Source organism: Halomonas sp. QHL1, from assembly GCF_001882345.1.
Classification (GTDB): domain Bacteria; phylum Pseudomonadota; class Gammaproteobacteria; order Pseudomonadales; family Halomonadaceae; genus Vreelandella.
On the sequence record NZ_MINL01000001.1, the window covers coordinates 3,133,449 to 3,190,460 of the forward strand.

General features: G+C 56.5%; 51 protein-coding genes and 2 tRNA genes (2 of these 53 running past the window's edge). 30 read left to right on the forward strand and 23 right to left on the reverse strand.

Annotated elements, in window-relative coordinates; genetic code table 11:
* A protein-coding gene (gene fur / locus QHL1GM_RS14460) for a ferric iron uptake transcriptional regulator (RefSeq protein ID WP_007111850.1) crosses the window boundary here: on the forward strand, nt 1-69 show its final stretch. The gene continues 384 nt to the left of window position 1, outside the view; the window shows 69 of its 453 coding nt (coding positions 385-453); its start codon lies off the left edge, out of view; the stop codon is at nt 67-69.
* Nucleotides 70-235: 166 nt separating this feature from the next.
* Here the strand turns inward: fur and recN are convergent, their stop codons facing one another.
* Nucleotides 236-1,909 (reverse strand): DNA repair protein RecN, encoded by a 1,674-nt coding sequence (gene recN, locus QHL1GM_RS14465; RefSeq protein WP_071695087.1) that lies wholly within the window; start codon nt 1,907-1,909, stop codon nt 236-238.
* Between the two features lie 210 nt (nt 1,910-2,119).
* Here recN and grpE point away from each other — a divergent pair, with 210 nt between their 5' ends.
* The 4 genes from grpE (at nt 2,120) to QHL1GM_RS14485 (ending at nt 7,149) form a co-directional block, all read left to right on the forward strand.
* Complete coding sequence (gene grpE, locus QHL1GM_RS14470; RefSeq protein ID WP_071695088.1) at nt 2,120-2,761, forward strand: nucleotide exchange factor GrpE; 642 nt, start codon at nt 2,120-2,122, stop codon at nt 2,759-2,761.
* A gap of 157 nt (nt 2,762-2,918) precedes the next feature.
* Nucleotides 2,919-4,853 (forward strand): molecular chaperone DnaK, encoded by a 1,935-nt coding sequence (gene dnaK / locus QHL1GM_RS14475; protein ID WP_071695089.1) that lies wholly within the window; start codon nt 2,919-2,921, stop codon nt 4,851-4,853.
* Between the two features lie 149 nt (nt 4,854-5,002).
* Entirely contained in the window at nt 5,003-6,148 is a 1,146-nt protein-coding gene (gene dnaJ / locus QHL1GM_RS14480) for a molecular chaperone DnaJ (protein WP_071695090.1), read from the forward strand.
* 89 nt (nt 6,149-6,237) lie between these two features.
* Nucleotides 6,238-7,149: a DMT family transporter gene (locus tag QHL1GM_RS14485; protein WP_071695091.1), complete on the forward strand. Its 912-nt coding sequence runs from the start codon at nt 6,238-6,240 to the stop codon at nt 7,147-7,149.
* On the opposite strand, the gene QHL1GM_RS14490 is transcribed toward QHL1GM_RS14485, so the two are convergent.
* Genes QHL1GM_RS14490 through QHL1GM_RS14500 form a run of 3 tightly spaced genes read right to left on the reverse strand, consistent with a single transcriptional unit; the run spans nt 7,127 to nt 10,063 of the window.
* Complete coding sequence (locus QHL1GM_RS14490; RefSeq protein ID WP_071695092.1) at nt 7,127-7,876, reverse strand: ABC transporter ATP-binding protein; 750 nt, start codon at nt 7,874-7,876, stop codon at nt 7,127-7,129. The genes QHL1GM_RS14485 and QHL1GM_RS14490 overlap by 23 nt on opposite strands.
* Complete coding sequence (locus tag QHL1GM_RS14495) at nt 7,870-8,940, reverse strand: iron ABC transporter permease (RefSeq protein ID WP_071695093.1); 1,071 nt, start codon at nt 8,938-8,940, stop codon at nt 7,870-7,872. The genes QHL1GM_RS14490 and QHL1GM_RS14495 overlap by 7 nt, the downstream gene beginning before the upstream one ends.
* On the reverse strand, nt 8,930-10,063 hold the full coding sequence (locus QHL1GM_RS14500; RefSeq protein ID WP_071695094.1) for an ABC transporter substrate-binding protein: 1,134 nt from the start codon (nt 10,061-10,063) through the stop codon (nt 8,930-8,932). Before QHL1GM_RS14500 ends, QHL1GM_RS14495 begins: the two co-directional genes overlap by 11 nt.
* 264 nt (nt 10,064-10,327) lie before the next feature.
* On the opposite strand from QHL1GM_RS14500, the gene QHL1GM_RS14505 reads away from it, so the two are divergent.
* The 5 genes from QHL1GM_RS14505 to greA all read left to right on the forward strand — a co-directional run bounded on the left by QHL1GM_RS14505 (nt 10,328) and on the right by greA (nt 16,812).
* A complete protein-coding gene (locus tag QHL1GM_RS14505; protein ID WP_071695095.1) occupies nt 10,328-10,609 on the forward strand; it encodes a DUF2218 domain-containing protein in 282 nt (93 codons plus the stop codon).
* Nucleotides 10,610-10,689: 80 nt separating this feature from the next.
* Nucleotides 10,690-11,496, forward strand: coding sequence for a 4-hydroxy-tetrahydrodipicolinate reductase (gene dapB / locus QHL1GM_RS14510; protein WP_071695096.1), 807 nt, complete (start codon nt 10,690-10,692; stop codon nt 11,494-11,496).
* Nucleotides 11,497-11,894: 398 nt separating this feature from the next.
* A complete protein-coding gene (gene carA / locus QHL1GM_RS14515) occupies nt 11,895-13,040 on the forward strand; it encodes a glutamine-hydrolyzing carbamoyl-phosphate synthase small subunit (RefSeq protein ID WP_175540427.1) in 1,146 nt (381 codons plus the stop codon).
* A gap of 68 nt (nt 13,041-13,108) precedes the next feature.
* A complete protein-coding gene (carB, locus tag QHL1GM_RS14520; protein WP_071695098.1) occupies nt 13,109-16,339 on the forward strand; it encodes a carbamoyl-phosphate synthase large subunit in 3,231 nt (1,076 codons plus the stop codon).
* Nucleotides 16,336-16,812, forward strand: coding sequence for a transcription elongation factor GreA (gene greA / locus QHL1GM_RS14525; protein ID WP_071695099.1), 477 nt, complete (start codon nt 16,336-16,338; stop codon nt 16,810-16,812). Before carB ends, greA begins: the two co-directional genes overlap by 4 nt.
* 73 nt (nt 16,813-16,885) lie before the next feature.
* Here greA and yhbY read toward each other — a convergent pair whose 3' ends face one another.
* Nucleotides 16,886-17,212 (reverse strand): ribosome assembly RNA-binding protein YhbY, encoded by a 327-nt coding sequence (gene yhbY, locus QHL1GM_RS14530; protein WP_008958789.1) that lies wholly within the window; start codon nt 17,210-17,212, stop codon nt 16,886-16,888.
* Between the two features lie 114 nt (nt 17,213-17,326).
* On the opposite strand from yhbY, the gene rlmE reads away from it, so the two are divergent.
* The 16 genes from rlmE (at nt 17,327) to QHL1GM_RS14610 (ending at nt 34,784) form a co-directional block, all read left to right on the forward strand.
* Nucleotides 17,327-17,974: a 23S rRNA (uridine(2552)-2'-O)-methyltransferase RlmE gene (rlmE, locus tag QHL1GM_RS14535; protein WP_071695100.1), complete on the forward strand. Its 648-nt coding sequence runs from the start codon at nt 17,327-17,329 to the stop codon at nt 17,972-17,974.
* Between the two features lie 245 nt (nt 17,975-18,219).
* Nucleotides 18,220-20,235 carry an ATP-dependent zinc metalloprotease FtsH gene (gene ftsH, locus QHL1GM_RS14540; protein WP_071695101.1) on the forward strand — a complete coding sequence of 672 codons (2,016 nt, stop codon included), beginning with the start codon at nt 18,220-18,222 and terminating at the stop codon, nt 20,233-20,235.
* Between the two features lie 130 nt (nt 20,236-20,365).
* A complete protein-coding gene (gene folP / locus QHL1GM_RS14545; protein ID WP_071695102.1) occupies nt 20,366-21,280 on the forward strand; it encodes a dihydropteroate synthase in 915 nt (304 codons plus the stop codon).
* Nucleotides 21,277-22,626, forward strand: a complete 1,350-nt coding sequence (gene glmM, locus QHL1GM_RS14550; protein ID WP_071695103.1) for a phosphoglucosamine mutase — start codon at nt 21,277-21,279, stop codon at nt 22,624-22,626. Before folP ends, glmM begins: the two co-directional genes overlap by 4 nt.
* A 147-nt stretch (nt 22,627-22,773) precedes the next feature.
* On the forward strand, nt 22,774-23,523 hold the full coding sequence (gene tpiA, locus QHL1GM_RS14555) for a triose-phosphate isomerase (RefSeq protein ID WP_071695104.1): 750 nt from the start codon (nt 22,774-22,776) through the stop codon (nt 23,521-23,523).
* A 4-nt stretch (nt 23,524-23,527) separates the two neighbouring features.
* The gene (secG, locus tag QHL1GM_RS14560) at nt 23,528-23,887 is read left to right on the forward strand and encodes a preprotein translocase subunit SecG (RefSeq protein WP_071695105.1); all 360 of its coding nucleotides are present in this window, start codon (nt 23,528-23,530) and stop codon (nt 23,885-23,887) included.
* A gap of 74 nt (nt 23,888-23,961) precedes the next feature.
* A tRNA-Leu gene (locus tag QHL1GM_RS14565) sits at nt 23,962-24,048 on the forward strand.
* Between the two features lie 177 nt (nt 24,049-24,225).
* A tRNA-Met gene (locus QHL1GM_RS14570) sits at nt 24,226-24,302 on the forward strand.
* 340 nt (nt 24,303-24,642) lie between these two features.
* Nucleotides 24,643-25,104 (forward strand): ribosome maturation factor RimP, encoded by a 462-nt coding sequence (gene rimP, locus QHL1GM_RS14575; protein ID WP_007111828.1) that lies wholly within the window; start codon nt 24,643-24,645, stop codon nt 25,102-25,104.
* Between the two features lie 72 nt (nt 25,105-25,176).
* On the forward strand, nt 25,177-26,691 hold the full coding sequence (nusA, locus tag QHL1GM_RS14580) for a transcription termination factor NusA (protein ID WP_071695106.1): 1,515 nt from the start codon (nt 25,177-25,179) through the stop codon (nt 26,689-26,691).
* 27 nt (nt 26,692-26,718) lie between these two features.
* Nucleotides 26,719-29,328 (forward strand): translation initiation factor IF-2, encoded by a 2,610-nt coding sequence (gene infB / locus QHL1GM_RS14585; protein WP_071695107.1) that lies wholly within the window; start codon nt 26,719-26,721, stop codon nt 29,326-29,328.
* 18 nt (nt 29,329-29,346) lie between these two features.
* Nucleotides 29,347-29,781: a 30S ribosome-binding factor RbfA gene (gene rbfA / locus QHL1GM_RS14590; RefSeq protein ID WP_071695108.1), complete on the forward strand. Its 435-nt coding sequence runs from the start codon at nt 29,347-29,349 to the stop codon at nt 29,779-29,781.
* Nucleotides 29,781-30,701, forward strand: a complete 921-nt coding sequence (gene truB, locus QHL1GM_RS14595) for a tRNA pseudouridine(55) synthase TruB (RefSeq protein WP_071695109.1) — start codon at nt 29,781-29,783, stop codon at nt 30,699-30,701. Before rbfA ends, truB begins: the two co-directional genes overlap by 1 nt.
* Before the next feature lie 108 nt (nt 30,702-30,809).
* Nucleotides 30,810-31,079 carry a 30S ribosomal protein S15 gene (rpsO, locus tag QHL1GM_RS14600; protein WP_007111823.1) on the forward strand — a complete coding sequence of 90 codons (270 nt, stop codon included), beginning with the start codon at nt 30,810-30,812 and terminating at the stop codon, nt 31,077-31,079.
* A gap of 178 nt (nt 31,080-31,257) precedes the next feature.
* Nucleotides 31,258-33,426, forward strand: a complete 2,169-nt coding sequence (gene pnp, locus QHL1GM_RS14605) for a polyribonucleotide nucleotidyltransferase (protein ID WP_071695110.1) — start codon at nt 31,258-31,260, stop codon at nt 33,424-33,426.
* 188 nt (nt 33,427-33,614) lie between these two features.
* A complete protein-coding gene (locus QHL1GM_RS14610) occupies nt 33,615-34,784 on the forward strand; it encodes an MFS transporter (protein WP_071695111.1) in 1,170 nt (389 codons plus the stop codon).
* A 69-nt stretch (nt 34,785-34,853) separates the two neighbouring features.
* On the opposite strand, the gene QHL1GM_RS14615 is transcribed toward QHL1GM_RS14610, so the two are convergent.
* The 11 genes from QHL1GM_RS14615 to dksA form a co-directional block, all read right to left on the reverse strand.
* Nucleotides 34,854-36,032, reverse strand: coding sequence for an acetyl-CoA C-acetyltransferase (locus QHL1GM_RS14615; RefSeq protein ID WP_071695112.1), 1,179 nt, complete (start codon nt 36,030-36,032; stop codon nt 34,854-34,856).
* A 190-nt stretch (nt 36,033-36,222) separates the two neighbouring features.
* Nucleotides 36,223-36,603: an aspartate 1-decarboxylase gene (gene panD / locus QHL1GM_RS14620; protein ID WP_007111819.1), complete on the reverse strand. Its 381-nt coding sequence runs from the start codon at nt 36,601-36,603 to the stop codon at nt 36,223-36,225.
* A gap of 28 nt (nt 36,604-36,631) precedes the next feature.
* Nucleotides 36,632-37,504 (reverse strand): pantoate--beta-alanine ligase, encoded by an 873-nt coding sequence (gene panC / locus QHL1GM_RS14625; RefSeq protein WP_071695113.1) that lies wholly within the window; start codon nt 37,502-37,504, stop codon nt 36,632-36,634.
* A 31-nt stretch (nt 37,505-37,535) separates the two neighbouring features.
* Nucleotides 37,536-38,327, reverse strand: a complete 792-nt coding sequence (gene panB, locus QHL1GM_RS14630; protein ID WP_071695114.1) for a 3-methyl-2-oxobutanoate hydroxymethyltransferase — start codon at nt 38,325-38,327, stop codon at nt 37,536-37,538.
* A 158-nt stretch (nt 38,328-38,485) separates the two neighbouring features.
* On the reverse strand, nt 38,486-38,980 hold the full coding sequence (gene folK, locus QHL1GM_RS14635; protein ID WP_071695115.1) for a 2-amino-4-hydroxy-6-hydroxymethyldihydropteridine diphosphokinase: 495 nt from the start codon (nt 38,978-38,980) through the stop codon (nt 38,486-38,488).
* Entirely contained in the window at nt 38,980-40,362 is a 1,383-nt protein-coding gene (gene pcnB / locus QHL1GM_RS14640; protein ID WP_071695116.1) for a polynucleotide adenylyltransferase PcnB, read from the reverse strand. The genes folK and pcnB overlap by 1 nt, the downstream gene beginning before the upstream one ends.
* A 911-nt stretch (nt 40,363-41,273) precedes the next feature.
* Nucleotides 41,274-42,668 (reverse strand): sigma-54 dependent transcriptional regulator, encoded by a 1,395-nt coding sequence (locus QHL1GM_RS14645; protein ID WP_071695117.1) that lies wholly within the window; start codon nt 42,666-42,668, stop codon nt 41,274-41,276.
* A complete protein-coding gene (locus QHL1GM_RS14650; protein ID WP_071695118.1) occupies nt 42,646-45,594 on the reverse strand; it encodes an ATP-binding protein in 2,949 nt (982 codons plus the stop codon). The genes QHL1GM_RS14645 and QHL1GM_RS14650 overlap by 23 nt, the downstream gene beginning before the upstream one ends.
* Nucleotides 45,584-45,760, reverse strand: coding sequence for a hypothetical protein (locus tag QHL1GM_RS19395; RefSeq protein ID WP_175540387.1), 177 nt, complete (start codon nt 45,758-45,760; stop codon nt 45,584-45,586). Before QHL1GM_RS19395 ends, QHL1GM_RS14650 begins: the two co-directional genes overlap by 11 nt.
* Before the next feature lies 1 nt (nt 45,761).
* Nucleotides 45,762-46,673 carry a tRNA glutamyl-Q(34) synthetase GluQRS gene (gene gluQRS / locus QHL1GM_RS14655; protein ID WP_071695119.1) on the reverse strand — a complete coding sequence of 304 codons (912 nt, stop codon included), beginning with the start codon at nt 46,671-46,673 and terminating at the stop codon, nt 45,762-45,764.
* Nucleotides 46,674-46,786: 113 nt separating this feature from the next.
* Nucleotides 46,787-47,224 (reverse strand): RNA polymerase-binding protein DksA, encoded by a 438-nt coding sequence (dksA, locus tag QHL1GM_RS14660; RefSeq protein WP_008958813.1) that lies wholly within the window; start codon nt 47,222-47,224, stop codon nt 46,787-46,789.
* 215 nt (nt 47,225-47,439) lie between these two features.
* On the opposite strand from dksA, the gene QHL1GM_RS14665 reads away from it, so the two are divergent.
* Nucleotides 47,440-48,600, forward strand: a complete 1,161-nt coding sequence (locus QHL1GM_RS14665) for an aminotransferase class I/II-fold pyridoxal phosphate-dependent enzyme (protein WP_071695120.1) — start codon at nt 47,440-47,442, stop codon at nt 48,598-48,600.
* A complete protein-coding gene (gene sfsA / locus QHL1GM_RS14670) occupies nt 48,600-49,328 on the forward strand; it encodes a DNA/RNA nuclease SfsA (protein WP_175540388.1) in 729 nt (242 codons plus the stop codon). Before QHL1GM_RS14665 ends, sfsA begins: the two co-directional genes overlap by 1 nt.
* 20 nt (nt 49,329-49,348) lie before the next feature.
* Here sfsA and QHL1GM_RS14675 read toward each other — a convergent pair whose 3' ends face one another.
* The 6 genes from QHL1GM_RS14675 to QHL1GM_RS14700 all read right to left on the reverse strand — a co-directional run bounded on the left by QHL1GM_RS14675 (nt 49,349) and on the right by QHL1GM_RS14700 (nt 53,975).
* Complete coding sequence (locus QHL1GM_RS14675) at nt 49,349-49,798, reverse strand: DUF4426 domain-containing protein (RefSeq protein WP_071695122.1); 450 nt, start codon at nt 49,796-49,798, stop codon at nt 49,349-49,351.
* Between the two features lie 41 nt (nt 49,799-49,839).
* Nucleotides 49,840-50,433, reverse strand: coding sequence for a methionine biosynthesis protein MetW (metW, locus tag QHL1GM_RS14680; protein WP_027958266.1), 594 nt, complete (start codon nt 50,431-50,433; stop codon nt 49,840-49,842).
* A complete protein-coding gene (locus tag QHL1GM_RS14685; protein ID WP_071695123.1) occupies nt 50,433-51,659 on the reverse strand; it encodes a homoserine O-acetyltransferase in 1,227 nt (408 codons plus the stop codon). The genes metW and QHL1GM_RS14685 overlap by 1 nt, the downstream gene beginning before the upstream one ends.
* 69 nt (nt 51,660-51,728) lie before the next feature.
* Entirely contained in the window at nt 51,729-52,322 is a 594-nt protein-coding gene (locus QHL1GM_RS14690; RefSeq protein ID WP_007111803.1) for a YggT family protein, read from the reverse strand.
* A 56-nt stretch (nt 52,323-52,378) separates the two neighbouring features.
* Complete coding sequence (proC, locus tag QHL1GM_RS14695; RefSeq protein ID WP_071695124.1) at nt 52,379-53,203, reverse strand: pyrroline-5-carboxylate reductase; 825 nt, start codon at nt 53,201-53,203, stop codon at nt 52,379-52,381.
* Between the two features lie 55 nt (nt 53,204-53,258).
* The gene (locus tag QHL1GM_RS14700) at nt 53,259-53,975 is read right to left on the reverse strand and encodes a YggS family pyridoxal phosphate-dependent enzyme (RefSeq protein ID WP_071695125.1); all 717 of its coding nucleotides are present in this window, start codon (nt 53,973-53,975) and stop codon (nt 53,259-53,261) included.
* A 32-nt stretch (nt 53,976-54,007) separates the two neighbouring features.
* Between QHL1GM_RS14700 and QHL1GM_RS14705 the strand changes: the two genes are divergently transcribed.
* Both QHL1GM_RS14705 and QHL1GM_RS14710 read left to right on the forward strand, forming a co-directional pair.
* The gene (locus QHL1GM_RS14705; RefSeq protein WP_071695126.1) at nt 54,008-55,051 is read left to right on the forward strand and encodes a type IV pilus twitching motility protein PilT; all 1,044 of its coding nucleotides are present in this window, start codon (nt 54,008-54,010) and stop codon (nt 55,049-55,051) included.
* The gene (locus QHL1GM_RS14710; protein WP_071695127.1) at nt 55,044-56,225 is read left to right on the forward strand and encodes a PilT/PilU family type 4a pilus ATPase; all 1,182 of its coding nucleotides are present in this window, start codon (nt 55,044-55,046) and stop codon (nt 56,223-56,225) included. Before QHL1GM_RS14705 ends, QHL1GM_RS14710 begins: the two co-directional genes overlap by 8 nt.
* A gap of 18 nt (nt 56,226-56,243) precedes the next feature.
* On the opposite strand, the gene QHL1GM_RS14715 is transcribed toward QHL1GM_RS14710, so the two are convergent.
* Nucleotides 56,244-57,012 carry the 3' portion of an anhydro-N-acetylmuramic acid kinase gene (locus QHL1GM_RS14715; protein WP_071695128.1) on the reverse strand. It continues 371 nt past the right edge of the window, so only the last 769 of its 1,140 coding nucleotides appear in the window; its start codon lies beyond the right edge, outside the window; its stop codon occupies nt 56,244-56,246.

Below are 57,012 nucleotides of genomic sequence, written 5' to 3' on the forward strand. Positions count from 1 at the left end.
GTGCTATATGTGCGTCCGCGCGGTTCAGACGTGACGCGCCAAGACAGCGGGCCGACGAACAAGAAATAGCGTTCGTAGGTCGCCGTTAATCGCGGTCAGAAATGTGAGCGCCCCTGATCTACTGGATCGAATTCGAAATTTATTGAATTCACCAAGTAGATCAGGGGCGTTTGTTTTGCTACGTACAGATGTGCTGAATAGAGATGCAGCAAAATGGCGTAAGGCGCCCGTTCAATCAGTGTGGCGGGCGTTGGCTGGCGTGCAGCATCTCCCGTGCGTGGGCGAGCGTTTGGTCAGAAAGCGTCACACCGCCTAGCATGCGTGCTAGTTCGCTGATGCGCCCCTGCTCGTCGAGTAGTGCCATCTGGGTTAGCGTTGTATCGCGCTTCGCCTGTTTCTCGATATGTAGGTGCTGGTGCGCCTGTGCTGCCACCTGGGGTAGATGAGTCACAGTCATTACTTGGCCGTTTTCGCCCAGTTTGCGCAGTAGTTGGCCGACGATCTCAGCGGTGGCCCCCGAAATGCCCACATCCACTTCGTCAAACACTAGGCTAGGCACCGTTGAGTGCTTCGCCGCGACCACTTGAATCGCCAGACTAATCCGCGATAATTCGCCGCCGGAAGCGACTTTGGTCAATGGGCGAGCGGGCTGGCCGGGGTTGGCACTAATCAGAAACTGCACACGATCAAGGCCGTCAGGGGAGGGTGCGTCTTTGGCGGTGACCTCCACTTCAAAACGAGCTTTGCCCATGGCCAAAAAGCCTAACTGCTGCTGCACCTCTTTGCCCAAGCGAAGCGCGGCTTTTTGACGGCTCTCGCTGAGTTTTTTCGCCTCTTGGCGGTAGTCTTCGCGTAGCTCAACTACCCGTGCACTGAGTGCCTCCAAGTCATTGCCACCCTCTTCTAACTGTGCGACTTCCCGCTGTAGGTCCGCATGCAGGGCGCATAGCTCTTCAGGGGCAACGTGGTGCTTGCGGGCAATCCGATGCACGTCAGTCATTCGCTCTTCAACCCAGGCGAGCCGCTCAGGGTCTAATTCGGTGGTGCTGGCCAAGCGATTAAGTTCGCTGGAAGCCTCTTCCACTTGAATGCGCGCATCGCTCAACATGGCAAGCGTGTTTGCCAGGGTGCCTTTGTCACTACCCGGCAGCGCGCTTAAGTGAGCGAACGCTTGGTTGAGTAAAGAGAGCGCGCCGCCCTCGTCGCTGGCGCAGCAGTCGGCGGCAAACTGGGTTTCGCGCAGGGTCTCTTCCGCGTGAGCCAGGGTGTGCTGCTCCTCTTCTAGCGTGGCTAATTCACCTTCCGCTAAACCGAGCTGATCCAGCTCTTCAACCTGGTAATGCAGCAACTGCCGTTTGGCCTCTACCTCACTGCCTTCTTCGCTCAGCTTTTTTAACTGCCGACGCGCATTGCGCCACTCGCGGAAGGTTTCGGCTAATTGAGTGGTGGCATCGTTGAGGCCCGCGTAATCGTCCAGTAGAGCAAGGTGGGTCTCTTCACGCATCAGCGCATGGTGGGCGTGCTGACCATGAATCTGGATCAACTGTTCGCCCAGGGATTTTAGATCCGAGATCGTCGCGGGGTGGCCGTTAATCCACGCTTTGGAGCGACCGTTGGCAGTGACGACACGGCGCAGCAAGCACTCTTCGGCAGGCAGTTCACGAGCCGTTAGCCACTCGACGGCGGCGGGCAGGTGCTGAATATCGAAACGTGCGGAGAGATCCGTACGCTCGCGGCCATGACGCACGCTTCCGGCGTCGGCACGCTCGCCCAGGCAGAGCCCAAGGGCGCCTAACAGGATCGATTTGCCCGCCCCGGTTTCCCCGGTAATCGCGGTCATACCGCCGGTCAAGTCGAGTTCTAAGTGATCGACAATGGCGAAATCTTGAATAGCTAGCTGAGTAAGCATGGCGCCTCCTGGGGCGGTACAGCATAGAAGCTGGATACTTATCCAATAGTTGTTGATTTATACAGTAGTTAATAACTCACTTCAATGCACCTCTTGAGATGGAATTTATGGCCCCCATATAGCCTGCATGATCAGTTAAAGCTAGTGACTTAAAGCTTACTTCTTTGCGCGTTGCCCGCGTGGCCGCGCCCTATTTTTGAGGAGCACAACATGGCGAAAGAACCGCAAACACCAATGGATGATGAGCTGGCTCGCCACGAGCAAGAAGCCGATGGCGCCGAGCAAGCGGCTGAGAAAGTCGCTGAAGAGCGCTTGATGGAGGGCGAGCTGGAAGGGTTGATCAATGATGAAGAGGCGCTAGAAGACAGCGTCGACAACCCGGAAGCGGAAATGCTGGCAGCCCAAGTAGGCGAGTTAGAGCAGAATTTGGCCGAAGCCAAGGATCAAGCCCTGCGCGCCGCCGCTGAAGCGCAAAACGTGCGCCGTCGCGCTGAGCAGGAAGCGGAAAAAGCCCGCAAATTTGCGCTTGAGAAGTTTGTTAAAGAGCTGCTGCCGGTAGTGGATAGCCTGGAAAAAGCGCTTGAGACCATGGAAGAGGGTGCCTCGGAAGTTCACCGTGAAGGTGTCTCCATGACCTTGAAAATGCAGGTGGATGTGCTCAACAAGTTCGGCGTTGAAAGCATTGAGCCCCATGGTGAGCCCTTCGACCCGCAGGTGCACGAAGCCATGACCATGGTGCCTAACCCGGATCTCGATCCGAACACCGTGATGGACGTTATGCAGAAAGGCTATTTGCTCAATGGACGCCTAGTGCGCCCGGCGATGGTTGTGGTGAGTAAAAAAGCCGATTAAGCCACTGGCGGCACAGAGTGTGAAAAGAGAGTGTTAAAAAAGCCCTTGAAATGTCAGCGGCGGCCCCCAAATAAAGGGCAACCCCGCGGGGAAACCCGCAGACAAGCTTTTAAAACTAAATTTTCAGTTTTGTAACAACCGAATTCGAGGTATTGCTATGGGACGTATAATTGGTATCGACCTGGGCACCACTAACTCTTGTGTGGCCGTGCTCGATGGTGACAGCGCTAAAGTTATTGAAAATGCCGAAGGCGGCCGTACGACGCCTTCTATCATCGCTTATACCGATGATGGTGAAACGCTGGTAGGTCAGGCGGCTAAACGTCAGGCCGTTACTAACCCAGAAAACACATTGTACGCCATCAAACGTCTAATTGGCCGTCGCTTTAAAGACGACGTCGTCCAGAAAGACATCAAGATGGTGCCGTACAAAATCACCGAAGCTGACAACGGTGATGCTTGGGTTGAAGTAAAAGGCAAAAAAATGGCACCGCCGCAGGTGAGCGCGGAAGTGCTGAAGAAAATGAAGAAGACCGCCGAAGACTACCTGGGCGAAACGGTCACCGAAGCGGTGATTACCGTACCGGCCTACTTCAATGATAGCCAGCGTCAGGCGACCAAAGACGCTGGCCGCATCGCGGGTCTAGACGTTAAGCGCATCATCAACGAGCCGACCGCTGCCGCACTGGCCTACGGTATGGACAAATCGCGCGGCGACAAAACCATAGCGGTCTACGACCTGGGTGGCGGTACCTTCGATATCTCTATCATCGAAATTGCTGACGTTGACGGCGAAACTCAGTTTGAAGTGTTGGCCACCAACGGTGACACCTTCCTGGGCGGCGAAGACTTTGACCTTGCGCTGATCAACTACCTGGTAGACCAGTTCAAGTCTGACAGCGGCATTGACCTATCCGGCGACAACCTGGCCATGCAGCGTCTGAAAGAAGCTGCTGAAAAAGCCAAAATTGAGCTTTCCAGCGCCCAGCAGACCGACGTGAACCTGCCTTACATCACCGCCGACAACACTGGTCCGAAACACCTTAACGTTAAGGTGACACGCGCCAAGCTGGAGTCGCTGGTAGAAGAGCTGGTTCAGCGCTCGCTCGAGCCGTGCAAAATGGCCCTGAAAGATGCAGGCCTATCTGCCTCTGAAATCGACGAAGTGATCCTGGTCGGTGGCCAGACACGTATGCCGATGGTGCAGAAGAAAGCCGCTGACTTCTTTGGCAAAGAAGCACGTAAAGACGTTAACCCGGACGAAGCGGTTGCCGTTGGTGCAGCGATTCAGGGCGGCGTACTGGGTGGCGACGTTAAAGACGTTCTGCTGCTCGACGTTACTCCGCTAACCTTGGGTATCGAAACCCTGGGTGGCGTGATGACGCCGCTGATCGATAAGAACACCACCATCCCGACCAAGAAGACACAAACCTTCTCTACGGCGGATGACAACCAGACGGCGGTGACCATTCACGCCGTACAAGGTGAGCGTAAGCAAGTGTCGCAGAATAAGTCGCTGGGTCGTTTTGATCTTGCTGATATTCCGCCTGCACCGCGCGGCGTGCCGCAGATCGAAGTCGCCTTCGACCTGGATGCCAACGGTATTCTGAACGTATCGGCAAAAGACAAGGCTACTGGCAAAGAGCAGTCGATTGTCATCAAGGCGTCTAGCGGTCTGTCCGAGGAAGAAGTCGAGCAAATGGTACGCGATGCCGAAGCTCACGCCGAAGAGGACAAAAAGTTCGAAGAGCTGGTGCAGCTGCGTAACCAAGCTGACGGCATGATTCACGCTACGCGCAAAACGTTGGAAGAAGCTGGCGACAAAGCGACTGACGATGAGAAGCAGGCGATTGAAACGGCCATTAGCGAGCTGGAAGAAGCGGTTAAAGGTGACGACGTCGATAACATTCAGAAGAAACTGGATGCACTGACCGAAGCCTCTGGCCAGCTAGCCCAGAAGATGTACGCCGAGCAGGCCGAAGCGGCGCAGCAAGAGGGCGGTGAAGGTGCCGAGAACGCGGGCACCAAGCCGGACGAAGACGTGGTTGACGCCGAGTACGAAGAAGTCAACGACGATCAGAAAAAGCAGTAACATCCTCTTTCTGCCAAGGAAAGCGGTGACGCGGGAGCTTACTCCCGCGTTGCTGTTTCCGCGGCCAAGACGCACGTAGTTAAGTATAGAGTTGAATACATGGCTAAATGTGCAGTTGAGTGCGTAGCTAACCAGGAGGCGTAGGGCCTATGTCCAAACGCGATTATTACGAAGTCCTGGGTGTCGAAAAAGGGGCCGATCAGAAAGAGATCAAGAAGGCCTATCGCCGTCTGGCGCAAAAATTCCACCCTGATCGAAACCCGGACGATACCAACTCCGCGGAAAAATTCCGCGAAGTGTCCGAAGCGTATGAAGTGCTTAGCGACGGCGAAAAACGTGCTGCCTATGACCAGTTCGGCCATGCGGGCGTTGATGGTCAAGGTGGCGGCGGTGGTTTCGGCGGTGCTGGCGCTGGCGATTTCAGCGACATTTTCGGCGATGTGTTTGGCGATATTTTTGGTGGAGGTGGTGGACGCCGCCGTGGCCCCAATGCCCCGGCACGTGGTTCCGACCTGCGCTATAACCTAGAGCTGGATTTAGAGAACGCCGTTTCAGGCACCACGGTGGATATTCGCGTGCCGCGGCATATCGAGTGTGACCGTTGTGATGGCGGTGGCGCTGAGCCAGGCTCTTCTAAAGAGACGTGCCCTACTTGTCACGGCCACGGCCAAGTACGTATGCAGCAAGGCTTCTTTGCCGTGCAGCAAACGTGCCCCACCTGTCATGGCTCTGGCCAGCACATTAAAGTGCCGTGCCATAAGTGTAATGGCGAAGCTCGGGTACGTGAGACGCGCACGCTGTCCGTTAAGATTCCGCCCGGCGTGGATACCGGCGACCGTATTCGCTTGAATGGCGAAGGCGAAAGCGGCGTGAACGGTGGCCCGCCTGGGGATCTATACGTGCAGGTGGCCATCAAGCCGCACCACATCTTCCAGCGTGACGGTAAGCACCTGCAGTGCGATGTGCCGATCAACTTTGTCGATGCAGCGCTAGGTGGCGAGCTTGAAGTGCCGACGTTAGATGGCCGTGTGAAGCTGAAGATTCCGCCGGAAACCCAAACAGGCAAGCTGTTTCGCCTGCGCGGTAAAGGCGTGAAGCCCGTGCGCGGTGGTATGCCCGGCGACCTGCTGTGCAAGGTGGTAGTGGAAACACCGGTGAAGCTTAACGACGAGCAGCGCGACCTACTGCGCCAGCTGCAAAAGAGCTTCGACGACAGCAACAGCCACAACCACTCACCGAAGAAAACCGGCTTCTTCGACAGCGTGAAAAGCTTCTTTGAAGATATGAAGCCGTAAGTCTGAGATAATAGTAAGCAGGTAAGCGTTTAGTCCAAAAACCCTCGGTTCACCCGGGGGTTTTTGCTGTTTAGGGAATGCTGCGCGTAATGGATCATCTTGAAGAAAGGCCCACCATGGGCATTTTGCTGCGGGTACTTTCTGGCCTGCTTTTTACCGGGATGCTGGTGTGTATTAAGGCAGTCAGTGACGAAGTGCCTGTGGGCCAGTCGGTGTTTTTTCGCTCGCTGTTTGCGCTGTTGCCTATCGTCGTTTTCCTTCTGCTGCGGCGGGAATTCCCACGCGGGTTGGCGACGCGCCGCCCGTTGGGTCATGCGCTGCGCTCTGGCTTGGGGGCTGCGGCAATGTTTGCCTCTTTTGCGGCGGTGGCGCTGTTGCCAGTGGCGGAAGCAACCCTGCTCGCTCAGCTTACGCCGGTCTTTATGGCGGTAGGTGGGGTGTTGCTATTGGGAGAGCGCTTCTCGCTTAATCGCGCGGGTGGCGTTGTGCTGGCGCTTGCCGGGGTTGCCGTGCTGATTTTGCCTGGACTCAATGCCAGTTCCAGTAATGGCCAAGCGACCGGGTACGCGCTAGGGGCGTTGAGTGCGCTATTAACCGCTGGGGCGCTACTGACCGTCAGGCGAATTTCACGAACGGAGAGTGCCGCCTCAATCGCTTTTTACTTTATTTTGGTGGCCGCGCTAGCCGGGCTGGCGACGCTACCGCTGGGTTGGGCGGCGCTTACCAGGGTCGAATTCGCGCTTTTAGTACTATCAGGCCTGTTTGGCGGTGCTGCGCATATCGCGATGACATTAGCCCTGCGCTACGCCGAGGCATCGCGTTTGGCACCTTTCGAATATATTGCCCTGGTGTGGCCCGTGCTCGCCGATTGGGTGCTGTTTGGAATGCCGGTCTCCAGCGGCTTCCTGCTAGCGCTACCGCTCATGTTATCCGGGGTGGCGCTAGCGGCGATGGAAGGGCGGCGGCTTAGGTTAAAGGCTAAATGGCCGATTCGACGATAAGCTGCGGCTGACCTTTTGAGCAGGATTCGATACGCGCAGATACCCGATAAACCTGATGCAGCAGCGCAGGCGTAATCACATCGGCGGTGGGGCCGCAGGCAATCAAGCGGCCATTTTCGAGCATCATGGCCGCGTCAGCGAAGCGTAGCGCATGCCCCAGGTCGTGGAGTGCCACCAGAATCAACATCTGGCGCTCATCGGCCAGACGGCGCAGCACCGTCAAAAGGCTAATCTGGCGGTTAAGGTCGAGTGCCGAAGTGGGCTCGTCCAGCATCAAAATCTCGGGCTCTTGTACCAGAGCTTGAGCAGCGCTAACCAGCTGGCGCTGCCCGCCGCTAAGGTCGCCGGTATCACGCTCGCCAAGGGACGCAATAGAGAGCTCCTCCAGCGCGCGATCAACTTGGGCTAAATCCTCGGGCTGCACTTTTAATCCACGCCCCTGCATACGCGCCAAAAGCACCGATTCATATACCGTCAGCACGGCCTTGGCGCCGGTGTCCTGGGGCATATAGCCCACGGGGCGCTCGGCGCTGGTGCCGCTGATAACCACCTCACCTTCGCCTTTCAATAACCCTAATACTCGGCGAAAGAGCGTCGATTTACCCGCCGCATTGGGGCCCAGCAGGGCGACGACTTGCCCACCGTGAAAGCAGGGCGTGGTGATCTCTTCCAGAATAGGGCGACGACCGTAACGGGCGGATACACGGTTCAGTTGTAGGGTTACCATGAGGCCTTCTTGTGGTTAAGCACCAGAAATAGGAAGAAGGGAATGCCCACCAGCGAGGTAATAATACCAATGGGAATAATGGTGCCGGGGATAATGATCTTGGAGATGACCGAGCCAACAGAGAGGATCAGTGCCCCGCACAGGGCCGAGCCGGGTAAGAAGAAGCGCTGATCCTCGCCCAGTAAAATGCGCGCAATATGCGGGCCCACCAAGCCGATAAAACCAATAGTGCCCACGAACGCCACCGCGATGGCGGCGAGTAGTGACACCAGCACCAGCACTTCCAAGCGCAACGCGCGGGGGTTGACGCCCATGCTCTCGGCTTTGGCATCGCCCAGGCGCATGGCGGTCAGCGCCCAGCCATGCCGGGCAAGCAGCGGCATGGACAAGGCAAGAATGCTAAGGGCGATCCAGAACTTGGGCCAGGTGGCTTTGGTTAAACTGCCCATCGTCCAAAACACCACTGTGGAGACCGCCTCTTGGCTGGCAAAGAACTGAATCAGCGCCATTAGCGAGTTGAAGATAAACACCATGGCGATGCCCAGCAGCACAATGGTCTCTACCGTCACGCCGCGCTTAAGGCTTAAGGCATGAATCAAGAATGCGGTGAACATAGCCATCACGAAAGCGTTGATGGGCACCACAAACTCAATGGCGGCAGGTACCAGCGCCACACCGAAGGCGAGACCCAAAGCGGCACCAAAACTGGCCCCGGCGGAAATCCCTAAGGTAAACGGGCTGGCTAGCGGGTTGCTCAGAATGGTTTGCATCTGCGCCCCGGCCACCGACAGGCTGGCGCCCACCACTAGTGCCATCAGCGCCACCGGCATGCGGATTTCCCAGAGAATCACTCGCGCCTGCTGGCTAACGCTGTCTGGGGTAAACAGCGCCGCGATCACTTCACCCAGGCTATAGCGTGCGGGCCCCAGCGCCAGGTCGACGCAGAGGCTAAAAAACAGCGCTAAAACCAGAGCCGCCAGTATCATTTGGCGGCGGAAAACCTGGCTATGGTAGAAAGCACGCCCCTGGGAGACGTGCTCGTTTGTTCCTGTTTCAGTCCTCATGGAGCGTTAACCAATAGCCGGGTTCATAGTCGATGGGCAAGAAGCGCTCGTGCAGCACCTCCATCGTGGCGTTGGGGTCCAGTTCTTCAAACAGCTCGGGGTGTAGCCACTTGGCTAACTGCTGCACGGCCACGAAGTAGTAGGGGCTGTTGTAAAACTGGTGCCAAATAGCGTGGAAGTTGCCTGATTCCACCGCCTCGATGCCGGTCATCGCGGTACGCTCGGTCAGCGCTTCCAGCTTAGTGCGGGCGAGCTGCATATCAGACCCAGGGCCTACGCCGACCCAGTTGCCGCCAGGCACGTAGGCATCCCAGTTGCCGCCGGTGACAACGACATGCTCAGGATTGGCAGCAATAATCTGTTCAGGGTTCAGGTTGCCGAAACTGTTAGGAATGATGTCCTCGGCAATATTGCTACCGCCCGCCAGGGTGACATAGTCGCCAAAGTTGGCAGGGCCAAAGCTCATGCAGCACTCGTCGGAGTAGCCGCCGGCCCGGTCAATAAACACGCTGGGGCGCTCTGGGTTGGCCTCGGCGATGATATCGGTTACCCGTGCCAGCTGCGTTTCGGCAAACTTGATGAACGCTTCGGCCGCTTCTTCATCGTCCATGATTTGGCCGATGATGCGCATGGAAGGAATCGTGTGCTCAAGCGGATCTTCACGAAAATCTACATAGATGATGGGTATGCCGAGTTGTGCCAGCTTATCGTCGTAGGCGGCGTCCTCTGTGGCGGCTTTGGCCTCAATGTTCATCAGCACTACGTCAGGATTAAGCGCGGCGGCCTGCTCTACGTCAAAAGTGCCGTCTTTAAAGCCGCCAAAGGTGGGGATCGCTTCGATCTCGGGGAAACGCTCCAGGTAGCGGGCATAGTTATCGGGATCCGCCTGAGAAAAATCTTCGCGCCAACCAACCACGTGGGCAAAAGGTTCTTCAGGTTCGAGTAACCCAAGCAAATAAATTTGCCGACCTTCGCCTAAAATAACCCGTTCGGCAGGGGCGTCCAAAGTGATTTGGCGGCCAGCGACATCGGTGACGGTGATAGCGTCAGCCATAGCAGTGGCACCGCAAGCAAAAGTGATAAGGGTGCCAAGCAGAATTTTTAAGCGCGGAGAACTGAGCATTTTTTAACTCGTTGGTCGATATTGGTTAACAGGGCTGGCATCGCTGATGCGCTTTGACCGTTTGATAGCATAGAGATGCAATTGCTATTGTAACCTATTTGCGTTTGGGTGGCATTACTGGAGTGCAGCGCTTAATAGTCAGCATGCTACGCTTTGCTCTTAGCATTTATCCTGCAGCGATGGCTTCGCGTATTTGGCTAAAAGGCAAAGCGCTGTTGAAGCATTTTTTAGTTAGCAAGTACTTACATTTTTGGAGAGGCCACTATGCCTTTATCTCGTGTTGAAATTGCCACGCCGTCCGCCGAGCGTTTAATCAACCGGCTCTGCAAACACTGGGCACATAAGCTGGAGGTCGAGCAAAGCGATCAGCAAGCCACCATTACGTTTGCCACCGGTACCTGCTTAATGCTCGCAGAGCCCGATAAATTAGTGGTGGCCCTCGAAACCCTCGAAGAGGAGCATTTGGATGAACTGGAGGGGGTAGTCGAGCGCCACTTGGTGCGAATGGCGGGTGATGAAGAGCTGGCTATCGTTTGGGAGAACTAGACAACGGCTGGTCTGCTATAATCGCGCTGATTTTGAAAACATAAGTCTTACGCACCGAAACGCAGAGCGCAGGAGTTCGCATGACCCGAATTGCCATTGTAGGCGTGGCTGGCCGCATGGGCCGTACGTTGGTAAATGCTATAGAGCAGGATGCAGAGGCGACGCTAGCCGGTGGGATCGTGGAGCCCGGCAGCTCCTTGGCAGGCGCTGACATTGGCGAGCTTGCTGGTGTAGGTAAGCGCGGCGTCGTTGCGGTAGATTCGCTCGCGTCGATTGTCGATGAGTTCGATGTGTTGATCGACTTCACGGCCCCCCAGGTCACTCTTGGTAATCTGGCATTCTGTGCCAAGCACGGCAAACGTATCGTGATTGGCACCACCGGCATGAGCGATGATGAACTGGCCCAGCTCGATAGCTATCGTGACAAGGTGGCCATGGTGTTCGCGCCCAATATGAGCGTCGGTGTTAATTTAACCCTGAAGTTGCTCGAGACCGCTGCTAAGGCGCTGGGTGATGAAGGCTACGATATTGAAGTGATCGAGTCTCATCACCGCCATAAAGTTGATGCACCTTCCGGTACCGCGATCAAAATGGGCGAAGTAATCGCCGACAGTCTGGGGCGCAGCCTGAAAGAGCATGGCGTGTTCGAGCGGGTAGGTCAGTGCGGACCTCGTACCGATAAAGAGATCGGCTTTGCCACCGTGCGCGCGGGCGATATCGTGGGAGAGCACACGGTAATGTTTGCTACAGAGGGCGAGCGCATCGAAATCACTCACAAGGCCTCCAGCCGGATGACCTTTGCCAAAGGTGCGGTTCGCGCGGCGCGCTGGGTCGCTGGCAAAGAGAGTGGCCGTTACGATATGCAGGATGTGTTAGGTTTGGATTAAGGAGTTACTAATGCTAGGACAGCCCTGCCACTAAGGGGTAGTTTTAGGTCAAAAATTCCTGTAACATTTCAAAAATTTTGGCCGGGTGGCTTAGAAAACTCAAACGGCGCGCTTGTTGCGTTGGCCAGCCCAAAGCCTGCCCCCCGAGTTTGCGGCTATTACGATAAAGCTAAGCGGCTCTGAAGGGCATCGAACAACAAGCGGGATGAAACCGATTCTTTTTATCGGCTTCGTCCCGCTTTTTTACGGCCCTTGTTTTAATAGCAAGCGCTTTAATGACAAACGCTTTAACGACGATAGTTTTGATAACTAGCGTCGTGGATGAATGAAGAAATTGCTGAGCCTGCGCCCTCAGGCTCCCACCAGCATGGGAGGATCTTGTTTTGAATAACCCCGCATTGAGCAAACCCGCAATATTGGCCTTGGAAGATGGCAGCGTGTTCCACGGCATCGCCATTGGCGCGGACGGATTAACAAGCGGTGAGGTGGTATTCAATACGGCCATGACCGGTTATCAAGAAATCCTCACCGACCCCTCCTACACCCGCCAAATCGTTACTCTCACCTATCCCCACATCGGCAACACCGGCATTAACTCTGAAGACATCGAATCAGCTTCTATTGCCGCAGCGGGTTTGGTGATTCGCGATCTACCGCTGATGGCCAGCAGCTTCCGCTCAGAGCAGTCGCTGTCGGACTACCTGAAAAGCCAGAATGTGCTAGGCATTGCCGATATCGACACCCGCCGCTTAACGCGCATTTTGCGCGATAAAGGCGCGCAGAACGGGGCGATTTTAGCGGGTGCTGATGCCGAAGGTGATGATGCAGTGGCGCGGGCGCTGGAAGCCGCCAAGGCTTTCCCTGGCCTGAAGGGTATGGATCTGGCCAAAGAGGTGTCGTGTAAAGAGGCCTACGAGTGGTCAGAGGGTGAGTGGACGCTTGGTGAAGGCTACGCTGATGCTTCCAAAAGCGAGCGCCCCTACCATGTGGTGGCGTACGACTACGGCGTGAAATTCAACATCCTGCGCATGTTGGCCGCCCGCGGCTGTCGCCTGACGGTGGTGCCCGCGCAAACACCTGCCGCTGACGTGCTGGCAATGAAGCCGGATGGCGTGTTTTTAGCCAATGGCCCCGGCGACCCAGAGCCCTGTGACTACGCCATTAAAGCGATTCAAGACGTACTGGAAACCGAAATCCCGGTGTTTGGTATCTGCCTGGGCCACCAGCTGCTGGCGCTCGCCGCAGGTGCCAAAACGGTCAAAATGAGCCACGGCCACCACGGTGCCAACCACCCGGTGCAGGATTTGGATACCGGCACCGTGATGATCACCAGCCAGAACCACGGCTTTGCGGCGGATGAAGCAACACTACCTGCCAACGTTCGCGCAACGCATCGGTCGCTGTTCGATGGCACCTTGCAAGGGATTGAGCTCACCGACCGGCCCGCGTTCAGCTTTCAGGGCCACCCGGAAGCGAGCCCCGGCCCGCGTGACGTGGCGCCGCTGTTTGATCGCTTCGTGGCTATGATGCAGGCACGCCGTTAACGCGTCCTTCACATCACCGTATCGCCGTCTTTTGTCGCTCATCGTCACCATTTTTTGCGGGAACCGTTATGCCTAAGCGTACCGACATCAACACTATTTTGATCATTGGCGCTGGCCCGATTGTGATCGGCCAGGCCTGCGAATTCGACTACTCCGGCGCCCAGGCGTGTAAAGCACTGCGCGAAGAGGGTTACCGGGTTGTTTTGGTTAATTCCAACCCCGCCACCATCATGACCGATCCGGCCATGGCTGATGCTACTTACATCGAGCCGATTACCTGGCAGACGGTAGAGAAAATTATTGAGGCCGAACGCCCCGACGCAATTCTGCCCACCATGGGCGGCCAGACTGCGCTGAACTGCGCCCTTGAGCTTGAAAAGCATGGCGTACTGGAGAAGTTCGGCGTCGAGATGATCGGTGCCAACGCCGATGCGATTAACATGGCCGAAGACCGCGACCTGTTCGATCAGGCCATGAAGCGCATTGGTTTGGAGTGCCCGAAAGCGAAAGTCGCCCACACCATGGATGAAGCCTGGGAAATTCAGGCTGAGCTGGGTTTTCCGACCATTATTCGTCCTTCCTACACCATGGGCGGCTCCGGCGGCGGCGTGGCGTATAACAAGGAAGAGTTCGAAGAGATTTGTACGCGCGGTTTTGAGCTTTCCAACAACCACGAGCTGCTCATCGATGAGTCGTTGCTGGGTTGGAAAGAGTACGAGATGGAAGTTGTGCGCGATAAAAACGACAACTGCATCATCGTCTGCGCGATCGAGAACTTCGACCCCATGGGCGTACACACTGGTGATTCGATCACCGTGGCCCCGGCGCAAACGCTGACGGATAAAGAGTATCAGATCATGCGTGACGCCAGCCTCGCGGTGCTGCGCGAGATTGGCGTAGAGACCGGTGGCTCTAACGTCCAGTTTGGTATGGATCCCAAAACCGGGCGCTTAGTCGTTATCGAAATGAACCCGCGGGTGTCGCGCTCTTCGGCGCTGGCCTCTAAAGCGACCGGCTTCCCGATTGCTAAAATCGCCGCTAAATTGGCGATTGGCTATACCCTGGACGAGCTGCAGAACGACATTACCAGCGGGCGTACGCCGGCATCGTTTGAGCCGTCTATCGATTACGTGGTCACTAAGATTCCACGCTTCACCTTCGAGAAATTTCCCCAGGCCAACGATCGCCTAACGACGCAGATGAAGTCGGTGGGTGAAGTGATGGCGATTGGCCGCACGTTCCAGGAGTCGCTGCAGAAAGCGCTGCGCGGTCTGGAAACCGGTAACGATGGTCTCGATCCGATCATTACCGATTTCACGCCAGACAACATGGCGATTATCCAGGGCGAGCTCCAGGCTGCGGGCGCCGAGCGTATTTTCTACGTGGCGGATGCCATACGGTCGGGCATGAGCGTCGATGAGGTCTTTGCCCTGACCAATATCGACCCCTGGTTCTTGGTGCAGTTGGAAGACCTGGTGCTGACTGAGAACGCCGTCGCCAAACGCACGCTGGCCGACTTCTCTGCCCGTGAGCTCTATCAGCTCAAGCGCAAAGGCTTCGGCGATGCACGCCTGGCCAAACTGCTCAGCGTCAGCGAAAAAGAGTTCCGTCAAACCCGCCAGGCCGCCGGTATTCGCCCGGTTTATAAGCGCGTTGATACCTGTGCCGCCGAGTTTGCCTCTGATACCGCCTATATGTACTCCACCTATGAAGAGGAGTGCGAGGCGGATGTTTCTGACCGTCAGAAAATCATGGTGCTGGGCGGAGGCCCTAACCGTATCGGCCAGGGTATCGAGTTTGATTACTGCTGCGTTCACGCCGCCTTCGCCATGCGCGACGACGGCTATGAAACCATCATGGTCAACTGCAACCCGGAAACCGTATCGACCGATTACGACACCTCTGATCGTCTCTACTTCGAGCCGGTGACGCTGGAAGACGTGCTGGAAATTGCCGACAAAGAGAAGCCGGTGGGCGTGATCGTTCAGTTCGGCGGCCAGACGCCGCTGAAACTGGCCCGTGAGCTAGAGGCTGCTGGTGTGCCGATCATTGGTACCACGCCGGACGCTATCGACCGCGCCGAAGACCGTGAACGCTTCCAGGTGATGATCGACAAGCTGGGCCTGAAGCAGCCGCCCAATGCCACGGCGCGCAGCTTTGCGGAAGCCTTCGATAAAGCCGAAGCAATTGGCTACCCGCTGGTAGTGCGCCCAAGCTACGTATTGGGTGGTCGGGCGATGGAGATCGTCTACGACGCCTCCGAGCTTGAAAACTACATGACCCACGCGGTGAAAGTCTCCAACGACTCACCGGTGCTGCTGGATCACTTTTTGAGTGCCGCAATCGAGATCGATATCGATGCGGTGTCGGACGGTCAGCAGGTGGTGATCGGCGGCATCATGCAGCACGTAGAGCAGGCGGGCGTTCACTCCGGTGACTCCGCCTGCGCGCTGCCGCCTTACTCGCTACCTGCCGATGTGCAGGACGAAATGCGCCATCAGGTTAAGCAGATGGCGGTTGAGCTGGGCGTTAAAGGTCTAATGAACGTGCAGCTGGCTTGGCAGGATGGCGAGATTTACGTCATCGAGGTCAACCCTCGCGCTTCGCGTACGGTGCCCTTTGTGTCCAAGTGCATCGGCACCTCGCTGGCGCAGATTGCGGCGCGCTGTATGGCCGGTAAAACCCTGGCTGAACAGGGCTTTGAGAAGGAAATTGTGCCGCACTTCTATAGTGTTAAAGAGGCCGTTTTCCCGTTCAATAAATTCCCGGGCGTCGATCCGATTCTGTCGCCGGAAATGAAGTCCACCGGCGAAGTAATGGGCTCTGGCGACACCTTTGCAGAGGCGTTTTTCAAGGCACAGCTGGGAGCGGGCGAAGCGATTCCGGCGCTGACCGGCGAGCGTAAAGCGTTCCTTTCCGTGCGTGAACCGGACAAGGCAGGGATTATCGAAGTGGGTCGTTCTCTGTTAGCATTAGGCTTTACGCTATGTGCAACACGGGGAACAGCGGCTGCTTTGGAAGCTGCCGGGCTTGCCGTGGAACACGTCAATAAAGTCTACGAAGGTCGTCCCCATATCGTCGATCTGCTTAAGAACAACGAAATCGCCTACATTGTGAACACTACTGAAGGTCGTCAGGCTATTAACGACTCTTCGGTCATTCGCCGTACTGCTCTCTCGCGCAAGGTGCCCTATGCGACCACCTTGGCGGGCGCTAATGCTGTTTGTATGGCGCTTGAGTACGGTAGGGAGATTACGGTGCGGCGCCTTCAGGATCTGCATGCAGGAGCAAGTCAATGAACAAGGTCCCGATGACAGTGGCGGGAGAAAGAAGCCTTCGTGAAGAGCTCAACCACCTTAAAAGCGAAGCGCGTCCGCAGGTGATCGCGGCCATCGCTGAAGCGCGTGAACACGGTGATCTTAAGGAGAACGCCGAGTATCACGCCGCTCGCGAGCAGCAGGGGTTTATCGAAGGGCGTATTCAGGAGATCGAAAGCAAACTCTCTGTTGCGCAAGTGATTGATGTCACTAAGCTGCCGAAAACCGGCAAAGTGATTTTCGGTGTCACGGTGTCGCTAATGAATCTGGAGACCGACGCGGAAGTCTCGTATCGTATTGTCGGTGAAGATGAGGCGGATATTAAGTCTGGCCGCATTTCTGTCACCTCTCCGATTGCCCGTGCCCTGATCGGCAAGGAAGAGGGAGATGTCGTGGTGGTCAAAACCCCCGGCGGCGACGTGGAGTATGAGGTAGGTAGCGTCGAATACGTTTGATAAAAAAACGCCCCTTCAATTGACCTTGATTAGTTCGGTTGAAGGGGCGTTTTAGTGCCGCGGCGCTTAACGGTTAATGCCGTCCGTGATGGTTCTCGAAGCGGGTAACATTAGAAAGCTTCGGGTTCACCTGCGGGTTTCTGCGGTAGAGCAGTGCCATTTTGCCAATGGTTTGTACCAGGTCGGCTCGGCTGTTGGCGATTAGCTCGGCTATCATAGCAGCACGATCATCACGCTCAGGAATGGCAAGCTTCACTTTGATCAGCTCGTGATCAGTAAGTGCGCGGTTAAGTTCTGCGAGCAAATTTTCGGAGACGCCGTTCTCAGAAACGGTGACCACTGGGTTAAGATGGTGGCCAATGCTACGAAATGCTTTCTTTTGTGCCTGTGACAAGCTCATGGTATCTTGCGGTATCCCGGTTAGCGCTTAACGCTCCATCTTACGGTGAAACGTCACCGAGTGAAAGCGATCGCGTGAATGCGCCCATCTCTTATTCCAGTGTTAGATTCCCACATGCAGCAAAAGCCCCCAAACCGAAAACATTCCGTTAGCAAGACCAGCAATAACTGGAAGAAGGAGCACTTTGACGACCAGTACGTTAAGCAGAGCTGGCAAGATGGCTACCGCTCCCGTGCCAGCTATAAGCTGATCGAGTTGGATGAAAAGGATAAACTGCTGCGTTCCGGTATGACGGTGATTGATCTTGGAGCAGCCCCCGGTGGGTGGAGTCAAATCGCTGCGGAGAGAGTAGGGCCTGAAGGTGTGGTGATTGCCTCTGATATCCTGGAAATGGATGCACTGGCCGGGGTGGACTTTATCCAAGGTGATTTCACAGAAGAGGCGGTGCTAGAGGCGATACTAAAACGCCTGGATAATCGCCGTGTAGACCTTGTGATGTCGGATATGGCCCCCAATATGAGTGGTATGGCGGCGATTGATCAGCCTCAGGCGATGTATTTAGTGGAGCTAGCGTTAGAACTCGCGCGCGAAACGTTGTCACCCGGTGGTCGGTTTTTAGCTAAAGTATTCCAGGGGGAAGGGTTTGACGCCTATTTGAAAGAGTTGCGCGGCAGCTTTAGCAAGGTAGTAACCCGTAAGCCAGATGCCTCCCGGGCGCGTTCCCGGGAAGTTTATTTTCTGGCCGAAGGGTTTCGCGGGTGACTGTCCTTAACCAGGAGACACCGCCCGTGTGGTTCATAGCCAAGATTTATCAGCGCGATTGCCAGACAGGCAAGCGCAACGTGTGTCACATTAGGCGCCATAATTGCGCGTGACACAGATGGCCCGAGGCATAATATAAGACGCTTTGGCAATGGTTGAACGCTTGATGCTGATGTAATGTCCTAGTAGAAGGATTTATAAGCATCAGGGTTTAACTGACGGATTCTTGTAATGAGGGTAGCCCCTTGAATGATATGGCGAAGAACCTGATTCTGTGGTTGGTCATCGCGGCCGTCCTACTGACTGTGTTCAATAATTTCAGCACCGAAAGCGCACCGCAAAACACCAACTATTCTCAGTTTGTGCAACAGGTGCAAAATCAGCAGGTACGTAGCGTAACAATTGATGGTTACACCATCAGTGGTGAGCGTACGGATGGCTCTCAGTTTCAGACGATCCGCCCATCGGCAGAAGATCCGAAGCTGATGGACGATCTGTTGAGCAATAATGTGACGGTCGTGGGCAAAGAGCCAGAGCAGCAAAGTATCTGGACGCGGCTACTTATTGCCAGCTTCCCGATTTTGCTGATTTTGGGCATCTTTATGTTCTTCATGCGCCAAATGCAGGGTGGAGCCGGTGGTGGTAAAGGCGGCCCGATGAGCTTTGGTAAATCGAAGGCCAAGCTGCTCTCCCAGGATCAGATTAAAACGACCTTTGCCGACGTGGCTGGCTGTGATGAAGCCAAGGAAGAAGTCGAAGAGTTGGTCGACTTCCTGCGTGACCCGACTAAATTTCAGCGCTTGGGCGGTACGATTCCCCGCGGCGTATTAATGGTGGGGCCTCCAGGTACCGGTAAAACGCTGCTGGCAAAATCGATTGCTGGCGAAGCGAAAGTACCGTTCTTCTCAATTTCCGGTTCAGACTTCGTGGAAATGTTTGTCGGTGTCGGTGCATCGCGTGTGCGCGACATGTTCGAACAGGCTAAGAAGCAGGCGCCGTGCATCATCTTTATCGATGAGATCGACGCTGTTGGTCGCTCACGCGGTGCTGGCATGGGTGGCGGTAACGACGAGCGCGAACAGACGTTGAATCAGCTGCTGGTTGAAATGGACGGTTTTGAGGCCAACGAAGGCGTCATCGTTATCGCCGCGACTAACCGTCCTGACGTACTCGACCCTGCGCTTATGCGCCCAGGCCGCTTTGACCGTCAGGTAACGGTCGGCTTACCGGATATTCGTGGTCGTGAGCACATTTTGGGCGTTCACCTGCGTAAAGTGCCGCTGGGTGATGACGTAAAACCGCAGCTGATCGCTCGTGGTACGCCTGGTTTCTCGGGCGCGGATTTGGCCAACCTGGTCAACGAAGCCGCCCTGTTTGCCGCTCGCCGCAATAAGCGCTTGGTCAGCATGGAAGAGCTTGAGTTGGCGAAGGATAAGATCATGATGGGCGCTGAGCGCAAATCGATGGTCATGACTGACAAAGAGAAGCTCAATACGGCTTACCATGAGTCGGGTCACGCCATTATCGGTTTGGTTGTGCCTTCCCATGATCCGGTCTACAAGGTAACGATTATCCCGCGGGGCCGTGCGCTGGGTGTCACTATGTTCCTGCCGGAAGAGGATCGCTACAGCCTCTCTCGTCAGCAAATTTTAGGGCAAATCTGCTCACTGTTTGGTGGCCGTATTGCCGAAGAGATGACGTTAGGCCCGAATGGAGTGACCACGGGTGCCTCCAACGACATCAAGCGTGCTACTGAGCTGGCTCACAACATGGTTGCTAAGTGGGGCTTGTCGGACGAAATGGGCCCGATCATGTACGACGAGGATGAGTCCCATCAGTTCCTCGGCGGCCCGGGTCAGGGTGGCGGTAAGATGAAGTCGGGTGATACGACCACGCGCCTTGATAAGGAAGTCCGCAAAATCATCGACGATTGCTACGAGCAGGCACGCCAAATCCTGACCGATAATCGCGATAAGCTGGATGCCATGGCCGAGGCCTTGATGAAGTACGAGACCATTGATGCCACGCAGTTGAAGGACATCATGGAAGGTCGTGATCCGCGCCCGCCGGAAGGCTGGGACGACGGTGACTCATCCGGTGGCGGCACGCCTGTCAACGATGACAAGCCGCAAGCGAAGGCCGAAGACGACGCTTCTTCAAACGCTTCTGGAAGTGATTCTTCTGGCGGTGATAGCGAAGAGGGTGACGACAAGCCGCGTCGCCGTCCCTCAGACCCGCTAGGCGGCCCTGCAGGTCCCTAGTTATATTGCTGAAATAATGGCTTAGATAATTACGCCAGCGTTTGAGCCGAAGGCGCCCCGTCAGGGGCGCCTTTTTTGTTATGCTGTGTGCATACCACTGCAATGTTTATTTTCTTGATCAGGCTGCAGCATGAAATCAATTTTGGACATGTCCTCTACACGAACCGCAGAAAATGCTTTTCAACTGCGTTGCGGACGCCATCTGCTGGATCTCTCCTTTCCCCGGGTAATGGGCATTCTCAATGTCACCCCGGACTCTTTTTCCGATGGCGGTCAGCATGTGGCACTGGATGACGCTCTGCGCCACGCCGAGCGGATGCTGGCCGAAGGGGCGGCGATAATAGACGTGGGTGGCGAGTCGACTCGCCCTGGAGCTACCCCTGTCAGTCCCCAGGAAGAGCTGGATCGGGTGGCGCCGGTAGTGGAGGTCCTGGTGCGCGAGCTGGATGCGCTGGTATCGGTGGATACCAGCTGCCCGACGGTCATCCGCGAGGCGAGCGAGCTGGGCGCTGGAATGATTAACGATGTGCGCGCGTTAGAGCGGGAGGGGGCTCTGCTGGCCGCGGTGGGTAGTGGTCTGCCCGTCTGCTTGATGCATCGCCAGGGTGAGCCGCAAGATATGCAGCAGTCACCCGCTTATCAGCGCCCGATCGAGGAGGAAGTGGCTGACTATTTGTCACGCCGGATTGCCGAATGCGAAGCGGCCGGTCTGCGCCGTAATCGATTATTGATAGATCCAGGTTTTGGCTTCGGCAAAACCGTCGAGCACAATCTACGCTTACTCAAATACATGGAGGTTCTTCAGTCACTTGAGCTTCCATTGCTGGTGGGTGTGTCACGCAAGAGTATGATTGGTAAAGTGTTGGGCCGCCCGGTAGAGGAACGTCTGCCCGGTGGCTTGGCGCTCGCTGCCATGGCGGTTGAGCGTGGGGCAAATATTTTGCGCGTGCATGATGTGGCTGCAACAGTAGATGCAGTCAATATGGCATGGGCGGTACTACAAGAAGGCTGCGAGCCGCCGCTAAACAAGGAGTTTGACGCATGACAAGGCGCTATTTTGGGACGGATGGTATTCGCGGTACGGTGGGTAAGTCGCCGATTACCGCCGATTTTATGCTCAAATTGGGCTGGGCGGCGGGGCAGGTGCTGCGCCGCGATAAAGGCCGAACGCGTGTACTAATCGGCAAAGATACGCGGATCTCCGGCTATATGTTCGAATCCGCTCTAGAAGCAGGGCTTTCCGCGGCAGGTGTCGATGTATCGCTGCTAGGGCCAATGCCCACGCCGGGCATTGCCTACCTAACGCGCACATTTCGTGCCGATGCGGGCATTGTCATTTCGGCATCGCACAATCCGTTTGATGATAACGGCATCAAGTTCTTTTCCGCGGAGGGCAAGAAGCTCCCCGATGAGACAGAAGATCGTATTGAGGCGATGTTAGAGGCGCCGCTGACCACGGCTGAAGCGGCGCAGCTGGGTAAAGCGACGCGCATCGACGACGCTGCAGGCCGTTACATCGAGTTTTGCAAATCGACTCTGCCTGATCGGCTTAGCTTGCACGGTCTCAAAATCGTCTTAGATTGTGCTCACGGTGCCACTTACCATATCGCGCCTAATGTGTTCCGCGAGCTGGGGGCTGATGTCACCACTATTGGCTCTGCGCCCGATGGGTTAAACATTAACCAGCAGGTGGGCTCAACGCACCCCGCGGCTCTGCGTGCTGCCGTGATTCAGCAAAATGCTGATTTGGGGATCGCTTTTGATGGCGATGGCGATCGTCTGTTGATGGTGGACGGCGACGGTCGTGAAGTCGACGGCGACGACATTCTCTATCTGATTGCCCGAGATCGCCACGAGCGTGGTTTGCTTCAAGGCGGCGTAGTGGGCACGGTGATGTCAAATTTTGGCTTAGCGATGGCACTTGATAAGCTGGGGATCCCCTTTGAGCGAGCTAAAGTGGGTGATCGCTTTGTGATGGAGCGCATGGCAGTCAATGGGTGGGAGCTAGGCGGTGAGTCGTCGGGGCATATTGTCTGCGGTCACGTGCAGACCACCGGCGACGGAGTCGTTTCTGCGTTGCAGGTTTTGGCACTAATGATGCGTGAGCAGAAGAGCCTGCCGACACTCTTAAAAGAGCTGGAGAAAGTGCCCCAGGCGCTGGTTAACGTGCGTTTGCCCGCCCATGCCAGCGCAAAAGAGGTCATGGAGTCTACGGCACTTCAACAGGCGGTGGCTGCGTTAGAGCATGAGTTAGGCGATGAGGGTCGAGTGCTGCTACGCCCATCAGGTACTGAACCGCTAATTCGTGTGATGGTGGAGGGGCGCGCCCATTTGGATGTCGACCAATTGGCACGCACTTTGGCTGGTCAAGTTCAGGCACTGCTCGATTAAACATGCTTAACCAACCAGCACAGCAAAACGGTTCAGCAAACTTGTTTAGTAAACATGTTTCGCAAACCCAGCCTGTGGTTATAACAGCGGTTGTCTTGACAAGGCCGCTCCTATACCATTTCGCTCCACCTTGAGTGAGGAGAGTCGATGCGTACGCCTTTAATTGCCGGCAACTGGAAAATGAACGGTTCCGTGGCGTTGATCAATGAATTCGGCCAGGCCTTCTCCGCCGCCGTATCGCCAACGAGCGTGGATGTCGTTATTATTCCGCCGTTCCCCTATTTGGATGCAGCGCGCCATGCGTTTGAAGGTACGGTGCTATCATTAGGCGCGCAAACGCTGAACCCTATTCACTCTGGGGCGCATACCGGCGAAGTGAGTGGCCGCATGCTAAAAGAGTTTGCGGTCTCTTATGTATTGGTGGGGCACTCCGAGCGACGCCAGCTTTATAAAGAGAGCGATGAACAAATTTTCGCGCGTCTATTGGCAGCGTTAAGCTTCGATCTCAAGCCGATCCTTTGTGTGGGCGAGTCTCTAGAGGAGCGTGACGCAGGTCGCACGATGGATGTTGTGCTTCGTCAAGTGGGCTATGTAATGTCCCGCTTAGAGCCCGATCAGCGCAAGCAGGTCGTGATTGCCTATGAGCCCGTTTGGGCCATTGGCACTGGGCGCACGGCGACGCCCGAGCAAGCACAGGACGTTATGGCAGGCATTCGCGCCTACCAAGCGGGTTTTGATAAGGGGCTCGCTGAACAACTGCGTTTGCTTTACGGCGGCAGTATGAACGCAAGCAATGCGGCTGAGCTGCTCGCTCAGCCAGATATCGACGGCGGTCTAGTGGGCGGAGCCTCACTCAAGATCGATGATTTTTATGCCATTTGTCAGTCAGCAGGATAACGCCATGCAAGTTGCAATTCTTATGATTCATGTGGTGATTGCGGTCGCCCTGGTGGTACTCATTCTGCTTCAGCAGGGTAAAGGTGCCGAAGCCGGTGCGGCTTTCGGGGGCGGTGCATCACAAACCGTGTTTGGTTCGCGGGGCAGCGGTAATTTCTTGTCGCGCACCACGGCTTTGTTGGCGGCGGGTTTCTTCGCCACCTCAATGGCGCTAGCTTACTTTGCCACCCAGGCAGGCCAGGCACCCGAAGCGGGCATCCCCGATTCGCGTCTGATCGAACAGCAGCAAAGCGTCCCCACGCTTGACGACAGGCCTGCGGATGTGGATAATACCGCGCCAGTGCTAGAGGAAAGCGGCGAGTAAGTTGTACTCGTTGTTTAGATTGTTTAGGCAGAAAAATTGTTTAAACATAAAGAGTTTCTTTAGCCTCCCCTGATGCCGAAGTGGTGGAATTGGTAGACACGCTATCTTGAGGGGGTAGTGACCGTATGGTCGTGCGGGTTCAAGTCCCGCCTTCGGCACCATCTGTTTTGCTGGCTCGCCAGCTTCCCAGAACGTTTCTTTCGTTACCAGAATGCCAGTTTGGCACCTGCGATGAAAAAGACAGCTTTAAGTAAGTGGTTCTTGAAGCAAATAGTACTTGAAGCAAGTAGTTCTTGACGTAAGTAGCTTTAGTGTCTATTATCGTCGACCTAGATTGATGCGGGGTGGAGCAGTCTGGTAGCTCGTCGGGCTCATAACCCGAAGGTCATCGGTTCAAATCCGGTCCCCGCTACCATTTTCTAGTGGCATGTGATGAGTTGTTTTCTTTGAGAAAACAGTCATTGGTACCAGGTGTAGCCTGCTACATGTTGCTAATATGGTACTCAAGGTTTCTTTTAAAAAGCCCCTTCCAGTGAAGGGGCTTTTTGTTAGCAGCTTTTAGCTAGCAAAGGCGCTTGGTTGCTGTTGTATCGGCGCCCGCTTTGTTGGCAAAAATATCGTTAGCACGAATATCTTAATAGCGGATGTCGTCCGGAAAACCGGAGACACATTCCCGAGTAACGCCAATCAGCCACCTAGCTTTTCTAATAACTCCTGGCCAGGTGCCTGATGCAACGGCTATAGGAGCTTTGTCTGTGGCCACTAAACACGCTGCGCTTCACGCGCTGATCGAACCTGTTGTTGCTGCCATGGGCTTTGAGCTATGGGGCATCGACCATCTTTCCCAGGGCAAAAACTCGCGGCTGGTGATCTATATCGAGCGCGAGAGTGGTGTCAGCGTGGAAGACTGCGCAGATATTAGCCGCCAAGTCAGTGCTGTTATGGATGTAGAAGACCCCATTGCCGGTGAGTACCGGTTGGAAGTCTCCTCGCCAGGCATGGCACGTCCCTTGTATTCCCTGGATCAGTTTACCCGCTTTCAAGGTCATCACGTCGCGCTGAAACTGCGCACTGCCTTTGATGGGCGGCGCAAGTATCAAGGGCTTTTGGTCGGTGTTGAGGGGGATGAAGTACTGCTGCAACTGGATGGCGAAGAGTACTGCTTTCCAATTGAGAGTATTGATTCAGCTCACATTGTACCGCAGTTCGACGATTGACCGGGTGGCGGCGCTGCCGGCAGGCTGCCGGGGTGATGCACATAAGGATAGGTTTTCTGGCGAGGCATACGCATGAGTAAAGAAATTTTAATGGTCGTTGACGCGATCTCCAATGAGAAGGGCGTCCCGCGTGATGTCATTTTCGAAGCGGTAGAAGCCGCTCTTGCGAGCGCGTCACGCAAGCGTTTTGAAAGAGAAGAAGCCAATGTGCGCGTGCATATTGACCGTCGCACTGGCGAATACGAAACCTTCCGCACTTGGACTGTGGTGGAAGATGACGAATTCGAAACGCCAGATTACGAAATTAAAGAGAGCATCGCCGAGCAGCGTGATCCACCGCTGAAGCTAGGCGATGTGGTCGAAAAAAGCATCGAAAACGCTTCGTTTGGCCGTATTGCTGCACAAACCGCCAAGCAGGTGATCGTACAGAAAGTGCGTGAAGCAGAGCGGGCCGAAGTCGTGCGCCAATATGCCGATCGCGAAGGCGAACTGGTTGCGGGCATCGTCAAAAAGACCACACGTGATGGCCTTATCATTGATTTGGGCGAAAACGCTGAGGCGTTTTTACCGCGCAATGAAATGATTCACGGCGAGCGTTACCGCATGAACGAGCGGGTACGTGCCCTGTTGGTCAAAGTCGACCCAGACGCTCGTGGCGCCCAGCTCCAGCTATCGCGGACGTGTCCCGAACTGATTATTGAGCTGTTCAAAATCGAAGTACCTGAAATCGCTGAGCAGTTGATTGAGATCAAAGGTGCTGCTCGCGACCCCGGTTCACGCGCCAAAATTGCGGTAAAAACCAATGATCGCCGCATTGATCCTGTCGGTGCGTGTGTGGGTATGCGCGGTTCGCGCGTTCAGGCGGTCTCTTCGGAGCTGCAAAACGAACGCGTTGATATCGTACTGTGGGACGATAATCCTGCCCAATTGGTAATTAACGCCATGGCGCCCGCCGATGTTGGGTCTATCCTAGTGGACGAAGACGCTCACGCGATGGATGTGGCTGTGGCGCAGGACAACCTTGCTCAGGCCATTGGTCGGAGCGGTCAGAACGTGCGTTTGGCTTCTGAACTTACCGGCTGGCGGATTAATGTCATGACCGAAGAGGAAGCGGAGTCTAAGCGCGACCAAGAGATTGATAGCCTGGTTGACTCTTTTATTCAGCACCTTGAAGTGGATGAAGACGTCGCTCGCCTGTTAGTGGAAGAGGGGTTCACTACCCTGGAAGAAGTCGCCTACGTGCCGATGGAAGAAATGCTCGAAATCGAAGAGTTCGATGAAGATATAGTAGAGCAGCTACGCGCACGTGCGAAAGACGAGCTGCTGACGATGGCAATTGCCTCGGAAGAAGCGCTAGACGGTGCCCAGCCAGCAGCTGATCTGCTGGAGATGGATGGCATGGAGCGCCACCTGGCCTTCATTCTGGCCAGTCGCGGCATTGTCACCATGGAAGATCTCGCCGAGCAGTCTGTCGACGATCTGGTCGATATCGAGGAGTTGGACGAAGCGCGCGCAGCGGCACTGATCATGACTGCCCGTGCGCCCTGGTTTGAAGTCGATGACGCATCGGATTCGAACACACAGTAAACAGGTCACGGGCTGAGGAGGGTCAATATGTCAGATATGACAGTTAAAGATTTCGCAGGAAAGGTGGGCCGTGATGTGCCTCGCCTACTAGAGCAAATGAAAGAAGCGGGTTTAAAGCACGCTTCTGAAAGCGATGCTGTATCTGAAGAAGATAAGCAGAAGCTGCTGAGTTTCTTGAAGAAGAGCCACGGCGGTAGCGACACCGCTGAAGCAGGCAAAAACCGCATCACGCTGACGCGCAAAACCCGTAGCCGTATCAATACCGGCGAACGCGGTAAAACCATCGAAGTGCAGGTGCGTAAGAAAAAAACCTACGTCAAAAGCGCTGAAGATGAAAAGCCGAAAGCGCCGGAGCCTAGCTACACCGGCCCGCGCCAGCTAGTGGGCGATATGGCGGAAGCCGAAGCTGAGCGCAAAGTTACCGATGCGCGTGAAGCCGAAGAAAAAGCCGCAGCGAAGAAAGCCCGCGCTGCACAGGTAGCTGAGGCAACCGCGCGTAGCAATAAAGAAGCTGAAGCGACGGCGAGTAGTAACACGGCGCGAAGCGACAAAGAGGCTGGATCAACGCAAAAAGCGGCCAAAGCACCTGCTACGCCTGATGTTCAAGTGCCTAATCTTGAAATCGACGATACGCCGTCCGGTGACGATATGCCGCCAGCGCCGCCGAAAGAAGGCCGCTCTGACCGTCGTACCGCTCCGCCGAAGAAAACGGCAGCGAAGGCTAAAGGTCGTCGTGACGATGAAGATCGTGGTGATCGCGAAGAGCGCAAGCGCGGTGGTGGCGGTAAGAAGGTGAAACGTGCCGAGCAACGTCGTGGTGGTCGCCGTGGTGGCAACCAGACTGGCAATGGCAAGCACGCTTTCCAGAAGCCGACCCAGCCGATTGTGCGTGAAGTATCGATCCCTGAATCTATCAGCGTGGCGGAATTGGCCGACAAAATGTCGATCAAGGCCAATGAAGTGATCAAGGCCATGTTTAACATGGGCGCGGCGGTTACCATCAACCAAACCATTGATCAGGATACGGCTGCGATCGTGGTGGAAGAGATGGGCCATACGGCGAAGCTGGTTAAAGATGACGCGCTGGAAACGGAAATGCTCGAAGGCATCTCCTACGAAGGCGAAGAGATCACGCGTTCACCCGTTGTGACGGTGATGGGCCACGTTGACCACGGTAAAACCTCGCTGCTGGATTACATCCGTAAAGCGAAAGTGGCGACCGGTGAAGCCGGTGGTATTACCCAGCATATCGGTGCCTACCACGTTGAAGATAACCACGGTGGCGTGACCTTCCTGGATACCCCAGGCCACGCGGCGTTTACCGCCATGCGTGCCCGTGGTGCCAAGGCGACGGACGTGGTTATTCTGGTCGTTGCAGCGGATGACGGCGTTATGCCTCAGACGATTGAGGCGATTGAGCACTCCAAAGCCGCTGAAGTGCCCATGGTGGTAGCGGTCAACAAGATCGACAAAGATGGTATCGATCTTGATCGCATCAAGAATGAGCTTTCGCAGCACGGCGTGATTTCGGAAGAGTGGGGCGGTGATACACAGTTTGTACACGTGTCTGCTAAGACCGGTGAAGGTATGGAAGAGCTGCTGGAAGCGATCCAGTTGGCTTCTGAAGTGCTTGAGCTAAAAGCCGTGCCTTCCGCGCCGGGTAAAGGTGTGGTGGTTGAGTCACGCCTTGATAAAGGTCGTGGTCCGGTCGCTACCGTACTGGTTCAGAACGGCACGCTGAAAAAGGGCGATATCGTTCTGGCTGGCCTTCACTACGGTCGTGTACGTGCGCTGACTAACGAACTTGCCCAGCAGGTTGATTCGGTTGGCCCTGCGATGCCGGTCGAGATTCAAGGCTTGGGCGGTACGCCAGATGCCGGTGATGACTTTATGGTCGTCGCTGACGAGAAAAAAGCCCGCGAAGTGGCGAACTTCCGTCAAGGCAAATACCGCGAAGTGCGCCTGGCGCGTCAGCAGAAGGCCAAGCTGGAGAACATGTTCAGCCAGATGGGCCAAGACGAAGTGGCCAAGGTCAACATCGTTCTCAAAGCCGACGTTCAAGGCTCGCTGGAAGCGATCAAAGGCGCTCTGGAAGAGCTCTCCACTGATGAAGTGGAAGTGGCTGTGGTTTCCTCGGGTGTCGGTGGTATCACCGGTACCGATGCCAACCTGGCGCTTGCGTCGGAAGCCATCGTCGTCGGCTTTAACGTTCGTGCTGACGCCGCTGCCCGCGAGATCGTTGAGCGCGAAGGCCTGGATCTGCGTTACTACAGCGTTATTTACCAGCTGATCGACGAGGTCAAACAGGCGATGAGCGGTATGCTCGCACCTGAGTGGAAAGAAGAGATCGTCGGTATTGCTGAAGTACGCGATGTGTTCCGTGCGCCGAAGATTGGTGCCATCGCCGGTTGTATGGTGGTTGAAGGCAGCGTGCATCGTAATAAGAAGATCCGCGTGTTGCGTGATGACGTGGTGATCTACGAAGGCGAGCTCGAATCGCTGCGCCGCTTCAAAGACGATGTGCAGGAAGTGCGCAACGGCATGGAGTGTGGTATCGGTGTGAAGAACTACAACGATGTCCAAGTCGGCGATAAGATCGAAGTCTTCGACCAAGTGAAGGTCGAGCGTAGCCTGTAAGGCTGCGAGGAGCTAAACATGCGCGAATTTAAGCGTACCGACCGGGTAGCCGACCAGCTCCAAAAGGAGCTGGCGGTGCTGATCCAACGAGAAGTGAAAGACCCGCGTTTAGGCATGGTCACGGTCAGCGGTGTCACCGTTAGCCGTGACCTTGGCTACTCCGACGTCTACGTCACTCTGTTGGGTGAGCAAGAGCCCGAGCGTATTAAAGAGAATCTGCAGGTGCTTAAGCGCGCTGCCGGTTTTCTAAGAAGCCAGATTGCCAAGCGCATCAAGCTACGTCACGTACCGGAGCTGCGTTTTCATTTCGATGAGAGTGTGGTGCGCGGTCAGCAGCTTTCTTCATTGATTGATGAAGCGGTGACGACGGATCGTGCACGCTATCAAGACGATGATGATTATCAAGACAGTGACCCAGACACCGACGCCCAACAAAGTGAGAAAACTCGCTAGTGGCGCGTCAACGTCGCGGTTTGCCGGTCAATGGCGTACTGCTGCTGGATAAGCCCAAGGGCGTTTCCAGCAACCATGCGCTGCAGCGTGTGCGTCGGCTGTTCCAGGCTCAAAAAGCCGGGCACACCGGTACGCTAGACCCGATGGCCACCGGCTTATTGCCGATTTGCCTAGGCGAAGCGACCAAGTTTTCATCGCACTTGCTGGAAGCCGATAAGGTGTATCGCACCCGGGTAGAACTGGGGGTGATCACCGATACCGGCGATGTGGAAGGTAAGATTATTGAGCAGCATGAGGTTCCCAGCCTAAGCGTCGATGACGTGGAAGCTGTGCTCACCCGTTTTCGTGGTGAGATTGACCAAGTGCCGCCCATGTATTCGGCGCTAAAGCATCAGGGCAAAAAACTCTACGAGTTAGCCCGTGAAGGTAAACATGTAGAGCGTGCAGCACGGCGCGTAAGCGTGTATGATGCGCGCCTGCTATCGTTTGAAGGCACTGCTTTCGAGCTGGAAGTAAGCTGCAGTAAAGGCACTTACATCCGCACGTTAGCCGGAGATATTGGTCAAGCGCTTGGCTGTGGTGCGCACATCAGTCAACTAAGAAGGCTCAAAACCGGGCCCTTTTTAGCCGACGCGATGTGGACGCTAGAGGCCTTGGAAGCATTGGCCGATCAAGCGGCGCTTGAAGCTGAGCTAATGCCCGTGGATGTGCTGGTGGATCATTTACCGTTACTGACGGTAGACGACACCGCCCATTCTCGTTTGGCCCATGGCCAGCCAGCTGCTCTCGAAACCGGTGCATTAGCCCCGGACGAAGTAGCTAGACTTTATTACGCCGAGACGTTTATCGGCCTTGGCGTAGTGAAAGGTGCCCAGGAAGTGGCGCCTAAGCGACTGTTAAGTACTGTCGCTATTTCGTGAGATACGTTGCAAGGAAGCGACTATCTACGTGAAAATAGTAGCCTGAGACTGCAAATATGCGTGGTCTCAACCATTCATTTTTAGGCATATTGCTTACTGGAGAGACAGATGGCTTTAACCGCTGAGAAGAAGGCCGAGATCGTCACCGAATACGGCCGCGGCGACAACGATACCGGTTCCCCTGAAGTGCAAGTTGCACTGCTGAGCGCCAATATTAATGGCCTGCAGGATCACTTCAAGACCAACAAACAGGATCACCACTCTCGTCGTGGTCTGATCCGCATGGTTAACCAGCGTCGTAAGCTGCTGGACTACCTAAAGCGTAAAGATTTCGAACGCTATCAGTCCCTGATTCAGCGTTTAGGTCTGCGTCGTTAAGCATTAACGGCAACGATTAGAAACGGGCAGCTCCTTGGGAGCTGCCCGTTTTTTTATGTTTCGTGTTTACCCTAATAGTCCTAGAGGCGAGACGGAACTGGTAGCCCTATCGTGCTCTAGCGCCTAGAATGGTAACGAGTCAAAACGACCTAAACGAATAGACAAGTAGATATTGATAATGCTGAAGGAAGTCGCTGTGAATCCGGTAAAGAAAACGTTCCAGTACGGTCGTAGCACCGTCACGCTCGAAACCGGGCGTATTGCTCGCCAGGCTACCGGCGCTGTCATGGTAACAATGGATGACACCGTCGTACTGTGTACCGTGGTTGCTCGTAAAGAGGCAAACCCGAGCCAACCCTTTTTCCCCCTCTCGGTACACTACCAAGAGAAAACTTACGCAGTGGGTAAGATTCCTGGCGGCTTCTTCAAGCGCGAAGGACGCCCCACTGAGAAAGAGACGCTGACCTCGCGTCTGATTGATCGCCCGATCCGTCCGCTGTTCCCCAAAGGCTTTATGAACGAAGTGCAGGTCGTCTGTACCGTTCTCTCCACCGACCGTAACCACGATCCGGATATTGCCGCTCTGCTGGGTACCTCCGCGGCGTTGAGCATCTCTGGCGTGCCGTTTAGTGGCCCGATTGGCGCAGCCCGCGTTGGTTTTAACGAAGAGCAAGGCTACTTCCTCAACCCAACGGTTGAAGAGCTGGCCACCTCTGAGCTCGACATGGTCGTCGCCGGTACTGAAAAAGCTGTGCTGATGGTTGAGTCTGAAGCCAAAGAGCTGCTCGAAGACGAAATGCTGGGTGCCGTACTGTTTGGCCACCAGGAAATGCAGGTCGCTATCAGTGCCATTAACGAACTGGTTGCCGAAGCGGGCAAGCCGCGCTGGGAGTGGCAGGCCGCCGAAGAGAACCAAGCGCTTAAAGCCGCTATGGCCGATGCCTTTGAAGCTAAAGTGGGCGACGCTTACCGCATCACCGACAAAATGCAGCGCCAGGATGCACTGGCTGAGTTGAAAGACCAGGCGATTGAACAGCTGGCAGCTGATGAAGGCGAGCCGGTTAACGACAAGTTCAGTAAAGATGACGTCAAAGGTGCCTTTGCTGGCCTGGAAAAACGCGTTGTGCGTTCACGGGTGGTAAAAGGCGAGCCACGTATTGATGGTCGTGATAATCAAACCGTTCGTCCGCTGGCCATCGAAGTCGGTGTGCTGCCTAAAGCGCACGGTTCTGCCATCTTTACACGTGGTGAAACCCAAGCGATTGCGGTAGCTACGCTGGGCACGCTGCGTGATTCACAGCTAATTGAATCACTGGAGGGCGAGCGTAAAGACCGCTTTATGCTGCACTACAACTTCCCTCCCTACTCGGTGGGTGAAGCTGGCTTTATGGGTGGCCCGAAGCGTCGCGAAATCGGCCATGGCCGATTAGCACGTCGTGGCGTGCAGGCGATGCTGCCGTCGGAAGACGTCTTCCCCTATACCATCCGTGTCGTCTCTGAAATTACCGAGTCTAACGGCTCAAGCTCGATGGCCTCTGTATGTGGCTCTTCGCTGGCGTTGATGGATGCAGGCGTGCCGCTAAAAGCACCGGTCGCCGGTATTGCTATGGGCCTGGTGAAAGACGCCGACGGCTTTGCAGTATTGACCGATATCCTGGGTGACGAAGATCACCTTGGCGATATGGACTTTAAAGTTGCCGGTTCCGAAGAGGGTGTCACCGCCCTGCAGATGGACATCAAGATCGAAGGCATCAACGAAGAGATTATGGAGCTCGCGCTGCAGCAAGCACTGACCGCGCGGTTGAGTATTCTCGAGCAGATGAATGTCGTGATCAGCCAGAGCCGTAGCGATGTCTCCGACAACGCGCCGTCCATGGCAACGATCAAAATCGACCCAGACAAGATCCGCGACGTAATCGGTAAAGGCGGCGCAATGATTCGCAAAATCTGCGAAGACACCGGCGCCTCTATCGACCTTGACGACGATGGCACCGTACGCATCTATGCGGAAGATAAAGCCGCCGCCAAGCGTGCGATTGACACCGTACTGGCGATTACCGCAGAAGCGGAAATCGGCAAGCTGTATAACGGCAAGGTCGTGCGTATTGCCGACTTCGGTGCGTTTGTTAACATCATGCCGGGTACCGATGGCCTGGTGCATATCTCGCAAATCGTTGCCGAGCGCGTTAACAACGTGCGCGACTTCTTGAACGAAGGCGATGATGTGATCGTTAAGGTGCTTGATATCGACAACCGCAACCGCGTGAAGCTGTCGATGAAAGAGATCACCGAAGAAGAGAAAGCCGCTTTTGCAGCGGAAGCAGCGGAAACCGAAGCGACGATTTAATGAGTACGATATAAATCGCTAGTAAGGTTTCTGACACCGCCCTCGTAGCCTCTGGCTGCGGGGGCGTTGTTTTTGCTAGGTACTGTTTTTGCTAGGTACTGTTTTTGCTAAGTACTTTTTTGCTAGTTATAGTTTTGTTGTTAGGTATAGCTTTGTTCGCCGGGATTTAAAGAGTCAGGGAGCAGTAGATGGAGCAGGAGCAAGCGCCGCGTTGGTGGGCGGTGGTGGCCGTGATGATCGGCATTTTTTTATTGGTGACCGCGGAGCAATTGCCGATTGGGTTGCTTTCCCAGGTGGCGTTGAGCATGGGCGTTACCCCCGGCATGGCAGGTTTAATGGTCACCGTGCCAGGCGTGGTCGCTGCCTTTTCTGCGCCACTCTTGCCGGTCGCGGTAGGGCGCTTGGATAGGCGCATTATGCTCACGGTATTGATGGCCGTGATGGTGGTAGGGAGTGTGCTGTCGGCATTGGCCAGCAGCTTTATCCTGCTGCTCGCCGCCCGGGTATTAGTGGGGCTTAGTATTGGTGGATTTTGGGCGGTGGCGGGCAGTATTGCCCCACGGCTTGTACCTGAAGCCCAAGTGCCAAAAGCGATGACGATGATTTTTGGTGGTGTAGCGGCAGCCTCGGTGCTGGGTGTGCCGTTGGGCACGCTGCTGGGGGATCTAAGCAACTGGCGGGTCGCCTTTGGGGCGCTGGGAGGGCTAAGCCTGTTAACGGCAGTAGCGCTGTGGTGCTGGCTTCCGCCGCTACCACCGCGGGAACCTGTGCGTCTGCGCGTATTGGCGCAGCAGTTTAGCAATCGCGGTGTGCGAGTCGCGGTGTTAACCACTGCCTTTGTAGTGGTTGGCCACTTTGCCGCCTACACCTTTATTAGTCCCATCCTGCAAGAGATCAGCGGTATTTCCCAACGTCATGTGAGCAGCCTGCTGCTGCTCTACGGTGCGGCAGGCATTGTGGGCAATATTGCGGCAGGCATGTTCGCCGGGCGCCACCCTTATCGCGCGGTGCTGGTGATTCCCAGCCTGCTGCTTATTGTGGTGGCCGTGTTTCCGCTGCTGGGTGTTCAGCCGAGCAGCGGTGTGATGCTGCTGATGGTGTGGGGTGCGGTGTTTGGTAGTGTATCGGTGAGTATTCAAACCTGGATTCTACGCACAGCACCCAATACCGAAGCCGCCACGGCTTTGATGGCATTTACCTTCAATATGTCGATTGGACTGGGCGCCATGCTAGGTGGGCGTATCGTCGATGGCACTAGCCTACCCATTGCCATGTGGGCCGCAGCGGGATTATTCCTGCTGGGGGCGCTGTTGGTACTGAGCACGCCAGCCAAGGTAGTTGGCCAGAAAACACGTTGAGCCAGTCGGTGTAAAAAAATGCCCCCGTAAGCAGCGGGGCATTGGTTATGCGCTCACCTCAAACAATAATCAAGGACGCTCGATAGCCAGCGCTACGCCCTGACCGCCGCCGATACATAGCGTTGCGAGGCCTTTCTTGGCGTCGCGGGCGATCATTTCGTGGAGCAGCGTCACGAACACGCGACAGCCAGAGGCGCCGATCGGGTGGCCTAGGGCAATCGCGCCGCCGTTGACGTTCACTTTAGAGGTGTCCCAACCTAGTTCTTTGTTGACGGATAGCGCCTGGGCGGCAAACGCTTCGTTGGCCTCTACCAAGTCCAGGTCGTCCAGGCTCCAGCCGGCTTTTTCAAGGCAGCGGCGAGTGGCCGGTGCGGGGCCGATACCCATAATGGCAGGGTCAACGCCTGCGTTGGAGTAAGCCGCTATGCGTGCCAGTGGCTCTAGTCCCAACTGTTTAGCTTTTTCGGCGGAGCAGAGCATAACCACCGCCGCGCCGTCGTTGAGCGCCGAGGCGTTACCGGCGGTAACGGTGCCGTCTTTCTTAAACGCGGGGCGCATGCCGCCAAGCTTCTCAGCGGTAACTTCGCGTGGATTTTCGTCGGTATCAAACACCACCGGGTCGCCTTTGCGCTGGGGAATTTCCACCGGCACGATCTGGCTTTTGAATTTGCCCTCTTTGATGGCGGCAGCGGCTTTCTGCTGCGACGCCGCGGCGAACTCATCCATTGCTTCGCGAGTGATGCCGTACTTTTCGGCTAAGTTCTCGGCGGTAATGCCCATATGGTAGTTGTTGAAAGCGTCCCATAAGCCGTCGTGCACCATGGAATCAATCGCCTTCCAATCACCCATGCGCTGGCCGTTACGGGAATTGGGCAGGACGTGTGGCGAGGCGGACATATTCTCCTGGCCGCCGGCCAGAATAAGTTCGGCATCGCCGCAGCGAATTGCCTGGGTCGCGAGGTGCAGCGCTTTAAGGCCGGAGCCACACACTTTGTTGATGGTCATGGCGGGTACTGAGTCCGGTAGGCCGCCTTTAATCGCCGCTTGGCGCGCAGGGTTTTGGCCAACGCCCGCAGTGAGCACCTGGCCTAGCAGTACTTCGTCAACTTGATCGGGAGAAACGCCGGTGGAGGCGAGGATATCCTTGATCACCAGGGCGCCTAGGTCGCTCGCGGGAATACCTGCGAGGGAACCACCGAAAGCGCCCACGGCGGTGCGGCGTGCCGCAACAATGACTACTTCTTGCATAAAATGACTCCTGGAGTAATTAACAGACAGTCTGATGCCAGATGCCCGATAGGCGTGCTCTGTCAGCCGTATTTCTCAGCCGTCTCTTCAGCATAGGGGAAGGTGATGTGTTGCGGCAATAAACCTTTATGGGCAAATAAAAACGGGCCAACATGTGGCCCGTCAGAAGAAAGCATTAGAAGCGCTAAGATTACGCGAGCTGCACCGGAATAATATTACTGGTATGACTAACGTGGTTACCTTCTTGGAGATACACCAGCGCAGGCTGATGATTTTCCAGTTCGGCTTCAGAGTAGTGGGCGTAGCTGCAGATAATGATGCGATGGCCTGGTGCGGCGAGGTGTGCCGCGGCGCCGTTGATCGAGATCAGCTTGGAGCCTTCCTCACCGCGAATGGCGTAAGTGGTGAAGCGTTCGCCATTCTCGACGTTGTAAATCTGGATCTGCTCATTTTCGCGAATGCCCGCCATATCCAGCAGGTCGCCGTCGATGGCGCAGGAGCCTTCGTAGTTGAGTACCGCGTGAGTGACGCGAGCCATGTGCAGCTTGGCTTTGAGCATAATGGTATGCATGTGAGTTCCTATATTACCCGTTGTTTGTTTATTCTCTGACCGTAGTGTCAGCGCTGGCCGGGAGTTGAACAGTGAGGTTATCGATTAATCGCGCCGGGCCCAGCTTGGCGGCGGCTAACAGTACCGCATGGCGGGTCGCTAGGTTAACGGGGCCTAGCGTGGCATCGCGCAGTTCCAGGTAGTCCAGCGTAAAGCCCGCATCATACAGCGCGGTGTTGCCCTGGTGTAGTACCTTTTCGATAGGTTCGCCGCGCTCTAGCGCATCGCGAAGCGTACACAGCGTGCGGTAAAGCGCAGGGGCGATTGCACGCTCCTCGCTAGTTAAATAGCCATTGCGCGATGACAGTGCCAGGCCATCTTCTGCGCGCACGATGGGCACGCCGATAATCTCGATGGGCATGTGCAGGTCGCGCACCAGTTTACGAATCACCGCCAGCTGCTGGTAATCCTTCTCCCCAAAGCAGGCAACGTTGGGCTGCACCAAATTAAACAGCATGCTGACCACGGTGGAGACACCGTCGAAATGGCCGGGGCGCGAGCCGCCACACAGCCCTTCACCCACCACGGGCACGTGCACGCGGGTCTGGGCGTCCAAGCCGTTGGGGTAGAGCGAGCTCACCGCCGGGGCGAACAGCACGTCGCAGCCAGCCTCAACGAGTTTCGCTTGATCGGCATCAAAGGTACGCGGGTAGCCGTCGAGATCTTCGCCTGGGCCAAACTGCATTGGATTGACAAACAGGCTTGAGACCACGATATCGGCGTGTTGGCGCGCGCAGGCAACCAGCGCTAAGTGCCCGGCATGTAGGTTGCCCATGGTGGGCACCAGGGCAATGCGCTGGCCGCGTTGGCGGTAATCACGCAGCGTGCTGCGTAGCTGATCAATGTCTCGCAAAGTGCGCATAGTCGTTTCTTGTCAATAACAAAAATGGGGTTTAAAAACAGTGCTCTTGAGCCGGGAAGGCGCGGGTTTTGACCGCTTCATGGTAGTCCTGGAAAGCTGCTTGAATGCTATCAGCCTCGGTCATGAAGTTTTTTACAAAGCGCGGTGTGCGTCCATGGGTGATACCGAGTACATCGTGCATCACCAGAATCTGGCCATCGGTATCCGGGCCTGCGCCAATGCCAATCACCGGCACATCCAGCGCTTCGGTGACCGCTTTGCCCAGGCTGGCGGGGACGCACTCGAGCAGAATCACTGAAGCGCCCGCCTCGACAAGCACTTTTGCGTCATTAATGATGCGTTCCGCTTGAGCGGCGTCGCGCCCTTGAACTTTATAGCCGCCTAACTGATGCACGGTTTGCGGGGTTAAGCCCAGGTGGGCACATACCGGTACGCCGCGGCGGGTGAGTTCACGAATACCATCGGCCATCCACGCTTCGCCTTCCAGTTTGACCAGCTCCGCCCCTGCGCGCATCACGGCACCGGCATCTTCCAACAGGCGCTCGGTGGTGGCGTTACTCATAAAGGGTAGATCGACCATCAGCAGGCTATGGCCTTTACCACGCGCCGCACAGCGGGTGTGGTATACGATGTCGTCAATGGTGACGGGTAGAGTGCTGTTATGGCCCTGTAGCACCATGCCCAGCGAATCACCGACGAGCAGGACATCAATGCCTGCTTGGCTTGCCGCATGGGCAAAGGAGGCGTCGTAAGCGGTTAGGCAACTGAACGTCTCGCCAGCCTGCTTATAGGCCTGCAGCGTGCTTAGGGTGACGGTTTTCATGGCGTGCTCTCATGTTTTACGTGAGGCCGATGCGACATAGGCAGCCGACCATTATTGATGCTGCATCCCTGCATGCGTGAAGTGGCGTAACCGGCAATTGTTACCTGAATGGGGTGTCGGTGTCGAGATTTGTGTCAAATGGTAGCGTTAGCAGCACACTAGGCGTTAGCTAAGCGTTCCAAGCCTTGGTTCTCAACACGTTCAAGCCAGTTGGATAGCGGCTGTTGGAGGAGGTCTAGAGAGGGGGCGATCTCTGCGAGGGGGAGCAGTACAAAGGCCCGGGCAGTCATTTGCGGGTGCGGTACGCGTAAACGCGGGGAGTTGATGTGGTCGCTAGCGTAAAGCAGCAGGTCAAGATCGAGCGTGCGGGGGCCCCAATGGCGCTGGCGGCGGCGGCGATGCTGCTGTTCTAACGCCTGAAGCTGGTCGAGTAGCGCTAGTGGCGAGAGCCGTGTCTTCAGCGCTGCCACCGCGTTGATAAAGTCCGGCTGATCCTGCGGCCCCACCGGGCGGCTGGCGTAAAGCGATGATGCTGCCACCAATCGACTTAGCGGCAGCATGGCCAGCTCGTTGAGGGCCTCGCGAACCTGCTCGATAGGCGACTCTAGATTGCTACCCAAGCCAATATAGGCGAGCTGGGGAGGTACGCCCACTACTCTGGCGCGCTCGGCTTACGGCGCCGTTTGCGACGACGGTCGCCCTGACTGGCGGGGTCGCCGCCAACTTTTTGCAGCAGGCGACGCTGTTCGTGCTCATCGCCGCGCTGAAACGCCGTCCACCACTCGCCTAAACCACTCGGTATCTCGCCCGCCTGTTCGCGCAGCAGCAGCAGGTCATAGCCAGCTCTGAAACGCGAATGTTCGCGGGTTTGAAAGGCTTTTTTACCGCGCCGTTGGGGTAGGCGCTGCTGTAATTCCCAAATTTCCCGCATGGGAATACCAAAGCGCTTGGGAATCGAGGTGAACTCTAGCTGACGAGATACCACCTGTTGAGCGGCTGCTTGAAGCGCCGGAATAGGCGGCATGCCTTCTTGCTCCAGCGCTTCCTGGCGATGCTTGACCGGGGCCCATAAAAACGCTGCCAGCAGGAAGGCCGGGGTGACGGGGCGCTCTTCGGCGATACGCTTATCGGTGTTGGTCAGCGCCTGCTCAATCAGCTCTTCGGCCCAGGCGGCGTCGGCCATGGCTTCTTCGGCCTCGGGGAACAGCATGCCGAACAGGCCGTAGTGGCTGAGTAGCCGGAAGGTAACCAAGCCGTGGCCCGACATAAACAGCTTGAGCACTTCATCGAATAGCCGCGCTGGGGGAATCTGCAGCAGTAGCGGCGCCTGATCGTACATCGGCGCTTCGGTGGCGGGGTCTAGCGTGAAGTCGAGCTTAGCCGCAAAGCGCACCGCCCGCAGCATGCGTACCGGGTCTTCGCGGTAGCGTGTCGCCGGGTCGCCAATCAGGCGTAGGGTGCGGGTCTTAATGTCCTCGGCACCATTGGCAAAATCAGTGATGCTGAAGTCGGCGATATTGTAGTAGAGCGCATTAACGGTAAAGTCGCGGCGCAGCGCGTCTTCTTCAATATTGCCCCATACATTGTCGCGCAGCAGTAACCCTTCATCGGACTGGTGGGCAATGTGGTCGCCATGCTCGTCTTGGGGTTTGCCACGGAAGGTGGTGACCTCAATGACCTCGCGGCCAAAGCGCACGTGGACAATCCGAAAACGGCGGCCGATCAGGCGCGAGTTACGAAATAGATCGCGAACCTGCTCTGGAGTGGCGTTGGTGGCGACATCAAAATCTTTGGGCATCTTGCCAAGCAGCGCATCACGAATGCAGCCACCCACCAAATAGGCGTCGAAACCCGCGCCGCTAAGGCGATAAAGCACTTTTAACGCGGCATCGCTAATATGCTGGCGAGAAACAGGGTGCTCGGATCGAGGGATGATGCGCGGAGTGAGGGCGGTGGTGTTGCTCTCTTGGGGATCAAGCAAGGTTTTCAATTGCTCCCCCGGGCTGTGTAGGAAACGGGTAAATCCTTTAAACATGCGACGATTTCAACTCGCAGGGTACGAAAAATGGCCGTAAAAGTAGTCGTTAGAAAACACTCAAACGAGTACTGAACATAAACCACGAATGGCTGAGTGTAGCCGACCCGCTATGGCTTGCAAAGAGCGGCTTGCAAAGCACTTGACGCTGGCGGAGGCTACTACAGGTTTTAAACCCAGGCTTCAAACACGGAAAGGGGAGGCTAAGAGAGCCTCCCCTATAAAGCAATTAATCAGCATCCGTGCTGCTATTTTTCTTCATGATGGCACATCGCCCTGAATACGCACCGCAGTCGGTAGGCGTAAGGATCACGATAGTTCCGACCGCCTCGTATTCAAAACAATAATCCAACCGCGAACTTTTCTCCCCCCGGGGAATTATTATTGGCGCCGGGGTGTACACACTGACAGCTATTGTTTTTGTTAGGATGCCAAGTCACGTTGTACGTCGCGTCCTTTCGGGCCACTTGCTGCTTTTATTATTGTTAGCTGCGCCTGTGTTGCCTGCGCAAGCAAGTAATGAGACTCAAGCCTGTTGTTCTTATTAGTACCTTTATCTCTACCTGGCCCTGTTGTTTTTGTTGTGGCTCAGGTTGGGGCGAGGTCATGTTGTTTTTGTTGGTGACCTACCGCTATGCCCAGTTTGTTTTTCTTACCCAGTAATACTGCAGACCCTGTGCCACCTATTGAATAAATTATAAATTTCAGCAGGTTGGCGTTTTCAAAGAGGATGAGGAACTTTGCGACGCAAAAAGTGTTACCCCTTTCGCCTCCGTTTGTGTGCGGCGTTGTGTGGGAAGGTAACAGTGACTGGGTAGCGAAAGGCAGAATATTTCTTATTTAAATCAGTGTATTAGACAATGGTCGTAGGGAGGGGGTGGTAGGGCGAGTAGATAGTAATGCCCAGGTGCTTAACCTGGGCGGCGGGCGGTTTTTTTGCGCGGTATGCCAAGCCGCTGGCGCCGCTCCCAGAGGTTTTTACGGCTAATACCCAGTTTTTGTGCCAGTTCGGTTTCACTCATTTGATCCTGGTGCTCGAGCACAAAGTGCTGAAAATAATCTTCTAAAGAGAGATCGTCTTCATTTTCTTCGGCGCTTTTATCACCGCTGCCACTGGCGGCCGGTGTGCTTGTCGAGCTAGAGGGCGGATGGGGGCGTGGGGTGGTCGGCGCTAGACCCAGATCATCCGGGTGAATCAGATGCCCCTCGGCAAGAATCACGCCGCGCTCAAGGGCATTCTCCAGCTCGCGAACATTGCCTGGCCAAGGGTAGTCGCGCAGATCCTGGCGGGCTGCGCGGGACAGACGCAGGCCCGTGCGTTCGTGGCGTTTACACGCCTTGTCGAGCAGAATGTCGGCGATCTCAAGCACGTCATCCTCGCGCTCGCGCAGCGGCGGCAGCTCGATCTGCATCACGTTCAGCCGGTAATAAAGATCAAGGCGGAACTCACCGGTTTTTGACAGTGCCCGCAGGTCGCGGTGGGTTGCCGCAATCAGGCGGACGTTGACATGGCGGGTTTCCACCGAACCGATTTTGCGGATTTCACCCTCTTGAAGAACGCGTAGCAGGCGCGCCTGGGCATCCAGCGGCAGCTCGCCAATCTCATCCAAAAATAGCGTACCGCCATCGGCGGCTTCGACTAACCCGGTGCGCGCAGCGCTGGCGCCGGTAAAGGCGCCTTTCTCATGGCCAAACAGCTCGGACTCGATCAGTGTTTCAGGAATCGCCGCGCAGTTGACGCATATCAGCGGTGCCTTGGCGCGCTTGCTCTGCTGGTGAATGGCGCGTGCCACCAGCTCCTTGCCGGTGCCCGACTCGCCAAGAATCAATACGGTGACATCGGCGGGGGCGGTTTTACTAATGCGGGTATAGACCTGCTGCATGGCAACGCAGTTACCGATCATGGTTTGTCGGCTGCCGCCTGCATCGGTGATATCCGGGGGCGGGCTCTGCTGCATTGACTGCTTGTGCAGGATCCGCTCAACGGTCTCCAATAGCTCCGCGTGGTCAAAGGGCTTGGCCACGTAGTCCACGGCACCCTGTTTGAGCGCTTCCACCGCGGAGCGCATGCTGGCGTAGCTGGTCATGATCAATACCGGCACGGGGGCCCCGGCAGTGATCAGCGTAGTGCCCGGCTCGCCCGGCAGGCGCAGGTCGCTGATGATGAGGTCGAATCCTGTGAGCTCAAGCTGACAGGCCTCCTCAGCGCTGCCTGCTTCGCTGACCTTATAGTCGTGGCGTTCCAGTAGGCGCTTTAACGCGCTGCGAATAATCGCTTCATCTTCAACAATCAGAATCCTGGGCATGGGCTGGCTGATCATCCTGTTGGTAAAGCGGCAGCCAGAGCGTAATGGCGGTGCCGCGAGGCTGTCCGGGCGGTGGCGAGGCCACATCTATCTTACCCTGGTGTTCGTTGATAATCTGATAAGCCAGTGAAAGTCCCAGGCCAGTGCCTTCGCCTGCTGGCTTGGTAGTGGTAAAGGGTTCGAATAGATGCTCGCGCACTCGTGGGTCGATGCCCTGGCCGTTATCGGTTATCCGCCACCAGGCAAGCTGCTCGTGGCGCCCTGCGGTGATGTTAACTTCTCCACCCTGGGTGCAGGCATCCCGGGCATTGCTCAGCAGGTTGACCATCACTTGCGTTAATCGCTGGGCATCGCCGCGAACCACCACGTCTTCAGGCGTCTCATTGGTTAAGGTGACATCCTCTCCCGAGCGGGCGAGGTGGATCAAGTGCAGTGCATCTTCGCTAATCGATGCGAGCGCCACGGGTGAGGCGGGGAGCGGTACCGATTGGCGCCCTCCATGGGCAAAGCCAACCAGTGAGTTAACGATTTTGGTGACCCGTTGGGTGAGCTGCTGGATTTGATCGGCAGTCTCCAGCAGGGCGGGATCGTTGGTGTCGTAGCGTAGATTTTGCGCCAGCGACGAGATGCCGGTAATCGGGTTGCCAATTTCGTGGGCGACGCCGGCGGCTAACTGGCCAATAGAGGCAAGGCGCGCCGCATGCACCAACTCATCTTCCAACCACTTCATTTCGGTATGGTCTTCAATCAGAATAACGCTGCCGCCACGGCTGTCATTGCCGCTGAGAATCGCTTTGTGCAGGGTCAGAAAGTAGTCCTTACCATGCAGCGACACCGCTTGCTTATATAGCGGGCCTGACGTCGCGTCTAGCACGCTGCCCAACAACCGGGGCCAGGGGGCAGGCAGGCTATCTCGGCGCGAGCCGATCACGCTTTCACCGCTAATGCCCGAGAGTTGTGAGAGCGCCTGATTCCACATTAGCAGCTCATCATCATCGCCCAGGACGCACAGCCCCACCGGTAAATAAGCCAGGGTTTGGCGATGGTGGCGGCGCAAACCGTCGAGTTCACGTGCTAGCCCTGTCAGTCGTGAGCGGTAGGCTTCCAAGCGGCTTTCAACGAAGTGAATATCGTCGGTTTCAGGGGCGTCGTCGTGGCGGTAGGGTAGGTAGCGGTCAACAATGTCCCGCGCCACCGATGGCCCCATTAGGCCCGAGAGATTGGCCTGAATACGGTCACGCAAGCGACGCAGCGCGTAGGGGCGGCGCTCCTGGGGTGTTAAGTTGAGCGCTTGTAGGGCCCGGTTTACTTCACGGCTGGCCGCCTCATCGCCAAGGGCATGGGCTAAGTGGGTAGAAAAATCACTCGCCGTAGCGGCTTCTAGTGGAAAACGCTTGGAGCGAATAACCGCATCGACTGAGCACGCTTCCGCGGCCGACTGCTCCCCTTCAGAAATACGCGTAAACAGCGATACCACAATCAGCAGCAGGATATTGACCGCTAACGACAGCAGCGTGACGTTGTACCAAACCGGCGCACCAGTGTCGGTAAGCGGTGTAAAAGGCAGCGTCGGTACGGGTAGCGAGAACATGAGTGGCAGCCATAGGCCCCACAGCCACACGGCGACGCCTGCGATCAGGCCAATAATCATACCTTTACGATTAGCACCCGGCCAGTAGAGCAGCCCCAGCATGCCGGGCAGGCACTGGGCCATGCCGACAAATGCGGCTAACCCCAAGCCGATGAGGCCATGATGGCGCCCTACCCACTGGTAAAACACCCAGCCGCCGATAATCACCGCAACCACTAAACCACGGCGTAGCCACAGCAGCCAGCCGTAGAGATCACTGCGCGCCTCGGGGGGCCTCGCTACCAGCACAATATGATTAAGCACCATGCCGGAAAGCGCCAGGGCAATCATAATCATGGTGCCGCTGGCGGCAGCTAGCCCGCCGATAAACGCCAGTGCCCCTACCCACCAGTGTTCACTCATTAGGTAGGCGGCATAGGCGGCGATGGGGATGTCGGGATTAACCGACTGCGCGGCCCACCAGATCAACGGCACGGGCAGCGCCATTAGCAGTAAAAACAGCGGCAGTGCCCAGCTCGCTTGTAGCAGGGTATGCCGCGACAGGCTTTCCGCGAAGCTAATGTGAAATAGGTGCGGCATCATAAACGCCGCCGCAAAAAACAGCAGCAGCAGGGTTCGCCACTGGGCAGGGTCAAGTTTGGGTGTCTGTTGCTGGAGGATAGCGCCTGGACCTTCCAGCCACAGCTGCAGATCGCCCGGGCCATCAAACACCATCCATAGCGCCACCGCACCCAGCCCCAGCATGGCCAGCAGCTTAACAATGGATTCAAACGCAATGGCGCTAAGCAAGGTGTCGTGACGGCCATGAGACTGACTGTGGCGGGCACCAAAAATGACCGCAAAGGCGGCAATCACGGCGCAAAAAAGCAGTGCAACACTTCCGCCCGCTTGGCTGGCGGTGATGATGTTGATGGCTTCGCTCAGGGTTTGGACTTGAATGCCGAGTAATGGCAGCACCGCCAGCAGACTGACCAGGGTGACCAGTGTACCCGCCCAGCGTGAGCGAAAACGAAAGGCAAACAGATCCGCCAGCGACGTTAGTTGATAGGTGCGGGTGATGCGCTGGATGGGCACCAGCAGCACAGGGGCGAGCAAGAACGCGCCCGCTGCGCCCAGGTAGTAGGCAAGGTAGCCAAACCCCGCATTGGCGGCCATTTCGACGCTGCCGTAGATTGCCCAGGCACTGGCATAAACACCCAGGGCAAGGGTGTAAACAATCGGGTGGCGGGTAATGCGCACCGGCACCCAGCCGCGCTCTACCGCAAAACCGCAGCCAAACAGCAGCGCCAGGTAGCCCAACCCAAGCAGTAGGACGCCGATTAACTCAACGTTCATCAAGTTTCCTTTTCTGCTCCAGCCAGAGGGTTAACGCAATCAAGCCGCCCCATATCGCAAATGGCCGGTACCAGGCAGACTCAGGGTCGCTCCAGCCATTCATCAGCAATGGAGAGAGCAGGTAGCCGCCAAACACCAAAAACAGCATGATGCGATAGACGTACATATCAATCTCCTGCTGGAGGTAAAGGGGGAGTTAAACGGTGTGCCGTTGGGCTTAGCCGTGCCAACGACCAGTTTGCTACTGCCCAGTGTAGCTGAGTCGCGGGGGGCTCTGAGGCAAGCTCTTGGGGAGGCGCTTGATCAAGCGCTTCCAGCGCCTGAAAGAGCTGCTGGCGCACCCCCTGTTCATCTTCCGCCAGGGCTGGGGCCAGGTTTTGCTTTGAGAGCTTTTGCCCTTCAGCGGTAACGATGAGCGGCAAGTGTAGGTAGCGCGGCTGCGGCAGCTGAAGCGCGTTCTGCAGTTGGCGCTGCCAAGGGGTGTTATCGAGCAAATCGAGCCCGCGTACCACATTGGTAATCTGCTGCTCGGCGTCATCCACTACGACGGCGAGCTGATACGCCCATAGGCCATCTTTGCGCTTTAATACCACATCACCCAGCTCAGCCGGATCAAACTGCTGTTCGCCGAACAGCCGGTCTTGCCAGCGGATAGGACGCTCGCAGCGGTCGCTGCGCAGCCGCCAGGCCACTGGTTTATTCGCATCACAAACGCCATCGCGGCACCAGCCGGGGTAGATATCAAACGCCTGCCACTGCTTACGCGAACAGCTGCAGGGATAGGCAAGGCCGAGTTGGATAAGCTGGTCAAGCGCCTGTTGGTAAGCATCGCCGCGGGTGTGCTGCCACATGATCGCTTCGTCCCACTCTAGGCCGAAGGTTTCCAGCTGGCGCAGGATAGTGCTCGCCGCGCTTTCAGGGCAGCGCGGTGGGTCGATATCTTCAATGCGTACCAGCCACTGCCCATCGGCGGCGCGTGCATCTAAATAGCTGCCTAAAGCGGCGACCAAAGAGCCAAGGTGCAGCGGGCCAGAGGGCGTAGGGGCAAAGCGACCACGGTAGCGAGCAGAATCATTCATAGTAGCGTCGTTGTTGAAAGGGCCTGGTTATTCAAATAAGCCATGCAAAAAAGTCGTTAACAAAAACGGGCACCCTAAGGTGCCCGCGTTCGAGTAGAACGTTGCTTTAGCGCTCAGCCGCCTAGCTGTTTCTCTTTGAGTTCCGCCAGGGTTTTGCAATCCACGCAAAGAGTGGCGGTGGGGCGAGCTTCTAAACGTCGAATGCCGATTTCAACGCCGCAGGCTTCGCAGAAGCCGTAATCGTCATCATCGATGTTATCTAGCGTCTCGTTAATTTTCTTGAGCAGCTTACGCTCGCGATCCCGGGTGCGCAGTTCCAGGCTAAAGCCCTCTTCCTGGGTAGCACGGTCGGCGGGGTCGGCGTAGTTGTTCGCATCTTCTTGAAGGTGGCGTACGGTACGATCCACCTCTTCCATGAGATCCTGTTTCCAATCCAGCAGCAGCTGACGGAAGTGCGCTAGCTGCTGCTCGTTCATATACTCTTCACCCGGCGCCGGCTCATACGGGGTGAAGGACTTGGACGCTTCCGTTTTCTTTTCTGCTACTGGCATGGGACTGCCCCTTACATATGTGACTACTGATCGACCATGAGCGATTGTCACGATCTCACGCCAAAGGGATGCTTGTTTAGCTGAAAAATGACTGGGTTGCAAGCATAATGGAGAGCTCTCTACGATAGTTTGGCCTTGAATATGACTAGCGCCATGTTTTAGTTAGTTTTTCAATATTTGTCCAGTTTCAAAAATGATTAGATGAAGGAGCCGTTATGGCCTGGAATTCGCGTGTCGATCACGTTGCCCCTTTTCGGGTCATGCATTTGCTGGAAATGGCCCAGGCGCGGGAAGCCGCAGGCCACGATGTGATTCATCTGGAAGTAGGCGAGCCGGATTTTGCTACCCCCGAGCCCATTATAGCTGCCGGGCAGCAGGCGTTGGCTAATGGCCATACCCGCTATACCCCAGCGGCGGGGCTGCCTGCGCTGCGCGAGGCGATCGCCGGGCACTACGCTGAGCACTTTAACGCTACGGTTGATCCAGCGCGGATTTTGGTAACCCCAGGAGCGTCAGGGGCACTGCTGCTGGCGAGCCAGTTATTAGTCGAAAGTGGCTCGCGGGTGCTGATGGCTGACCCTAACTACCCCTGCAACCGTCACTTTATGGCCCTCGCGGGCGCTGAGATCGATGCAATCTCCGTGGGGCGTGAGAGCGGCTGGCAGTTGGACGCTGCCCTGGTCGAGGAGCATTGGCGTGAGGATACGAGCCTTGCGATGTTGGCGTCGCCCTCCAACCCCACCGGCCACACATTGAGCGCTCAGCAGCTTTCCGCCGTGCTTGATGCAGTTGCTGAACGTGAAGGCGAAGTGGTCGTCGATGAGATCTATCAGGGCCTTAACTACGACGATGCGCCGCTGTCGGCAACGTCGCTCTCAGCCAACGCCTTTGTGGTCAACAGCTTCTCAAAATATTTTGGCATGACCGGCTGGCGCTTGGGCTGGCTGGTGGCGCCCGAGCATGCAGTGGAGCCATTAACGCGACTGGCGCAGAATATGTTCCTAGCCGCGCCGACGCCGTCGCAGCATGCTGCCTTGGCAGCATTTACGCCTGAATGCCGTGCCATTCTCGAGCAGCGCCGTGAGACCCTGAAAGAGCGTCGTCAGGTGCTGCTGGAGGGCCTTGCCGACTTGGGGCTGGCGCCGGATCTACCGCCCCAAGGGGCGTTTTATTTATGGCTGGATATCTCCCGCTACAGCCGTGATAGCCAATCCTTCTGTGAGCGCCTGCTGCTGGAAGAGAACGTAGCGATTACCCCGGGTATCGATTTTGCCGTGCGTGGCGGCGAACACCATGTGCGCATTGCGTTTACCAATGATGTGGCCCGCCTGGAAGAGGCAGTGGCGCGGATTACACGCTTTGTGGTCAAGCTGTGATGCTAGTCTATCCGGTGCTGGTACCGGGCACGCTGATCAAACGTTATAAGCGCTTTCTAGCCGATGTGCGTTTGGATGATGGTCGCGAAGTGGTGGCTCACTGCCCCAATACCGGCTCGATGAAGGCGGTGAACGTGCCAGGGTGCCGAGTGTGGCTGTCACCCAGCGATAACCCCAAGCGCAAGCTGGCCTGGACCTGGGAGTTTATCGAGCTTCCACAAGCTGATGGACAGGTAGCGCTCGCCTCGGTGCATACCGGTCGCGCTAACCGGATTGTTGAAGCGGCGCTGGAGGCGGGTACGTTGGCACCGTTGGCAGACTACGCCACTCTGCGCCGGGAGGTGAAAGTGGCCGATGCCCGCCTGGATTTTAGGCTAGATGACCCAGAGCGGGGGCGGGCGTATATCGAGGTGAAGCAGGTCACCCTGAAAGAGGAGGATGGTCATGGCTACTTTCCGGACTCGGTAAGCGTGCGCGGTACCAAGCATCTGCATTCGCTGCGTGTACTGGCAGAGCAGGGCGAACGGGCAGTGCTGCTGTTTTGTGTCGCCCATGAAGACATTGCTGACGTGGCCGCTGCTGCACATATCGACGCGACTTACGCAGCAGCCCTGGCGGAGGCCACGGCCAGCGGGGTGGAAGTGCTGGCCTATGGTATTGAGGTGGTGCGGGAGCAAGAGCGCCCCATTGGAGTGCAGTTAACCCGCAGCCTGCCTGTACGGTTGTAGATAGGGCTTAGAAACAGGGCTTAGCGATCAATATAAAAACGCTGAATAAAGTTCACCGGCTCGGGGGCGGCGTTGCGGTCGTAGCGCACGCTTAGCTCAAAGCGCATGCTTTCATCTTCGCGCATGGTAAAAGGTGCTAGGTGGTAGGTCGCATCGCCGTCATGCACGGTGCGAAAGCTGAGCGACTCCTGAACGCCCGTCAAGCCGCTAACGTGACCCTGCACGCTGGCGTTAACAGGACGAGTACTGCCATCGTCCTGGCGCTCGCGAACGCTAACATTGACCAGTCCGCGGTTTGCACTGCGCTGGAGGTTGTTCGCCTGGGCCACTTCCGGGGTCAAAAAGCTGCTGTTCACCGCGCTGTAGTGAATCTCGTAATCGTCCACGCTGACGAACTGCTCAGCGTTGGCCCCAGCGGCGGCGAAGAGCGTGCCGACAAGGGCGGCACCGATCATTAATCTGCGTAACATGGCGTGGCTCCTTGGATGATCGATAAGTTGAATGTTTAAGCCTAGCGTCGGCGAACGCGGAAAATGGCAATTTCACCAAAGAGATTGGGCCAAAGCCGCGATTTCCAGTGGCCTTGATGATCTCCCACGCCCACCGCGCGATCAACAATCATCAGACCCTTCTCGCGGCACAGGTGCTCAAAGTCGTTGAACGTTGAGAGGTGGATGTTGGGCGTGTCGTACCAAGCGTGGGGCAGCGATTTGGATACCGGCATATAGCCGCGGAGACCCAAATGAACACGGTGACGCCAATAGGCGAAGTTGGGGAAGGTAATGATGCCCTCTTCGGCGACGCGCAGCATTTCATCGAGCATCTTGTCTGGACGGCGTAGCGCCTGTAGCGCCTGGGTCATGATCACCTGATCATAACTGTTATCGCAGAAGCTGCTTAAACCGTCATCCAGATTGTGCTCAATCACGCTGACGCCCCGGGCGACGCAGGCATTAATGCCGTCATGGTCGATCTCTAAGCCGTAGCCGGTCACGCCCTTATTGTTTGCCAGCGTCTCAAGCAATTCGCCGTCGCCGCAGGCGAGGTCGAGCACGTGCGCCCCTTCGGGCACCCAGTCATAAATCAGTTCAAGATCGGCGCGCATCATGGCGTCTCCTCCAGGCTCGCTTTATCTTTACCCGCTTCATCTCCGCTCGTTTCGGCGAGATTAAGCTCGCGGGCAGCGCGGCTCATAAAGGCGCTGAAGATGGCGTCGTAGCGCGGCTCTGAGAGTAAGAAAGCATCGTGCCCATGGGGTGAGTCGATGTTGGCGTAGCTAACCGCTTTGCCTGCGCGGGTGAGCGCATCGACCAGCTCGCGGGAACGCGAGGGCGGAAAGCGCCAGTCGGTGGTAAAGCTAACAATCAAAAACGGGCACTGCGCTGGGGCCAGGGCTTTGGCTAAGTCGCCTCCTTGGGTAGCAGAAGGGTCAAAGTAGTCCAACGCCTTGGTCATCAGCAGGTAGGTATTGGCATCAAAGGCCGTGGAGAAGGTATCGCCCTGATAGCGCAAGTAGGACTCCACCTGGAACTCAACGTCAAAGCCGAAGTTGAGGTCGTCGCTGCGCAGATCGCGACCAAACTTGCTGCCCATGGCGTCTTCCGACAGGTAGGTGATATGGCCCACCATGCGCGCGAGCTTTAGCCCGCGCTTGGGTACGGTGTCGTGCTCAGCGTACCAGCCGTCAAAAAACTCCGGGTCAGAGCGAATTGCCTGACGGGCTACTTCGTTAAAAGCGATATTTTGCGCCGAGAGCCGAGGCGTGGCGGCAATCACCACCGCGTTGGCCACCCGCTCCGGGTAGGTCATTGTCCACTGCATCACCTGCATGCCGCCCAGACTGCCGCCCACCGCGGCGGCCCAGCGCTCAATCCCCAGGTGGTCGGCAAGCCGCGCCTGGCTGGCCACCCAATCGCTCACCGTGACCATGGGGAACTCAGGCCCCCACTGGCGGCCGGTGTCAGGGTTGTGGCTGACCGGCCCGGTGCTGCCGTGGCAGCCCCCCAGGTTATTGAGCGACACAACAAAAAAGCGGTTGGTGTCGATCGCTTTTCCGGGGCCAATATGGGCATCCCACCAGCCGGGCTTGCGGTCTTCTTCGCTGTGATAGCCCGCGGCGTGGTGGTGACCTGAGAGCGCGTGGCAAATCAGCACAGCATTGCTGCGCTCGGCATTGAGCGTGCCGTAGGTTTCGTAAATCAGCTCGTAGGCAGGCAGCATTTTGCCGCAGGCGAGGGCGAGCGGCGTGTCGAAGCGTGCCACGTGCGGGGTGACCAGGCCGGCGGAGCCCGCCGGACGGTCTGCAAACGCAAGCGTATCTGAATCAGGCATTGAAGGCGCTAGTCCTGCTGAAAGAGTGCGACTGAATTAGATCTTGGAGTACGGGGTTGGCAGTCGCCATCACAGCCCGACCAGCGCGCCGGAAATGCCCGCCGCACGAATCAGTGAGCCGACCACCAAGCCATCGATCAGATTAATGGCGATAAACACCACAATTGGCGAGAGGTCGATCATGCCCAGCGACGGGATTACTTTACGCACCGGGGCCATAATCGGCTCCACCAACTGCATAACGAGCAGTGCACCTGGGTGGCTGGCATTGGGCGCTACCCAGCTGAGGATGATCATGACAATCATGGCGAAGAAGTAGATTTTTAAAATCGCATTCGCCAAGGCGGCTACACCGGCAATCAGCAGCCCGGCAATGGGCGGCATGCCAACGCCAATCACCATAAAGATGGCGATGATGCTAACCACTTTCAATACAAAACCTGCCGCTAACGTGGCGAGGTCGAAGCGGCCAGCCACAGGGCCTAAAAAGCCTTGAAATAGACCCACTACAGGCTGGGTGATTTTGACCACCGACTGACTTAACGGGTTGTAGTAATCCGCCCGCGAGGCCTGCAGCAGGAAGCGCAGCATGAGTAAAAAGAGGTAAATATTGATTAGGGTATTTACCAGCATTAACCCTGCACTGCCCAATTCATTGCCCATTATGATGTCTCCTTGATGATTCGTAGCTTAACGGCTGCGCTAGCTGAATGGCTGTATTATTTGCCGCTCAATTCTTTGGCCATTGCCTGGGCGCGATCGGCGCAGGCCTGCATGGCGTCGGCAATTGTGGTGCGCAATTGTGCCTCTTCCATGTGGTGAATGGCACGTTCTGTGGTGCCACCCGGTGACATGACGTTCTGTTTTAGCGTGGCCGGGTCTTTATCACTTTGTTGTGCCATGGTGGCGGCACCCAGTGCGGTTTGAATAGCCAAACGGCGTGCGGTGGCGGCAGGTAGGCCGAGTTTAACTGCGGCTTCTTCCATGGCTTCGAACATCAGAAAGAAGTAGGCCGGTGCGCTGCCGGAAACAGCGGTGACGGCATCTAACAGGGCTTCTTCTTCCACCCACTCGACAATACCTACCGCCTCCATTAGCTGGGTGGCCACGTCACGCTGTGCGTCGCTGACCTTAGCATTGGCGTAGAGGCCGCTGGCGCCATAACCCACCAGCGAGGGCGTATTAGGCATGCAGCGAACCATGGCGTTTTGGCCGCCTAGCCACTGGTCGATAGTATCGGCATCTAGCCCTGCGGCAATCGAGATTACCAGCGGCTGCTGGCGCTGAACGCTGTCGCGCAGCGCTTCGCATACGCTGCGCATGATTTGCGGCTTCACCGCGAGTACCACCACATCGGCATCAGCCACCGCCGCATTGTTGTCAGTGTCGGTATTGATGCCTAAGCGCTGTTTAATTGCTGCCAGTTCGCTGTCATTCGGCGCGGTGGCGGTAATAGTAGAAGGCGCGACGCCGCTGTCGATTAGGCCGCCGATAATGGCGCTGGCCATATTGCCGGCCCCAATGAAGGTAATCTTATTCGCCATGGTAGGTGTCCCTTTAGTAAAAGTGTTCTACGTAAAAAAGTGGGCTACTTGTCGTTTAAGCCGATGGGCGAGCGCCGAAAATCGCGGTGCCCAAACGCACCAGCGTGGCGCCTTCCAGCACCGCCGCTTCTAAGTCGTCGCTCATGCCCATCGAAAGCGTATCAAGGGGCGCGTCTGGCAAACTGCTTTGTAACGCGGTGAACGCCTCGCGCAGCGCTGCCAAGGGCTGGCGCTGGGCGTCGATACCCTCTGCCGGAGCGGGGATCGCCATTAAGCCGCGCAGGCGTAGATTAGGCAGTGTGGCGACTTCTCTGGCTAATTCCTCTAATGCCTCGGGCAGCACACCGGCTTTGCTCTCTTCATGGCTGATATTAACCTGCAGGCAGATATTGAGTGGCGCAAGGTGCGTTGGGCGCTGTTCGCTAAGGCGTTTGGCTATTTTTAGCCGATCGACGCTGTGCACCCAGTCAAAGTGCTCGGCGACAGCGCGGGTCTTGTTCGACTGCAGGGGGCCAATGAAATGCCATACAATACCCTCAAGGTCAGTAAGCTCGGTCTGCTTTTCCAACGCTTCTTGCAAATAGTTTTCACCGAATTCACGCTGACCCAACTGCCAAACCTGACGAATCATCGCCGCGGGCTTGGTTTTGCTGACCGCCAGTAGCTGGGCTGCATCCTGGGTGCGCCCCGCGCTTTCTAATGCGTTACGCAGGCGTTCACGCGCCTGAGCGTATGAATGGCCGAGTGACTCGTTAAGCGCGATGTCTGTCATACTCAAGCACCTTACCGCAGCTGGGAAGAGAGATGGATATTACCGAACTGCTAGCATTCTCGGCAAAGCAGAATGCCTCTGACTTGCACCTTTCGGCCGGTTTGCCGCCCATGATACGTGTTGATGGCGACATTCGTCGGCTCAATGTGCCCGCTATCGATAATAACGATGTGCGCAAATTGATCTACGACATCATGAATGATCGCCAGCGGCGCGACTACGAAGAACACCTGGAAATTGATTTCTCCTTCGAGGTGCCGGGGGTCGCGCGCTTCCGCGTTAACGCCTTTACGCAAGCTCGCGGGGCGGGGGCGGTGTTTCGCACTATTCCTAATCAGGTGCTCTCCATGCAAACCCTGGGGCTTGGCGAGGTATTTGAGCGCCTAGCGATGTTACCGCGGGGCCTGGTGCTGGTGACTGGGCCAACGGGGTCGGGCAAGAGCACCACGTTGGCCGCGATGATCGATTACATTAACGATCATCGTTACGAGCACATTCTCACCATTGAAGATCCCGTTGAGTTTGTCCACGTCAGCAAACGCTGTTTGATTAATCAACGCGAAGTGCACCGCGACACCCATAGCTTTGCCGATGCGTTGCGAAGCGCGCTGCGTGAAGATCCTGATGTGATCCTTGTCGGGGAGCTGCGCGATCTGGAGACCATCCGTTTAGCACTGACCGCGGCTGAAACCGGTCACCTGGTGCTGGGAACGCTGCATACCACTTCTGCTGCCAAGACAATCGACCGGATCATTGATGTTTTCCCCGGCGAAGAGAAAGCTATGGTGCGTTCCATGCTATCGGAATCGCTCCAGGCAGTGGTGTCGCAATCGCTGCTTAAACGCCAGGGCGGTGGTCGCGTAGCGGCCCACGAAATCCTCATCGCCACTTCGGCGGTGCGCAATTTAATTCGCGAAGACAAAGTGGCGCAGATGTACTCGGCCATTCAGACCGGCGGCAGCCTGGGCATGCAAACCCTGGATGCCGCGCTGTCTCGGTTAGTGAAAGACGGTACCGTAAGCTTAGAAGAGGCGCAGCTGAGTGCGAAGGGAACGCTGGCGATAAAAGATGAATAAAGACAGTTCAATTCAGGCGCCGTCTGTCGAGCTTTCGCCTACTCAATGGCTGCATGAGCTGCTCGACATTATGGTTGAGCAGAACGCCTCCGATCTGCTTATCTCCGTGGGTGCGCCGCCAAGCCTAAAAATGCCCGATGGGCTGGTGCCGCTGGGGCAGCAGCGTTTAACCGCCCATCAGGTCAACGAGCTGGTCACCCACACGCTGCCGGAAGGATTGCGCGAGCGGTTTGCCAGCGAGCATGAAGCGAACTTCGCGCTGAGTCGCGAGGGAAAAGGGCGTTTTCGGGTCAGCGCGTTTCAGCAGCGCAACCAGATGGCCATGGTGGTGCGCAGCATCGCTATTGAGATTCCACGCCTAGAAGCGCTGGGCGTACCGGAACATTTGGCAGAATTAGCCCAGGCCAAGCTTGGGCTGGTACTGGTGGTGGGTGGCACGGGAACCGGGAAATCGACGACCCTGGCGGCGATGATTCAGCAGCGCAACGAGACCGTCGGCGGGCATATCATCAGTATCGAAGACCCTATTGAGTACCTGCACCCGCATAAGCGCGCCATTGTGAATCAGCGCGAAGTAGGGATTGATACCGAATCGTTTGAGGTGGCGCTAAAAAATACCCTGCGCCAGGCGCCGGATGTGATTCTGATTGGTGAAATCCGCACACGGGAAACCATGGAGCACGCGCTGACGTTTGCCGAAACCGGCCACCTGTGTCTGGCAACGCTGCACGCCAATAACGCCAATCAGGCGCTGGAGCGCATCATTCACTTCTTCCCCCATGAACGCCATGAGCAGATATGGATGGATCTTTCGTTGAATCTGCGTGCGGTCGTCGCTCAGCAACTGCTGCCCACGCTTGCGGGTGGGCGCCGTGCGGCCATTGAGATCATGCTGCAGTCGCCGCGCATTGCCGGCTTGATCCGTAATGGGGAGGTCGCCGAGATTAAAGCAGCGATGGCCAAGTCCCGCAACGCCGGGATGCAAACCTTTGATCAGGCGCTGCATGACCTGCATCAGGCCGGGCATATAAGCAGAGAGGTGGCCATGGCCCACGCCGACTCGGCTAACGACCTGCGCATGTTGCTCAACTATAGCGATGCCAAGAGACGTAACCTGTCACTAGATGAACAGGTGCCTAGTCATTTAGGTCTGCGCGATGGCGATGATTACTAAGCGTTAACTCAATATTAACTATGCAGCATAAATACCGCCTAACACCCGAAGGCCCTGCGCGCCGGTAACCGAGGGTAAGTTGCCCGGTAAATGGTGCAGGCGCTGATGAGCCAGCCAGGCAAAGGCGCCCGCTTCAATCCAGTCTTCAGGCCAGCCATACGCCGATGGCGAAGTGAGCGTGGCGCGAGGGATGTGATGGGCAAGGCGCTGCATTAAGTAGCCGTTGTGGGCACCGCCGCCAGCGGTGATCAGCGTGAGCGGGCCACTATCGATCCGGAGTTGTTCAATCCCCTGGGCGACACTGACGGCGGTGAGTTCAGCCAGCGTCGCCTGAACATCGGCGGCGGCTTCCTGACCGCTGAGATGTTTTTGAAGCCAATCCAGATGAAATAGCTCACGCCCTGTGCTTCTTGGCGGCGGCTGCTGGAAAAACGGTTCGGATAACAATCGAGCTAATAGTGCTTCATCTACCTTTCCGCTAGCGGCCCAATCGCCGTCCTGGTCAAAGCGGCCGCCCTGGTGCAAGGCAAACCAGCTATCCAATAAAACATTCGCGGGCCCGGTATCAAAACCGATCACTGGGTCGCTTGGCTGGCTAGAAAGCCAGGTGAGATTGGCAAAGCCGCCTAAATTAAGCACCAACTGATGCGCGTTTGCTCGCCCAAATAGCGCCTGATGAAACGCCGGTGCCAGCGGTGCCGCTTGACCGCCTGCGGCTAAGTCGCGGCGACGAAAATCGGCTACCACCGTGCAGTCGGTGAGTTCTGCCAGCAAGCTTGGATTATCC

What these genes read in the sequence shown, in the direction of transcription:
- recN (WP_071695087.1), bottom strand. Translation starts at nt 1,909, where the DNA reads ATGCTTACTCAGCTAGCTATTCAAGATTTCGCCATTGTCGATCACTTA.
- grpE (WP_071695088.1), top strand. Translation starts at nt 2,120, where the DNA reads ATGGCGAAAGAACCGCAAACACCAATGGATGATGAGCTGGCTCGCCAC.
- dnaK (WP_071695089.1), top strand. Translation starts at nt 2,919, where the DNA reads ATGGGACGTATAATTGGTATCGACCTGGGCACCACTAACTCTTGTGTG.
- dnaJ (WP_071695090.1), top strand. Translation starts at nt 5,003, where the DNA reads ATGTCCAAACGCGATTATTACGAAGTCCTGGGTGTCGAAAAAGGGGCC.
- QHL1GM_RS14485 (WP_071695091.1), top strand. Translation starts at nt 6,238, where the DNA reads ATGGATCATCTTGAAGAAAGGCCCACCATGGGCATTTTGCTGCGGGTA.
- QHL1GM_RS14490 (WP_071695092.1), bottom strand. Translation starts at nt 7,876, where the DNA reads ATGGTAACCCTACAACTGAACCGTGTATCCGCCCGTTACGGTCGTCGC.
- QHL1GM_RS14495 (WP_071695093.1), bottom strand. Translation starts at nt 8,940, where the DNA reads ATGAGGACTGAAACAGGAACAAACGAGCACGTCTCCCAGGGGCGTGCT.
- QHL1GM_RS14500 (WP_071695094.1), bottom strand. Translation starts at nt 10,063, where the DNA reads ATGCTCAGTTCTCCGCGCTTAAAAATTCTGCTTGGCACCCTTATCACT.
- QHL1GM_RS14505 (WP_071695095.1), top strand. Translation starts at nt 10,328, where the DNA reads ATGCCTTTATCTCGTGTTGAAATTGCCACGCCGTCCGCCGAGCGTTTA.
- dapB (WP_071695096.1), top strand. Translation starts at nt 10,690, where the DNA reads ATGACCCGAATTGCCATTGTAGGCGTGGCTGGCCGCATGGGCCGTACG.
- carB (WP_071695098.1), top strand. Translation starts at nt 13,109, where the DNA reads ATGCCTAAGCGTACCGACATCAACACTATTTTGATCATTGGCGCTGGC.
- greA (WP_071695099.1), top strand. Translation starts at nt 16,336, where the DNA reads ATGAACAAGGTCCCGATGACAGTGGCGGGAGAAAGAAGCCTTCGTGAA.
- yhbY (WP_008958789.1), bottom strand. Translation starts at nt 17,212, where the DNA reads ATGAGCTTGTCACAGGCACAAAAGAAAGCATTTCGTAGCATTGGCCAC.
- rlmE (WP_071695100.1), top strand. Translation starts at nt 17,327, where the DNA reads ATGCAGCAAAAGCCCCCAAACCGAAAACATTCCGTTAGCAAGACCAGC.
- folP (WP_071695102.1), top strand. Translation starts at nt 20,366, where the DNA reads ATGAAATCAATTTTGGACATGTCCTCTACACGAACCGCAGAAAATGCT.
- glmM (WP_071695103.1), top strand. Translation starts at nt 21,277, where the DNA reads ATGACAAGGCGCTATTTTGGGACGGATGGTATTCGCGGTACGGTGGGT.
- tpiA (WP_071695104.1), top strand. Translation starts at nt 22,774, where the DNA reads ATGCGTACGCCTTTAATTGCCGGCAACTGGAAAATGAACGGTTCCGTG.
- secG (WP_071695105.1), top strand. Translation starts at nt 23,528, where the DNA reads ATGCAAGTTGCAATTCTTATGATTCATGTGGTGATTGCGGTCGCCCTG.
- nusA (WP_071695106.1), top strand. Translation starts at nt 25,177, where the DNA reads ATGAGTAAAGAAATTTTAATGGTCGTTGACGCGATCTCCAATGAGAAG.
- infB (WP_071695107.1), top strand. Translation starts at nt 26,719, where the DNA reads ATGTCAGATATGACAGTTAAAGATTTCGCAGGAAAGGTGGGCCGTGAT.
- rbfA (WP_071695108.1), top strand. Translation starts at nt 29,347, where the DNA reads ATGCGCGAATTTAAGCGTACCGACCGGGTAGCCGACCAGCTCCAAAAG.
- rpsO (WP_007111823.1), top strand. Translation starts at nt 30,810, where the DNA reads ATGGCTTTAACCGCTGAGAAGAAGGCCGAGATCGTCACCGAATACGGC.
- pnp (WP_071695110.1), top strand. Translation starts at nt 31,258, where the DNA reads ATGCTGAAGGAAGTCGCTGTGAATCCGGTAAAGAAAACGTTCCAGTAC.
- QHL1GM_RS14610 (WP_071695111.1), top strand. Translation starts at nt 33,615, where the DNA reads ATGGAGCAGGAGCAAGCGCCGCGTTGGTGGGCGGTGGTGGCCGTGATG.
- QHL1GM_RS14615 (WP_071695112.1), bottom strand. Translation starts at nt 36,032, where the DNA reads ATGCAAGAAGTAGTCATTGTTGCGGCACGCCGCACCGCCGTGGGCGCT.
- panD (WP_007111819.1), bottom strand. Translation starts at nt 36,603, where the DNA reads ATGCATACCATTATGCTCAAAGCCAAGCTGCACATGGCTCGCGTCACT.
- panC (WP_071695113.1), bottom strand. Translation starts at nt 37,504, where the DNA reads ATGCGCACTTTGCGAGACATTGATCAGCTACGCAGCACGCTGCGTGAT.
- panB (WP_071695114.1), bottom strand. Translation starts at nt 38,327, where the DNA reads ATGAAAACCGTCACCCTAAGCACGCTGCAGGCCTATAAGCAGGCTGGC.
- pcnB (WP_071695116.1), bottom strand. Translation starts at nt 40,362, where the DNA reads ATGTTTAAAGGATTTACCCGTTTCCTACACAGCCCGGGGGAGCAATTG.
- QHL1GM_RS14645 (WP_071695117.1), bottom strand. Translation starts at nt 42,668, where the DNA reads ATGCCCAGGATTCTGATTGTTGAAGATGAAGCGATTATTCGCAGCGCG.
- QHL1GM_RS14650 (WP_071695118.1), bottom strand. Translation starts at nt 45,594, where the DNA reads ATGAACGTTGAGTTAATCGGCGTCCTACTGCTTGGGTTGGGCTACCTG.
- QHL1GM_RS19395 (WP_175540387.1), bottom strand. Translation starts at nt 45,760, where the DNA reads ATGTACGTCTATCGCATCATGCTGTTTTTGGTGTTTGGCGGCTACCTG.
- gluQRS (WP_071695119.1), bottom strand. Translation starts at nt 46,673, where the DNA reads ATGAATGATTCTGCTCGCTACCGTGGTCGCTTTGCCCCTACGCCCTCT.
- dksA (WP_008958813.1), bottom strand. Translation starts at nt 47,224, where the DNA reads ATGCCAGTAGCAGAAAAGAAAACGGAAGCGTCCAAGTCCTTCACCCCG.
- QHL1GM_RS14665 (WP_071695120.1), top strand. Translation starts at nt 47,440, where the DNA reads ATGGCCTGGAATTCGCGTGTCGATCACGTTGCCCCTTTTCGGGTCATG.
- sfsA (WP_175540388.1), top strand. Translation starts at nt 48,600, where the DNA reads ATGCTAGTCTATCCGGTGCTGGTACCGGGCACGCTGATCAAACGTTAT.
- QHL1GM_RS14675 (WP_071695122.1), bottom strand. Translation starts at nt 49,798, where the DNA reads ATGTTACGCAGATTAATGATCGGTGCCGCCCTTGTCGGCACGCTCTTC.
- metW (WP_027958266.1), bottom strand. Translation starts at nt 50,433, where the DNA reads ATGCGCGCCGATCTTGAACTGATTTATGACTGGGTGCCCGAAGGGGCG.
- QHL1GM_RS14685 (WP_071695123.1), bottom strand. Translation starts at nt 51,659, where the DNA reads ATGCCTGATTCAGATACGCTTGCGTTTGCAGACCGTCCGGCGGGCTCC.
- QHL1GM_RS14690 (WP_007111803.1), bottom strand. Translation starts at nt 52,322, where the DNA reads ATGGGCAATGAATTGGGCAGTGCAGGGTTAATGCTGGTAAATACCCTA.
- proC (WP_071695124.1), bottom strand. Translation starts at nt 53,203, where the DNA reads ATGGCGAATAAGATTACCTTCATTGGGGCCGGCAATATGGCCAGCGCC.
- QHL1GM_RS14700 (WP_071695125.1), bottom strand. Translation starts at nt 53,975, where the DNA reads ATGACAGACATCGCGCTTAACGAGTCACTCGGCCATTCATACGCTCAG.
- QHL1GM_RS14705 (WP_071695126.1), top strand. Translation starts at nt 54,008, where the DNA reads ATGGATATTACCGAACTGCTAGCATTCTCGGCAAAGCAGAATGCCTCT.
- QHL1GM_RS14710 (WP_071695127.1), top strand. Translation starts at nt 55,044, where the DNA reads ATGAATAAAGACAGTTCAATTCAGGCGCCGTCTGTCGAGCTTTCGCCT.